Consider the following 57671-nt stretch of genomic DNA (forward strand, 5'->3'; position numbering starts at 1 on the left):
ATGCGCCAGAAAAGGTCCCCGATTTATATGGCGCATAGTTGAGCCGTGCATATGTTCTGATTTTTTCAGCTCTTCGATTGATTTTTTCAGCAGGTAGAAAACGAACCTCTTGTCCAATTCTGTGTGAGGGACAACTTTGAAAATATGCTGGTTCAGGAGTGCTTCTCCTCGAGTCCAGACGAACGCATCCAAGGTTGCCGACCAGCTTACTAGAAGGTCTCCGTTCGTGATTCTGTACCTTTCCTCGACTTCCCTCTTCGAACGATTAAACTCTTTGTCCTCGTCCGTGAGGTTCTGGATGCGAATGATTGGGAGGCCGCTCTCTTCCCAGTCGGACGGTTTAAAGGCGAAACCGTTAATGTATTCCGCAACATCGCCAAGAGTGACGCGGGCCCATCCGGACGGAATATTTGACAATTGCTCCGTGGCTTCGCTGCTGTTCGTCATGCCACCAACGCCCCGTTGAGATCCGCAAGCATCGCGTCGAGCTCATCCCCGAACACCTGCCGCGCCCGGATCAAACCGCCACGGTCGGTGAAGGCCGGGACATGCTTGAAATCCTCGGCATCCGCCGCCGCATTCGCCGCGATGTGGTCGCGGATCAGGCGCAGCCATTGCAACTGCTCGACGCTGAACTCGCGGCCCGCATTCTTCTGACGCCCGATCCACAGCTCGAACAGCTGGTTGGCCCGGTTGCGGAACGGTTCGAGCTGCTCGGCCTGTCCGGTCGCAAAGCGGATCAGCGAGATGATGTCGGTCAGCATCCGATCGGATGGTGCACCTGCCACTTTTGACGCATCAAGTCGCCGGTAGGCCTGCCAGACTTCGGCCGTGGTGAGGTGCCACGGGGCCTCGGTCAGTTTCTCGCTCAGGTCCGTGATCGCCGCGTAGGTCAGCTGCTGCATCCTGTAGGGCTGGCTGTAGAGGATCTGCAGCGCGAGCAGCTCATCCTTGTTCGCCTCGATGAAGTCTCGGAACTTCGTGGTCGTCTCCTCGGCGCGCTTGAGGTCGTAATCGGCCAAGATCACCTCGTCGGTCGTGATCTCGTCGATGACAATCTCGGTCTTCTTCTTGATCTCCTTGAGCAGGTTGCGAAAATTCGCATCATCGAAGGGCGCACACGCGATATCCTTCAGCTCCTGCTCCACTTCTGCATATTGCGCATCCGTGGGCGTTGCACCAAACCGCGCGCCAGCTTCCTTTTCAATCGTGTCCGGATCTATCGCATCAAGAAGGCTGCCGGCCAGATCTGCCGGTGACTTGCCGTCCGCCGCGGCCCTGATCTTCGCCCGATCCTCGTCGTCGATCGCCTGATCCAGCGCGGCGAGCCGTCCCGCCAGGCTCGATAAGGCATCATCGTCGCGTAGTCCCTGCGCCACCTGGTCGAGCAGCTTGTCGAATCTTACGCCTTTCTTGCGCTCGAGCGGTTGGGACGCTGTCTTGTTCGTCTCCGTGACCCCGACCGCGTCGATCAGCACGAAACGCGTCTTGGATCCGGCGTCTGGCGTGACCGACAGGAGGTCCGCGTCGGGCATGGTGCGGCAGCCGCGCCCCTTCATCTGCTCGAAGTAGAGCTCGGATTTCACGTCGCGCAGGAACATCACCACCTCGACCGGCTTGATGTCGGTGCCGGTCGCGATCATGTCGACGGTGACGGCGATGCGCGGGAAGGGATCGTTGCGAAAGGCCTGGATCAGGTCGCGGGGCTTGTCGCCCGTCGTCCGGTAGGTGATCTTCTTGCAGAAATCGTTACCCTCGCCGAACACCTCGCGGGCGATGTGCACGATCTCCTCGGCGTGATTGTCGTCCTTGGCGAAGATGAGGGTCTTGGGCACCCAGTTCCGACCAGGAAACAGCTTGGTTGGAAGGCTGTCGCTATAGGCCTGCAGCACGGCGCGGATCTGGTTGGGCACGGTGACCGAACGGTCGAGCTGCTCTGCGGTGTAGGGCAAGTCATCGTCGATCTGTTGGTAGCGGACTTTCCGCGTGCGCTTGTCGCGGACGGGCACCGCGTAGTCGGCATCGACCGTACCGCCCGCCTCGCCGACCTTCGTGCGGATCCGGTAGATCTCGTAACCGACATTGACGCCATCGACCACCGAGCGCTCGTAGGGATACTCCGACACGAGGTTCTGGGCGAAGAAGCCCAGCGTGTGCTTCGAGGGGGTTGCCGTGAGGCCGATCACGAAAGCATCGAAATATTCGAGCACCTGCCGCCACTGGCCATAGATCGAGCGGTGGCACTCGTCGGTGATGATGATGTCGAACATCTCGATCGGGATGTCGGGGTTGTAATCGACCGGCGCGACCTCCCCGCTGTCTCCGGCCTCGAAGGCGGAACCTTCCTCGTCCTCCTCGTCGAGCTCCTCGCCGCGCAGCATGGCGTAGAGACGCTGGATGGTCGTGATGACAACACTCGCGTCCTTGTCGAGGTGCGGGCTTTTCAGTTGCTGGGTGACGTAGAGATCGGAGAAGTGGCGGCCGTCGTCGGGCGGCTGATAGCCCTGATACTCGCGGAGCGTCTGTTCGCCGAGGTTGTTGCGGTCGACGAGAAACAGGATGCGTTTGGCCTTGGCGAACTTGAGCAGGCGGTAGGAGAAGGTGCAGGCCGTGAAGGTCTTGCCCGATCCGGTCGCCATCTGGATGAGTGCGCGAGGATCGGCCTTGGCGAGCGATTCCTCCAGACCGTCTATGGCCTCGATCTGGCAGTCGCGCAGCCCGCGCTTGTCGAGAGAAGGCATGGCTGCGAGGCGGGACCGCAGGGTTCCGTCATCCAACAGTGATGCGCGGAGCGTCTCGGGCCTGTGGAAGGCGAAGACCCGGCGCGAGCGCGGGGTTGGGTCGCGCATGTCACGGAAGAAGGTCTCGTCGCCTGTGCTTTCGTAGTCGAGCAGCAGTGTGTCCGACCAGCTGGCGAGATGGTCGGGCAGCTTCGACATATACTTGTCGGACTGTTCCGAAACACCTGAGAGCGTGTGCCCTGTGGGCTTCGCCTCGACGACACCCGCCGCCTTGCCGTCGATGAACAGCAGGTAGTCGCAGGGGCCACTCGGAAGAGAGAATTCACGTACCGCGACCCCGACGCCCGCGTTGCGATTGAATTCGTCCATGTTCTGCAACACCCAGCCCGCTGCTTTGAGCAGCCGGTCGATCTCTTCCCGTGCTTTCGCTTCGGGTGTTGTCACGGTTGGGCCTCTTGGCGAGTGATTGTTGGTGCCGATTCGCAAAGGTTGAACGAGAGTTACCCTATCAAACCGGAAGGCGATGCCCAATCCGTCCTTATTCCTGTTCACACAGGAACAAATGAACGTACAGCCAATGGACGCTTGTAGAGACCCAGCTGTAAGCGCAAGAGCGATTGAAGGCGTTGCCGACCGATTTTGGGTTGGCCGCCGCAGCCGTCTGCTTCTTCGGCGTCTAGAGCTTGTAGCGCTCGGCGAGCTCGCGCAACGAGAGACCGCTCATCTCGACAACACCGTAGACGGCAACGAACAGAAGGATGGCGATACCCGTCGTGATCAGCAGCTTGCGCACCAGCATGGGCCGCGCCGGCGCACCGTGATCATGGCCCTCTTCCGGGTTCTCCGTCCGCCGCACGCCCCAGGGCAGCACGATGAACAGGCTCAGCCACCAGATAATGATGAAAACGACAATTGCTGTGACGGGGTTCATATCGGGTCAGACCTGTTCGAGTTCCACGAGGGTGCCGCAAAAATCCTTGGGATGCAGGAACAGCACCGGCTTGTCGTGGGCACCCGGTTTGGGCTCGCCGTCGCCCAGCACGCGCGCGCCTTCGGCCACCAGACGATCGCGGGCGGCGTGGATATCATCGACCTCGTAGCAGACATGATGCATGCCGCCGGACGGATTTTTCTCCAGGAAAGGTGCCACGGGTGACTCTTCGCCCAGGGGATGCAGCAGTTCGATCTTGGTATTCGGCAGTTCGACGAAAACGGTCGTCACGCCATGCAGGGGCAATTCCACCGGTTCGGACACGGTGGCGCCCAGCGTATCGCGGTAAATCGCGGTCGCGGCCGCCAAATCCGGCACGACAATCGCCACATGGTTCAAACGCCCGATCACCGACCTCTCCTTCCCGTTGTTCAATCCGCCCGATCAATCGTCCAGGCGGACCAAGTGTACCTCGGTCGAGGGGTTCTTGCCCCGCCGCGCACGGAAACTTTTTCGCACGGCCCGGCGAAGATGCTCGCTCAACGCCTCGTCGTCGCGGCGCGCATTCCCCTTGGCCGCCGACAGCGCATCCAGGACATCATCGATGACATCGTCCATCAGGTCGAAATCTTCATCCGTGTCGCCCAGCAGACCCTGTGCGGACAATTGCGGATCCGTCACCACGCGCCCCTTATGGTCGATGACGATCGTCAGGGTCGCCGATCCGTTCCAGAGCATATGGTTACGCTCGCGCAGGTTGGAATCATCGAGGCGGATCAGGTCCCGGCCATCGACCGCGAGGCGGCCGGCCTGGACCTGACCGGCGATCTCGGGCCCGTCGGGATGCAGGCGCAGGACATCGCCATTCTCGATAACCGGCACATGGGGCACCTGACATTCCCGCGCCAATTCGGCATGGGCACGCAGGTGATGCGCCTCGCCATGCACCGGCACGGCGATCGTCGGGCGGATCCACTGATACATCTGCCGCAGTTCGTCGCGCGCGGGATGCCCGGAGACATGCACGAAATGATCCTTTTCGGTGATGACCTGAACCCCCATCGCCGTCAGCTGGTTCTGCAGGCGCCCAATGGGCACCTCGTTGCCGGGAATGATCCGCGACGAGAAGATGATCGTGTCCCCGTCGTCGAGCGTGATATTCGGGTGATCGTCACGCGCGATCCGCGAAAGCGCCGCGCGGGGCTCTCCCTGGCTGCCGGTGCAGATCAGCGCCACCTTGTCGCGGGGCAGCAGCATCGCCTCGTCTTCGCGCACGAAAGGCGGCAGGTCGCGCAGATAACCCGTGGCGCGTGCCGCGTCGGTCATCCGCCAAAGCGAACGCCCGACCAGCCCCACGGCGCGGCCATGGGCATGGGCCACTTCCGCGACGGTCTGCACCCGCGCAACATTGCTCGCAAAACAGGCGAATGCGACACGCTGCCTGAAGCCACCCACAAGCTCTTGCAGGCTGTCGCGCACCTCGGCCTCGGAGCCGGCCTTGCCCTCGACCGTGGCATTCGTCGAATCCCCGATCATGGCCAGCACGCCGGCATCGCCCACGGCGCGCAAGGCCGCCTCGTCCGTCGTGTCGCCGACCAGCGGATCGGGGTCGAGTTTCCAGTCTCCGGTGTGGAAGATCGTCCCGGCCCCGGTTTTGATGATGACCCCGTTCGGCTCGGGAATGGAATGGGTCAGCGTGACCAGGGTCAGGTCGAAGGGGCCGATCGACACGTCGCCCCCCAGGGGAATTTCGTGGAGCGGCACTTTTTCGGCGATGCCCGCTTCCTCGAGCTTGCGGCGCAGGACCGCCATCGTGAACGGCGTCGCATAGACCGGGCATTTCAGCCGCGGCCAGAGATGTGCGACCGCACCGACATGGTCTTCATGGGCATGGGTGACGAGCATCCCCGCCAGCTTGTCGCGGCGGTCCTCGATGAAGGTGGGATCGGCCGTCATCACGTCGACGCCGGGGTATGAAGGATCGCCGAAGGTCACGCCGCAATCGACGATCATCCAGGCGCCATCATGGCCGTAGAGGTTGAAGTTCATGCCGATCTCGCCCGTGCCGCCAAGGGGCACGAAGAGGACTTCGTCGGAAGCGGGTATCATAAATATCCTTCGGGGAAGCGCCGTCAGGCGATTCCGTTGCGGCGGGCGATTTCGCGCAGCCCGGTCAGGGTCAAGTCAGGCTCGGTTGCGTCGATCACATCGGTCACGTCGGCAAACAGGGGTGCCAGTCCGCCCGTGGCCAACACGGTCACCGGCTTTCCATATTCTTTCGCAATGCGGGGGATCATGCCTTCGATCATCGACACGTAACCCCAGAAGATCCCGGATTGCATGGCGGGCACCGTCGCGCCGCCGATGACATTCTCCGGCTTCTCGATATTGATGCGCGGCAACAGCGCGCCGGCCATATACAGGGCCTCCACGGACAGGTTGATACCCGGGGCGATTACGCCACCGCGGAAATTCCCCGCATCATCGACCAGATCGAATGTCGTGCCGGTGCCGAAATCGATCACGATCAGATCACCCGGATGCTTTAAATGCGCGCCCACGGCCGCGACGAGACGGTCGGCGCCCACCTGCTCCGGGCGGTCGATCAGGGCCTCGATGCCCAGCTCGACATTCGGGTCGCGCACCACAAGCGGCGTCACCCCGAAATGGGACTCCAGCAAATCATCGAGGTTGCGGCGCGTTCCCGGTACCACCGTGGTCACGATCGCATTATCGATGTCATCGACTTTCAAACCTCTCAGCGACATGAGCTGGGTCAGCCAGACGGCATACTCATCAGACGTGCGCTGCGCGTTCGTGGCAATCCGCCATTGTCCGCGCTGCACATCGCCCTCAAAGACCGCAAAGACGGTGTTGGTATTGCCGCAATCGACCGCAAGCAGCATCAGTTGGCTCCTGCCCCATCATCTCGGGAGACCGTGCTTACCGGGAAAACATCCCCCACCGCAATATGTTCGGTGCCATCGACCGTCTCGAGCATCAGGTTACCTTGCGTATCAATTCCCGCAAATTCGCCCGCCCTGACCCCGTCCGGCAGTTTGACCGTGAGTTCCGTGCCCCTCGCCAGCGCCAGCGCCGACCAGATCGCGCGCACCGGCTCAAATCCGTCGCGCGCCCATATGGCGAGCAAATCGACAAGATGCGTCAGAAATCCTTCAAGCAAGGCCTCGACTGCGACGCCGTGACCGGCCGCACGCAAACAGGTCGCGCCCGGGATATCGGGCCGGCTGTCCACATTGACGCCAATCCCGGCCACCACCCAGTCAAGGCCGCCGTCAGGACGCGCGGCGCTCTCCAGCAGGATACCGGAGATTTTCTCACCATCGAGCAACAGATCATTGGGCCATTTCAACGCGACATCGGCGCCGGCGGTTTCCCGGATCGCGCGGGCCATGGCGGCACCGACGGCAAAGCCGATCTGCGGCGCGTCCGCGATGGCGCAGTCAGGGCGCAGCACTATCGACAGGTAGAGGTTGCCACGCGGCGAGTTCCAGCTTCTGCCGTGACGGCCGCGGCCCGCGGTTTGTTCCCGGGCCCAGACGATTGTCAGGCCCGGTGCTCCCTCGGCGGCCAGTTGCTTGGCGTCCTCGCTGGTGCTGCCGACGCTGTCTCGCACAATCAGTTGGCAACCCGGCGGCACATCCGGGTGAGCCGTCATGCGCCGAACAGGACTGCCGCTGCCGCCCCGGCCCCGCTCAGGACCGGCGCCATGCCGATGAAGAAGAACACGGTGACAATGCCGGTCACGGTGACGATCACCGTAATCTCGCGGCCAATTGCGCGATCGAATGCCTCGGCCGGCTCGTCGAAATACATCAGCTTGACGATCCGCAGATAATAATAGGCACCCACGACGCTCGTCAGCAGGCCGACGACGGTCAGCACATAAAGCCCTGCCTCGATCGCGGCCAGGAAGACATAGAACTTGGCAAAGAAACCCGCGAGCGGCGGAATTCCCGCCATCGAAAACATGAACACACCCAGGGCTGCAGCCAGATAGGGATTGGTCTTGCTCAGCCCGGCGAGCTGGTCGATATCCTCGACCATCCGCCCCTGGCGGCGCATCGCGAGGATGCAGGCAAAGGTGCCCATATTCATGAACAGGTAGATGGTCAGGTAAAGCAGGATGCCCTGAACCCCCTGCTCGTTGCCGGCCGCAAGGCCGACCAGCACGAAACCCATATGCCCGATCGAGCTGTAGGCCATCAGCCGTTTGATGTTTGTCTGCACGATTGCGGCGAAGGAACCGAGGATCATCGAAGCGAGCGAGATGAACCAGATCACCTGTTGCCAGTCCGCGACCAGGTCACCGAACGGCTCGAGCATGACCCGCACGAACAGGGCCATCGCCGCGATCTTGGGGGCGACGGCGAAGAACGCCGTGATCGGTGTCGGCGCGCCTTCGTAGACATCCGGTGTCCACATATGGAACGGCACGGCGGAGACCTTGAAGGCGAGCCCGGCGGCGATGAAGACCAGGCCGACGATCACGCCGACCGGCGCGTCACTGTCGGCGGCAAAGATCGCGGCCAGCCCGTCGAAGCCCGTGGTGCCGGCAAATCCGTAGATCAGGGACATGCCGTAGAGCAGGATTCCCGAGCTCAGTGCACCCAGCACGAAATATTTGAGACCGGCTTCCGACGAGCGCAGATTGTCGCGCCGGATGGCGGCCAGCACATAAAGCGCAAGGCTCTGCAATTCGAGGCCGACATAGAGCGACAGCAGGTCGTTGGCCGACACCATCATCATCATGCCGAGTACGGCAAAGACCATGAGGATCGGGTACTCGAACTGCTTGATGTCCTCGCGGATATTGTAGGGCTGCGCCAGAATCAGCGCGAGCGCGGCACCGGCGATCAACAAAACTTTGGTGAAGACGGCGAACGCGTCGACCATGAACTGGCCGTTGAAGGCGGTGGTTTTTCCGGCCGGCCCGGCCAGAACGAGAAGCGCGGCGACGACCAGCACGAGAACACCGGCCCAGGTCACGAACCGGGTCGAACCCTCGCCGCGGAAGGCGCCATACATCAGCATCACCATGGCGGCGATGGCGACGAACAACTCGGGCCAAACGGCGGATATCTCGACGGCAATGTTCATATTCTGCGCCCTTCCGCCTACCGGCCTGCAAGGTTGAGCGGATCAACCGTGGACAGGGCCGACTGATAATTCGCAAGCAGGTTGGAGACACTCGCGTCGAGCACGCTCAGGAAGGGATCGGGCCAGATGCCCATCCACAGCACCAGCGCGACCAGCGGCGCGAAAATGGCGATCTCGCGCGGCTCCAGGTCCATGATTTTCTTGAGATATTCCTTCTCGAGTTTTCCGAAAATCACCCGGCGGTAGAGATACAGCATGTAGGCCGCCCCGAGGATCACGCCGGTCGCGGCGAAGAACGCCACCCAGGTGTTGTCCTGGAATACGCCCAGAAGGATCAGGAACTCGCCGACGAAACCGCTGGTGCCGGGCAAGCCGATGGAACCCAGCATAAACACCATGAACACGAAGGCGAAGATCGGCATTCGTTCGATCAGCCCGCCGTAATGGGCGATCTCGCGGCTGTGTTCGCGGTCATAGACCACGCCGACACACAGGAACAACGCGGCCGAAATGACGCCATGGCTCAGCATCTGGAAGATTGCACCGTCGATCCCCTGCTGGGTCCCGGTGAAGATGCCGATGGTCACGAAACCCATATGCGCCACCGACGAGTAGGCGATCAGCTTCTTCATGTCTTCCTGCGCCAGCGCCACCAGCGAGGTGTAGATGATCGCGATCACCGACAGGGTGTAGATGAGCGGGACAAACTGCTCCGAGGCCAGCGGCAGGATCGGCAGCGAAAAGCGCAGGAAACCATAGCCGCCCATTTTCAGCAGCACGCCGGCGAGGATGACCGAACCCGCCGTTGGGGCCTCCACATGGGCGTCGGGCAACCAGGTGTGCACCGGCCACATGGGCATCTTGACCGCAAACGATGCAAAAAAGGCGAGCCACAACCATGTCTGCAGACCGGCCGGGACGTCAAAGGCCATCAGGGTCGGGATGTCGGTGGTCCCGGCTTCGAAGTACAGCGCCAGAAGCGCGGCCAGCAGCAGCACCGAACCGGCCAGTGTGTAGAGGAAGAACTTGAAGGCCGAATACACCCGGCGCGGCCCGCCCCAGACACCGATGATGATGAACATCGGGATCAGGACCGCCTCGAAGAAAATGTAGAAAATCAGGAAATCGAGCGCGACGAAGGTGCCGATCATGAACGTCTCGAGCACGAGGAACGCGATCATGTATTCCTTCACCCGCACGGTCACGGCGCGCCAGGAGGCAAGCACGCAAATCGGCGTCAGGAAGGTCGACAGGATCACGAAGAACAGCGATATCCCGTCGATCCCCATGTGATAGGAAATATCGAAGGTCGGCAGCCATTCGATCTTCTCGACGAACTGGAAATCCGCGGTGGTCTGATCGAAATTGAGCCACAGCAGCAGGCTTATCACGAACGTCGCGAGGGATGTCCACAACGCACCCCAGCGTGCATTACGCGCGACCTGCTCCTCGGTGCCGCGCGCGGCCAGGATGAACAGCACCCCGACGAGCGGCAGGAATGTGACAAGCGACAAGATTGGGAAGGAATCCATAAGCCGCCCTCCTACCCGAAGAACCCGAAGAGGAACCAGGTGGCGAGAAGCACCAGGCCAATCAACATCGCGAACGCGTAGTGATACACGAAGCCTGACTGCATCCGACTGGCACGTCCGGCAATATCGCGTGCCGCCGCGGCGATGCCATCGGGGCCAACACCATCGATCACGGAACCGTCGCCTGACTTCCACAGACCGCGTCCCAGCACGAAGGACGGACGGACAAACACGCGATCATAGAGCTCATCGAAATACCACTTGTTGAACACGAAGCGGTAAACCGGCCCCATCGCCCCGGCGACGCGCGCCGGCCAGCCCGGCTTGGCCATGTACATGACCCAGGCCCCGAAGATACCCACGACACCGACGGCGATCGGCAGGATCTTCACCCATTTGGGAACATGGTGGGCTTCCTCGATGATGTTGTGGGTCATCAGGATCGAAGACCGCCAGAAATCATCCATCCCGTGGCCGACGAAATATTCGACGGCGAGAGCGCCGGAGAACAACGCGCCGGCCGCAAGCACAAACAGCGGCGCAATCATCACGAGCGGAGATTCATGCGCATGATCAAAGGTGTGATCGTCCGCGCGCGTCCGGCCATGGAAGGTCAGAAACAACAGGCGCCAAGAATAAAACGCGGTCATCAGGGCCGCCGCGATGCCCGCCCAGAACGCATAAAGCCCCATCCCGGTGTGCGCCGCGAAGGCGGATTCGAGGATGATGTCCTTCGAGTAGAAGCCGGCAAAGCCGATGCCGAGCAATGGAATCCCCACCCCGGCCAGCGCCAGGCTGCCGATCCACATCAGGACCGCGGTCTTTCGCATCTTCGGGTATAGCCCGCCCATCTTGCGCATGTCCTGTTCGTCATCCATGCCATGGATCACGCTGCCGGCGCCCAGGAAGAGCAGCGCCTTGAAGAAGGCGTGGGTCATCAGATGGAAGATCGCGGCCGGATAGGCGCCCACCCCGATGGCGAAGAACATGTAACCCAGCTGGGAACAGGTCGAATAGGCGATGACCCGCTTGATGTCCCACTGGGTCAGGCCAATGGTCGCGGCGAAGAAGGCCGTCGTGCCGCCGATGAAGGCGACGAAGGTCAGCGCGATCGGCGCAAATTCGAACATCGGCGACAGGCGCGCGACCATGAAGACACCTGCCGTCACCATCGTCGCGGCATGGATCAGGGCCGACACCGGCGTCGGGCCTTCCATCGCGTCGGGCAGCCAGGTGTGCAGGCCGATCTGCGCGGACTTGCCCATCGCGCCGATGAACAGCAGGAGGCAAAGCGTCGTGACAATATCCACTTCCATCGACAGGAAGTTGAAGGTTCGGCCCGCGACATCCGGAACGGCGGCAAACACCGTGTCGAAATCGAGGGTACCGAATACGAAGAACACGCCGAAGATGCCGAGCATGAAGCCGAAATCACCGACCCGGTTGACCACGAAGGCCTTGATCGCCGCCGCATTCGCCGACGGCCGCCCGAACCAGAAGCCGATCAGCAGATAGGACATCAGTCCGACACCCTCCCAGCCGAAGAACATCTGGACGAAATTATCCGCCGTCACCAGCGCCAGCATGAAGAAGGTGAACAGGCTCAGATAGGCCATGAACCGTGGCTTGTGCGGGTCGTGGGCCATGTAGCCGACGGAATAGACATGCACCATCGACGACACGACATTGACCACGAACATCATCACCGCCGTCAGCGTGTCGACCCGCAGGGCCCAGCTGACTTCGAGCGTCCCGGAATCGATCCAGGTGAACAACTCTACGGTGCGTTCGTTGCCCTGAATGCCGACATACCAGAGCAGGTAGCTCGACAGGACGGCCGCAATCAGCATCGGAATGACGGTGACGAGCTGTGCGGCACGGTCGCCCATGCGGACACCGAAAATACCGGCGATAAGTCCGCCCGCGAGCGGCAAGAAGACGGCGAGTTCGATCATCTCCCGATCAACCCTTCATCATGTTGATGTCTTCGACCGCAATCGATCCGCGGTTGCGGAAATAGACGACAAGAATGGCCAGCCCGATCGCGGCTTCCGCCGCGGCGACCGTGAGAATGAACATCGCGAACACCTGGCCCACCAGGTCTCCGAGATGGGCGGAAAAGGCGACGAAGTTGATGTTGACCGCGAGCAGCATCAGCTCGATCGACATCATGATGATGATCACGTTCTTCCGGTTCAGGAAGATGCCGAAAATCCCCAGGGTAAACAGGATCGCTCCGACCGTCAGATAGTGGGAAAGTCCGATTTCGAGCATCAGGCGCCACTCCCCGTGGTGATGTCTCGCACCTCGACCACGTCCTCGCGCCGGCGCGAGACCTGATCGGCGATCTTCTGTCGCCGCACACCGGGGCGGTGGCGAAGTGTCAGGACGATCGCGCCGATCATCGCGATCAGCAGAATCAGGCCCGACGCCTGGAACAGGTAGATATAGTCCGTATAGATGATCTGACCGAGCGCGTGGGTGTTGGTCACCTGGTCCGGCGGCATGATCGGCACCGTCAGGGTCTGCCCGGCATCGGGCGCGACGATCCAGGTCCCGAAGATCAGGATCAATTCGGCGGCGAGGATCAACCCGATCAGCGCGCCGATCGGCAAATACTGCAGAAACCCTTCGCGCAACTCCGCGAAGTTGATGTCGAGCATCATGACGACAAACAGGAAGAGCACGGCGACCGCGCCGACATAGACAACGACCAGGATCATCGCCAGGAACTCGGCCCCGATCAGGACGAACAGCCCCGCCGAGTTGAAGAAGGCGAGGATCAGGAACAGAACCGAATGCACGGGGTTGCGCGCGGATATGACCATCACGCCGGATGCCACGGCGAGCGCGGCGAAGAGATAAAATGCGAGTGCCTGAATGACCAAAGTTTCGACCCCCGCCTACCGGTACGGCGCGTCGGCGGCAAGCGCCGTCGCGAGTTCGGATTCCCACCGGTCACCGTTCACCAGGAGCTTTTCCTTGTCGTACATCAGCTCCTCGCGGGTCTCGGTAGCGAACTCGAAGTTCGGGCCTTCGACGATGGCATCCACCGGGCAGGCTTCCTGACAGAAGCCGCAATAGATGCATTTCGTCATGTCGATGTCGTAGCGGGTGGTACGCCGCGACCCATCGGTCCGCGGCTCCGCTTCGATCGTGATCGCCTGGGCCGGACAGATCGCCTCGCACAGTTTGCACGCGATGCATCGTTCCTCGCCGTTCGGGTAGCGGCGCAGCGCGTGTTCACCACGGAAACGCGGGCTGATCGGCCCCTTCTCGTAGGGATAGTTGATGGTGACCTTGGGTTTGAAGAAATACTTCAGGGTCAGCCACATGCCGGAGACGATCTCCAACAGGAGCAGCGAACGGGCGGTACGGTCGAGCATTGCCATATCGTTCCTCCTCCTAACTCACGACGCCGGGATACCAGTCGAACACGACGATCGCGCCCGCGGTCACCACAACCCAGAGCAGCGAGGCCGGCAGGAAAACTTTCCAGCCCAGACGCATGAGTTGGTCATATCGATAGCGCGGCAAGGTCGCGCGCACCCACAGGAACACGAACAGCATGGCCGAGACCTTGAGCGCGAACCAGACGATGCCGGGTATCCAGTTCAGAATCGCGATGTCGAGCGGCGGCAGCCAGCCCCCGAGGAACAGGATGACGGTCATCCCGCTCATCATCACCATGTTCGCGTATTCGCCGAGGAAGAACAGCGCGAACGCCATCGCCGAATATTCGACGTTGTAGCCGGTCACGAGTTCGGCTTCCGCTTCCGGCAGATCGAACGGCGCGCGGTTGGTCTCTGCCAGCGCCGAGACGACGAAGACGATGAACATCGGAAACAGCGGAATGAAGAACCAGACATCCTGCTGAGCAAGAACGATGTCGCTCAGGTTCAGCGAACCGACAGCCAGCAGCACGGTGATGATCACGAAGCCGATCGAGACTTCATAGGACACCATCTGCGCGGCGGACCGGAGCGCCCCCAGGAACGGGTATTTCGAGTTCGACGCCCAGCCGGCCATGATGATGCCGTAGACCCCCAGCGAGCTGATCGCGAACAGATACAGGATGCCGACATTGATGTCGGACAGGACCCAGCCGTCGGCGACCGGAATGACGGCCCAGCCGACCATCGCCAGGATGAAGGTCAGCATCGGCGCGAGCAGGAAAACCACCCGGTTTGCACCCGTCGGGATGATCAATTCCTTGGTCATCAGCTTGAGCGCGTCGGCAAAGGGCTGCAGCAGACCGAACGGCCCCACCACATTCGGTCCCATGCGCAATTGCATAAGTCCGATCACCTTGCGCTCGGCATAGGTCAGATAGGCGACCACGATGAGCAGCGGCACGACGATGAACAGGATCTGGATGACGATCCAGAGCGTCGGCCAGGCGTATGACCACCAGAACTCAACCATCCGTGCCGGTCCTCTCGCCGTCACCGGCGACAAATTCACGCGTGCATTCGGCCATCGTCTCCGACGCCCGGCTGATCGGGTCGGTCATGTAGTAATTGGAGACCGGGCTCTCGAACGGCGCCGCATCCATCTCACCGGCAACGCCGAAGGCATCCCAGGGTGCCGCCGCGATCTGATCGACCTGATCGAAGATCGGGTTGGCCGCCGAAAGTGCGGCGCGGACATCACCGAGCGTCACATAATCCAGATTGGCGCCGATCACGCCGGACAGCGCACGAATAATGCTCCAGTCCTCGCGGGCATCACCCGGCGGCTGGACCGCCTGACGGCCCAGCTGGACCCGGCCTTCTGTATTCACGTAGGTGCCGTTCTTCTCGGTATAGGCCACACCCGGCAGGATCACGTCGGCGCGGTGCGCACCGGCATCGCCGTGATGTCCCTGATAGACCACGAACGCGTCACCCAGGCCGGACGTATCGATTTCGTCGGCGCCCAGCAGGTAGACCAGTTCGATGTCGCCGGCCGCGGCTCCGGCCAAGATACCCGCCACGTCGCGGCCGCCCTCGCCGGGCACGAAGCCGAGATCGAGACCGCCGACGCGCGCGGCTGCCGTGTGCAGCACGTTGAAGCCGTTCCAGTCGTCACGAACGATATTGCAGGCCTCCGCGAGTGCGCGCGCACTCGCCAGGACCGCATCGCCGTCGTCACGCGCCAGCGCGCCCATGCCGACGATCACAACCGGACGTTCGGCGCTTTTGAGGGTCTCGGCAAACGGATGGGACCCGTCTGCGATGGCTTTCAGCGTTTCCGGACCGGCACCGAGGTTCTCGCACGGATAGGTAAGGTCGATCTGCGGGCCGACCGCCGCGATGGCGGCAGCGCCCTGGAGCCAGGCCTTGCGCAGGCGCGTGTTGACCAGCGGCGCTTCCCAACGCGGGTTGGCCCCGATCAGGAGCACAGCGTCCGCCGTCTCGAGCCCGGCGATGGTCGAATTCATCAGATAGCCCGCGCGCACGTCCGTCGGGAGCTTCGCCCCATCCTGACGGCAATCCATGTTCGGCGATCCGAGCGAATCCATTAACCCCTTGAGAGAAAACATGGATTCGGCATCACACAGGTCGCCGGCGATGGCCGCGATGCGGGAGCCGTCGAGGCCCTTTATCTTCCCGGCGATAGCCTCAAACGCTTCGTCCCAGCTCGCCTCGGTGAGCTTTCCGTTTCGTCGCACATAGGGCCGGTCGAGGCGCTGACGCGCCAGCGCGTCACAGGCGTAGCGCGACTTGTCGCCGAGCCATTCCTCGTTCACGTCCTCGTTGAGCCGCGGCAGGACGCGCAGCACTTCGGTCTGGCGCGCGTCCACGCGGATCGCCGCACCGACCGCGTCGAGCACGTCGATGGATTCGGTCTTCGACAATTCCCACGGCCGCGAGACAAACGCATATGGCTTGGATGTCAGCGCGCCGACCGGGCACAGGTCGATGACGTTCGCGCTCAATTCGGAATCGAGAGACTTCTCGAGATATGTCGTGATCTCTGCATGCTCGCCGCGGCCCAGCAGGCCGAGCTCCGGCACGCCCGCGATCTCGGTCGCGAACCGCACGCAGCGGGTACAGTGGATGCAGCGGGTCATGATCGTCTTGACCAGCGGCCCCATATGCTTGTCCTTGACCGCGCGCTTGTGCTCCTCGAAGCGCGAGCCATCACGGCCATAGGCCATGGCCTGATCCTGCAGATCGCATTCGCCGCCCTGATCGCAGATCGGGCAATCCAGCGGATGGTTGATGAGCAGGAACTCCATCACCCCGTTGCGGGCTTTCTTGACCATCTCGCTGTCGGTCTTGATCTCCATGCCGTCCGCGACAGGCAGCGCACAGGAGGCGGCCGGCTTGGGCGGTCCGGGCGTGACCTCGACCAGGCACATCCGGCAGTTACCGGCGACAGAGAGGCGCTCGTGGTAACAGAAACGCGGGATCTCCTTGCCGGCCATCTCGCAGGCCTGCAGCGCGGTAACACCCGCGGGAACTTCGATTTCGACGCCGTCGACGGTGACTTTGGGCATCTATCCGCTCCCTATTCCGCGGCCTGAGCGGGCGCGCTGCCCGTCTTGCGTTCGAGAATTCGGCGCTCCAGCTCCGGTCGGAAGTGCCGGATCAAGCCCTGGACGGGCCACACGCCGCCGTCGGCGAGCGCACAAATCGTGTGCCCTTCGATCTGCTTGGTGACTTCCCAGAGCATGTCGATTTCCTCGATCTCGGCGTCGCCGGTCACCAGCCGTTGCATGACCCGATACACCCAGCCCATGCCCTCGCGGCACGGCGTACACTGGCCACAGCTTTCGTGGCGGTAGAAATGGCTCAGTCGCGCGATGGCCTCGACCATGTCGGCTGATTTGTCGATGACAATCACCGCGGCGGTCCCCAGCCCGGTGCTGTGCTCGCGCAGGGAATCGAAATCCATCAGCACGTTGTCGCAGATGTTCTTCGACAGACACGGCGTCGACGATCCGCCCGGGATCACGGCCTGCAGATTGTCCCAGCCGCCGCGCACGCCGCCGGCATGCTTCTCGATGAGCTCCTTCAGGGGAATGCTCATCTCTTCTTCGACATTGCACGGATTGTTCACATGGCCCGAGATCGAGAAGATCTTGGTGCCGGTGTTGTTCTCGCGACCGAAGCCGGCGAACCAGGACGGCCCGCGGCGCAGAATGGTCGGCGCCACCGCGATGGTCTCGACATTGTTGACCGTGGTCGGGCAACCATACAGGCCACAGGCGGCGGGGAATGGCGGCTTGAGCCGCGGCTGCCCCTTCTTGCCTTCGAGGCTTTCGAGCAGCGCGGTCTCTTCGCCGCAGATATACGCACCTGCACCCCGGTGCAGATAGACATCGAAGTCCCAGCCCGAGCCGCACGCGTTGGGACCGATCAAACCGGCATCATAGGCCTCGTCGATGGCCTGCTGCAGATGGGAGGCTTCGGAATAGAACTCGCCGCGCACATAGATGTAGGCCGCGTTCGCCCCCATCGCGAAGCCGGCGACCAGGCAACCCTCGACCAGCGTGTGCGGATCGTAACGCAGGATCTCACGGTCCTTGCAGGTACCGGGCTCGGATTCGTCGGCGTTGACCACCAGATAATGCGGGCGTCCGTCGCGGCGCTCTTCGGGCGGCATGAACGACCATTTCACGCCCGTCGGGAAGCCGGCGCCGCCGCGACCGCGCAGGCCGGATTCCTTCATTTCGTTGACCAGGGTCTCCCGGCCGCGCTCGATCAGCGCCTTGGTGTTGTCCCAGATGCCCCGGCGCTTCGCGCCCTCGAGGCGCCAGTCATCCTGGCCATACAGGTTCTGGAAGATACGATCCTTGTCCTGCAGCATCACGCACCCTCCACGGCAGAGGGCGCCACGAGAGACGTCAGGCCACCCGTCGGTTCCGAACCGGCACGGCCGGACTGAGACCCGGCTTCCGGCGTTTCGCCGCGTTTCAGCGCCTCGAGAACCGCCTTGAAGCTCTCGGCGGTCAGGTCTTCGTAATATTCGTCGTTGATCTGGACCATGGGGGCGTTGCAACACGCGCCGAGGCACTCGACCTCGACCACGGTGAACGCGCCGTCGTCGCTGGTCTCGCCGAGGCCACATCCCGTGACATCCTTGGCCACCGCGCGCAGGTCGTCGGAGCCGCGCAACCAGCACGGTGTCGTGCGGCACAGCTGGACAAAATTCCTGCCGACCGGCTCAAGGTTGAACATCGAGTAGAAGCTCGCGACCTCGAGCACGCGGATTTTCGGCATATCGAGATAGGACGCGACATATTCGAGCGCCTCGGTCGGAAGCCACCCGCCGGCCTGCCGCTGGGCAAGATCAAGCAACGGAATCACCGCGCTTTGCTGGCGGCCATCGGGATAGCGCGCGACGATCGTCTCCGCACGGGCACGATAGGTCTCGTCGAAAGTAAAAGCGTCGCTCATCGGTCGACCTCTCCGAACACGATATCGAGGCTGCCGATCACCGCCGGCACATCGGCCAGCATATGCCCCTTGGTCAGGGCCTCGACGGCCTGCATGAAGGCAAATCCCGGCGCGCGAATTTTGCAGCGGTAGGGCTTGTTGCTGCCGTCGGCCACGAGATAGACGCCGAACTCGCCCTTGGGTGCCTCGACGGCCGTGTAGGTCTCGCCGGCCGGCACGTGGTAGCCCTCGGTGTAGAGCTTGAAGTGATGGATCAGCGCTTCCATCGAATGCTTCATCTCGCCGCGCCGCGGCGGGGTGAGCTTGTGGTTCTGGGTCATCACCGGGCCATCGGGCATCTCGTCGAGACACTGCTTGATGATCCGCAGGCTCTGGCGCATTTCCTCGACGCGCACGAGATAACGCGCGTAACAGTCGCCGGTCTTGCCGACGGGCACGTCGAATTCCATCCGGTCATACACGTCATAGGGCTGGGACTTGCGCAGATCCCAGGCCACGCCGCTGGCGCGCAGGGTCGGGCCGGTCATGCCCCAGTCCATCGCTTCTTCGGGTGAGAACACGCCGATGTCGACGGTGCGCTGCTTGAAGATGCGGTTCTCGGTGAGCAGGCTTTCCATGTCGTCAATGAACTTCGGATAGCTCTCGCAAAACGCATAGATATCCTCGACGAGCCCCGCCGGCAGGTCCTGATGCACCCCGCCCGGGCGGAAATACGCCGCATGCAGACGCGCACCCGACACCCGTTCGTAGAATTCCATCATCCGCTCGCGTTCCTCGAAACCCCACAGAAGCGGCGTCATAGCCCCGACATCGAGCGCGTAGGTCGTCAGGTTCATGATGTGGTTGAGGATGCGGGTGATCTCGGAAAACAGCACCCGGATATACTGGCCGCGCGCGGGCACGTCGATGCCAAGCAACTTCTCGACCGCCAGCGCGTAGGTATGTTCCTGACACATCGGCGACACGTAATCGAGACGATCGAAATACGGGACGGCCTGCAGGTAGGTCTTGTACTCGATCAGCTTCTCGGTGCCCCGGTGGAGCAGGCCGATATGCGGGTCGGCGCGCTCGACGACCTCGCCGTCCATTTCGAGGACAAGCCGCAGCACACCATGGGCCGCGGGATGCTGCGGCCCGAAATTGAGGGTCATATTCTTGATCGCGACTTCGGACATTAGGTGCTCTCGGCCCCCTCTTCCTCGTCTTCGCTTGCCTTCTCGTCGCCGGGGAGAATCTCGTTCATGCCCTCCCAGGGGCTGAGGAAATCGAAACTGCGGAAATCCTGGGTCAGCTTGACCGGGTCGTAGACAACACGCTTCTGCGTTTCGTCGTACCGCACCTCGACCCGCCCGGTCAGCGGGAAGTCCTTGCGCATCGGATGGCCTTCGAAACCGTAGTCGGTGAGGATCCGGCGCAGGTCGGGATGATCGGCGAAATAGATGCCGTACATGTCCCAGGTCTCGCGCTCGCACCAACCGGCAGCGCTGTAGACCGTCGTCGCGGTCGGGACCGGTTCGTCCTCGCCAACACTCAGCTTCACCCGCACGCGCTGGTTCTGGCTCATCGACAACAAAGTATAGACGACGTCGAAACGTGCCTCGCGCTCGGGATAGTCGGCACCGCAAAGATCGATCAGCACCTTGAACAGGCAGGTGCTGTCGTCGCGCAGGAAGGTCAGCACCCGGGTGATCGATGCCGGGCGGACCGTGACCATAAGCTCGCCGACGGCGACCTCGGTGCCGATCACATCCTGCGGCAACGCGGCGGCGATATAATCGCCGAGATCTATGAGTGCTTCGTCCATACCGGTGTCCGTAATGCCTTGCTCGGGGCCCGATCTAGCGCGCGATGGTGCCGGTGCGTCGGATCTTCCGCTGCAACTGCATGATGCCGTAAAGCAGCGCTTCTGCCGTGGGCGGACAGCCGGGCACGTAGATATCGACGGGAACGATCCGGTCGCATCCGCGCACGACCGAATAGGAATAGTGGTAATAGCCCCCGCCGTTGGCGCAGGAGCCCATGGAGATCACCCAGCGTGGCTCGGGCATCTGGTCGTAAACCTTGCGCAGGGCCGGGGCCATCTTGTTGGTCAGCGTACCCGCGACGATCATCACATCCGACTGACGGGGGCTCGGCCGAAACAAGAAGCCAAAGCGGTCCATGTCGTAGCGCGATGCGGCGGTATGCATCATCTCGACCGCACAACAGGCCAGCCCGAAGGTCATCGGCCAGAGCGAGCCCGTGCGGGCCCAGTTCACCAGCTTGTCGGCATTGGCCAGCACGAAGCCCTTGTCGGCCAGTTCCGCGGAAACGGCCTGGATCGCCGCATCCTGATCGGGACCTGGCTGGAAAACGGTCTCGGCGGGGTCGCGAACGGTTATTCCCATTCGAGCGCTCCTTTGCGCCATTCGTAAACAAATCCGACCGTCAGGATTCCCAGGAACACGATCATCGACCAGAAGCCGAACTCACCGATGTCCGAGAGCGTGATGGCCCAGGGGAAGAGAAAAGCGACCTCAAGATCGAAAATGATGAACAGGATCGCCACCAGATAGAAACGCACATCGAATTTCATGCGCGCGTCATCGAAGGCATCGAAGCCACATTCGTAGGCGGAGTTTTTTTCCGGGTCCGGCTTGCGGGCCCCGACAATGACGGACGCCATCACCATCAGACCCGACAGGCCGACGGCCAAGCCGAGAAAGATCAAAATCGGCAGGTACTCGAGGAGGAGTTCTTCCATCGACAACGCCTAGGTTTTGGCCTTCGTGACAGCGCGTTGCCCGATCCTGATCGGACCCGGATCGCATGTCCGAAAACCCCGGATCAAGCGGGTTCAGCCATACACCAGCGCGAACGCCCGTGCAAGACTGCGGGCGCCCGCGTGAGGCGTTGTGGCGCATGTCTTTTCACTTGTTTGCCCGGGCGTGTGCTGGCACCCGATTCGAATGCAAAACGGGACCCTCGCAGGTCCCGGCGCAAATCATCGGCATGGGGCTTAGTGGCGGGAGTGACGGGACTCGAACCCGCGGCCTCCGGCGTGACAGGCCGGCGCTCTAACCAACTGAGCTACACCCCCAAGCCGAGGGCGGATGTACTGCCGCACCCCCCTGATGTCAAGCGGAGGGGGCACGATTCCGTGCCTTCAGGCGGAAAGAACCTTGCGCACCGCCTCGGCCGCATGAATTTGCGCGGCGCGGCCGTCATCAACGAATGGCGCGAACGAGTAAAAACCATGCATCATGCCGGGGTAGTCCCGATGCTCGACCGCCACGCCGGCGGCCGCAAGAGCCTCGGCGAAGGCGACACCTTCATCATGCAACACATCACATTCCGCGGTGACGACCAGCGCCGGCGGCAGGCCTGAGAAATCCTCGGCGCGCAACGGTGCGGCGCGCCAGTCCAGATGATCTTCCGGCCCGTTCAGATAATGGTCGCGAAACCAGTGCATGCCGGCCGCCGTCAGTATCCCGGCCCCTTCGGCATAGGTCTCGTAGGACGGTGTGTCGAACGCGTAGTCCGCAACAGGGTAAACCAGCAGCTGGTATGCGATGTCGGGACCGCCTTTCTCGCGCGCCATCATCGCCACGACCGCGGCGAGGTTGGCGCCCGCGCTGTCGCCGGCCACGGCGATCCGCTCCGGATCCACGCCGAGCTGACGGGTATTTTCCGCGACCCATTTGGTCGCGGCGTAGCAATCCTCCGGCGCGGCGGGAAATTTATGCTCCGGTCCCATGCGGTAATCGACGGAGACGACGAGATAGCCTGTGTCGGCACAAAGGTTGCGCGCCACCTGATCGTGAGAATTCAGGCTCCCGATCACGTGCCCGCCACCATGGAAAAACATGATCGCCGGCGCCAGTTCGGTCTGCACGACGTCCGGCCAATAGACCCGCATGGTCATGTCGTCTCCTCCGGCCCCATTGATCACGGTGTCGGCGACCATGCGCACCTTGGTTCGCTCCTTGTCCCGCTCACGCGACATCTCGTCCATCTGGACGCGCGCCTCTTCCGGCGTGAGCTCATGGGTCGGACGGACGCCCGCGGCTTCGGCGCGTTCGATCAACGCAACAATTTGGGGATGGAGTGCCATGCTTGTCTCTCTGGTGAACGGTTGCGCCGATGGGCAACCGGGCGGATGATACAGAAAACACCGGTCGCCAAACAATCGGGACGACGGCAGATCGGGTCACGGAGGTACACCATGTCCAGCACTGCCGAGAATACCGCCGAACCATTCGTCGAGGATCTCAAGCACGAACTCGTGGACGGCTATCACATGCTCGGGCATGCCGGACTGGGACTGGGCCTCCTGGCGCACCTGACGGCACGCGCGCCCGGCGGCGACACATTCTGGACATACCAGCTCGGCAAGAGCGTCGAAGAGGTTACCTATGACGATCTTCGCGAAGTGGATTTCGAGCTGAACCTCCAGAGCGCCGACGGCGTGGTTAATCCGACGCTGCGCATCCACGGCATGGTCTATGCCGCGCGGCCCGACATCATGTGCATCGCCCATCACCATGGCGACAACTGTGTGGCCATGGGCGCGATCGGCGCGAACCTGCAAACATTCGACAGGAACGCTGCGCGTTTCCACAACGACATCGACATCATCGAGGATTACGACAACGCCCACGAGATCGCCGAACAGGGTGACGCCATTGTCGCCAAACTGGACGGCAAACGGGCCCTGATCCTGCAGTATCACGGGGTTCTGATCGGGGGGCGGTCGATACGCGACACGGTCATCTCGACCATCGAGCTTGAACGGTCGATGGGTGTACAGCTCAAGGCGATGGCGGCCGGGACCGTGCAGACCATGCGCGAGGGCGAGATCGACAACGCCAGGGACTTCCTGACCTCCGATCTGTTCATCGACGGCACCTGGGACTATCGCAAGCGGGTGATGGCCCGGGACAACGCCGGCTGACTATCCAGCGGCCGGGGTCAATGGCAGAGTAGATACACGATCAAAACTTCCGAGGGGGACATGTCATGGGAACGCCGAAAGTCATTGTGCAGCTCTATCCGGTAATCCCGGCCGACGACGAACATGACCGCCGTGCCAAGCGTCCCATCGGTCGCGACGCGGGGCTTTACAACAAGATCGTCCACGAATGGACGGACATCCTCAAGGCCGCCGACGAGATGGGCGTGTGGGGCATGTCCACGATCGAACATCACCTCCATTCCGAAGGGTATGAGGTCGGCCCGAACCCGGGCGTGATGAACGCCCATTGGGCGGCACACGCCAGGAATATCCATGTCGGCGCATTCGGCTATGTGATGGCCACACACGACCCGATCCGCGTGGCCGAAGAAACGGCGATCATCGATCACCTGACCAACGGCAAATATTTCGTCGGGTTTGCCCGCGGCTACCAGTCGCGCTGGGCAAACATCCTGGGCCAGGCCAACGACGCCGTCGCCACGGTGTCGGATGGCAGCTCAAACGACACCAAGAATCGCGAAATCTTCGAGGAACGTGTCCAGATGGTGCTGGATTGCTGGACCCAGGATTCGGTCGAGCTGAATGGCAAATTCTACCAGGCCCCCTACCCCCACGATACGGGCATCGCAGACTATGAGGGCTACGAGATCGCGCGTGAGGCCGGTGCGGAAGGTGAGATCGACGAAGATGGCGTGCTGCGCCGTATCTCCGTCGTGCCGAAACCGCTGCAACAACCCCACCCCCCGGTATTCTGCGCCGTGGCCCGCTCGCGGGCGACGATCGAGTTCGCGGCCAAACATGGTTTCCGGCCGAGTTACTTCAACCCGACCGACGGTGTGGTCGAACTCGCGAACGTGTATGTCGAGGAAGCCGCCAAACATGGACGCCAGGTCCAGTTCGGCCAGATGCAGAACATCGTGCGTCACACCCGGATCGGCAAATCCGCGGAGGATTTCGACCGCAAGCTGCGGGCCTATGATCTGGATATCTTCAAGAATTTCTACTCGGTCTTCGGCAACCACAATGTGGAGCCGGTCAACAACGATGCCGAGGCCGCCTTCCGCGCCATGAAGGACCACAAGTTCTTCCTCGGCGGCACCATCGACGACGCCATCGCCGACTGGAAGGATATCTATTCGCGCGTCCCGTGCGAATACATCACGCTGATCTGGCACTGGGCGCAGCAGCCCAAGGACGAGGTGCTCGAAGAGTTGCAACTCTTCATGGAGAAGGTTGTGCCGGAACTCGAGACACCCGACTTCGCCGTCGCTGCAGAGTAGTAAAGGTTCCGCACCACATCCTTCGACAAGCGCAGGATCTGGCAGCCCGAACAAGGCTCCCGTCGAAGCGCGGGCGCCGCCCCTACGCCGCGCGTGAGGTCTTGCTGGCGCGCACCTTCGGCTTCAGATCGTCGCGGCAGAAGGCGTGCAGGAAGCAGGTCCGTTCGCCGACCTCCAGAATCTTCTGGGCCGTTTCGTTGTCCGCGTCCGTCTCCAGATAGACATGGGTCTCGACCGGCTGGGCAACACCGGCCTGCCCTGTGCCGCCCGATGCGCCACCCAGAGAAAAATGGGTGTCCTGGATGATCGAGTAACCAGTCAGCGGCAGTTTCGCCATATGTGCATAGCGCCCCATCTGGGTCATGAAACACAGGCCGATTCCGGCAGAGATCAACGACGCCGCATCGGGCGCGCGGCCGTCCTCCGACGACAGGAACTCCCAGCTCGGTGCCCCCGGTCCATACTGTTCCTTGAAGATCAGCTTCACCCCGTCCGGCCGCATAACGCAGCTTGAGTGCATATGCAGATCCGTCACGTCCCCGCTGGTCGCCGTCGTTTCGGGCCGCGTCTTGGTGAAGGCCTCATAGGCCGGGCCTTCCTCGACCATGACCCGCACCAGGTCCGACACCGCCGGCGTATCCGCCTGCCGCTCGAGACCGGGGAAATTGTCACCCGGGTTCGGGAACGGCGCCATGTCGAGCGGCGTCACGGCCGCGGGGGTGAGAACGTCGCCATTGTGCACGAGGGTAAAGAGGCTCGGATGCGCGCCCCGCGCCAGCCCGTTCAGGGGCGCCGCGGCGACGGCCTCGTAAAGCAAAGTCTGCAGGGTCGCGTCATCGCAATCGGCCTCGCAATTGACCGTCAGTTCCGGGGGCTTGGCGCCACTGTTCATCGTCCCCTTACGGAAATCGCCTTCGCGGTAGTACTTGTTCTCGAGCACGAGTTCGAGTTCGCGCAGCTCGATCTGGCGTTGTTCCGCCAGCGCCAGGATCTCGTTCATATAGGACGAAATCATCCCCGCGCTGAGATAGGTCAGCGGATTCGGTGCCTTGTTGTGGCCGCCCAGATGCAGACCCTCGTCACAGGCGAACCGCCAGGCCGTGCCGGTCGCGGCGTTGACGACGAGCGCCTCTTTCTGCATGCCCCCCAGCGAACGGACCCATGTGCGAAGCGATTGGCCATGGGGGTTCGGCGGCGCGGGAAACCCCGCTTCCGCTGCATTTCCGGCTATGTAGTAGAGGGGTTCGCCCATTTCCTCGAGGGGTGTGATGGTCATCGTTGTGCCTCTTTCTTTTTTTCGCGCCGAACGGCAGCCGGCGCAACCTGCGCCCCGCCTGATCCCTAGCGCGTCAATATGGCGGCTTCCGGCAAACGGATGCAAGTCGCGGCATGCGCCGGCTGAAACCAGTCAGGCGCGGGCCGGAACGTTTCCGCCTGCACTTTCCATATCTCGGCGAGATCGAGGGCGATTGCGAAAAAAAACGCGCAACGCGTTAAAGCATCACCGTGCCGCCATCGACCATGATCGTCTGTCCGGTCACGAAGCGGCTCGCATCCGACGCGAGATAGACAATCGTCCCCGTCATGTCGCCGGGCTCGAGATTGCCATGCAGGCTCTGGCCCTGGGCAATGGCGTCCAGCATGGCATCGCGCTTGTCGCCCATGAACTCGTCGGTGCCCTCCGTGAGTACCGCGCTCGGGGCGACGGCATTGACCCGTATCCAGTCACGGCCGAGTTCACGGGCGAGCGAACGCGTCAGTCCGATGACCGCGGCCTTGGACGTCGCGTAATCCACCGCGTAGGGCATGCCGTAGGTTGCGGCGAGTGAGGAGATGTTGACGATGGAGCCGCCACCGGCTTCGCGCATCGCCGGCACGCAGGCCTTGCAGCACTGCCAGATTCCTTTGACGTTAACGGACATCACCCGGTCCCACTGGTCTTCCGGCAACTTGTCGAACCGCCCGCCTGAAATGTCGCCGTAAAGCGCTGCGTTGTTGACGAGCACGTCGATCCGGCCAAATTCGGCCAACGCCGCGTCCGCCATCGCCGTGCAGGCGTCCATGTCGGCCACATCGAGGGGCACACCAACGATCCGGCCGCCGGCGGCTTCGACCGAGGCTATCGTGTCACCCGTTTCTCGGATGTCCGCCGCAACCACCACCGCGCCCTCGGCGGCGAGCGCCTCGCAATAGGCCCGGCCCAGCCCCCGATCGCCGCCGGTAACGATCGCAACCTTGCCGTCGAGTTGTCCCATGCTTCAGTCCCTATTCACAGAGGTCTTTGTTGACCGTAATCCCGATCTTGCCGACCTGTTCGCCGCGATCAAGCTTGTGCAACGCCTCGGGGATGTCCTCCAGTGCATAGACACTGTCGAAATGAGGGGTGAAAAGCTTGCGTTCCGCGGCGTCAATCAAGGTCCGGAACTCCTCGAAGTTGCCGATTGTCACGCCGATGATCTGCAATTGGCGAATGAACACGCGCTGTAGATCGGCCTTGGGATTGGCACCCGACGTGGCGCCGCAAACAACGATGCGGCCGCCGCCCACTGCCGCGCGCATCGATGTATCCCAGGTTGCCGCGCCGACATTCTCGATGACCACATCCACGCCGCGTTTGCCCGTTGCCGCCCTTACCGCGTCGAGGACATCACGGTCGCGGTAGTTGACCATCACGTCGGCGCCATACTCGCGCGCCACGGCCAGTTTCTCGTCGGAGGACGACGTGACAATGACCCGCGCGTTGCGCATCTTGGAGAACTGCAGTGCCGCCAGTGACGCGCCGCCGCCCACGCCGTGGATCAATACCGTGTCTTTCTGCGTGACCTGCCCGGCCGTGGTCACCATGCGCCACGCGGTCAGATAGGCGGTCGGCAACACCGCGGCGTCGCGAAAGCTCAGATCATCGGAAATGGGAAAGGCACAGGATGCCGGGACAACCATGTAATCGGCGAATGTTCCGTCAAAATTCTCACCCGGCACAGCGCGTTGATACGACAACATCTGGTCGCCGCGACGGCTGAATTCATCATCGCCGAATTTAGCCGGGTAAATCACGACCCGTTCGCCGGGACGACGGTCTGTCACATAGTCCCCGACCGTCTCGATCACACCCGCGCCGTCAACACCCATGATCAGCGGCAATTCGTGGCGAAACCCGCTGCCGTCGAATGCCATGTAGAGATCGACACGGTTGATAGCCGCGGCCGCTATCCGAACCAGCACCTCTCCCGGTCCGGGCACCGGCCTTGGGCGCTCGCCGACGACAATCGACGTGAAGCCGTCATGCCCATCCAGATAGATGGCCCGCATATTGTCCGCCTTGGACATCGAAACTCTCCGGTCGGGGAAGGACGTGGTGGGCGGTGACGGGATCGAACCGCCGACCCTCTCGGTGTAAACGAGATGCTCTGCCAGCTGAGCTAACCGCCCGATGTCGGTGTTCTATCCCAAATGCCGTGCGGCGGGCCAGCCTCGGCTTTCGATCGGCCAGGAAAATCGGTCAAAAACGCATCGGGCCGACCGCAGAAACTACGATCGGCCCGCGCAAAACGCTAAAATTCTTCAGTCTAGTTCACAGCGTCCTTGAGAGCCTTGCCCGCCTTGAACTTGGGCTGCTTCGAGGCCGGAATCTGAATGGATGCGCCGGTCTGCGGATTGCGACCGGTCGTGGCCTTGCGCTGGGCAACGGAGAAAGTACCGAATCCCACGAGGCGGATTTCATTTCCGCCCTGAAGGGCATTTGTAATGTTGTCGAGCACACTGTCGACTGCCTTGCCGGCGTCGGCCTTGGAAAGACCTGATGATTCTGCAACGGATGCGACGAGATCGTTCTTGTTCACAGTTGACCCCCTTATGGGTTGGTTCAGTGGATCGATGTCTGGATCGGGAAGTCCCAATCCAATCAGTCCGGGGAGTCTAGGAGCCGGGATTCCGAGCCGTCAATCGAAACGGCCCGGAATTCCGGGGTTTTTTACGATTATCGTGTTGCGACTCGGCGTTACAGCCACGTCAACCCTAATGACGCACCACACCAGAGGTGCTGGAATCGTCATCTTTGCCCGTAACCGAGGCCGACTCGTGCGCCGATTCGTCCCACTCAATGGGCACCAAGGGCTGGCTCAACGCGTGTTCCAGGACTTCGTCGACGGTGGAAACCGGGAAGATATCCAGCCCTTTCTTGACGTTGTCCGGGATGTCCGCAAGATCCTTTTCGTTGTCCTGCGGAATGATCACGGTCTTTACACCGCCGCGCAACGCCGCGAGCAGCTTCTCCTTGAGACCGCCGATCGGCAGCACCCGGCCGCGCAGCGTGATCTCGCCGGTCATGGCGACATCCTTGCGGATCGGGTTCTGGGTCAGCACGGAGACCATTGACGTGATCATCGCCACGCCCGCGGACGGACCATCCTTGGGAACCGCGCCTTCGGGCACATGAATATGAATATCGCGGCGTTCGAACAGCGGCGGTTCAATACCGAACTCAGCCGCGCGCGCCCGAACATAGGCGTTGGCCGCCTGAACGGATTCCTGCATCACATCACCGAGTTTACCGGTGATGGTGATCTTGCCCTTGCCCGGCACCAGAAGCGCTTCCACCGTCAGCAATTCGCCGCCGACCTCGGTCCAGGCCAGGCCCGTGACCACGCCGACCAGATCATCGGCCTCGGTCTCGCCAAAGCGGAACTTGCGGACGCCGGCATACTTGTCGAGGTTCTTCACCGTTACCTTGACGGCATCGACATCTTTCTCGACGGCGATTTCCTTGACCGCCTTACGCGCCAGATTGGCGAGCTCGCGCTCGAGGCTGCGCACCCCGGCTTCCCGGGTGTAATAGCGGATGAGATCGCGCAACCCGCTGTCCGTGATCGACCATTCCTCGTCCTTGAGGCCGTTCTCGGATGTCTGCTTGGCGATCAGATGGCGCTTGGCAATCTCGACCTTCTCGTCCTCGGTGTAACCCGGGATCCGGATGACTTCCATCCGGTCCATCAGAGGGCCCGGCATGCGCATGGTGTTGGCCGTGCACACGAACATCACATCCGACAGGTCGTAATCCACTTCCAGATAATGGTCCTGGAAGGTGTGATTCTGTTCCGGGTCCAGCACTTCGAGCAGCGCCGAAGACGGGTCGCCACGCCAATCGGCACCCAGCTTGTCGATTTCATCGAGCAGGAAGAGCGGGTTCGAGGTCCCGGCCTTCTTCATGCCCTGGATGACCTTGCCGGGCATCGAGCCGATATAGGTGCGCCGGTGGCCGCGGACTTCCGCCTCGTCGCGAACGCCGCCCAGTGACATGCGTACGAACTTGCGCCCGGTCGCCCGCGCAACCGATTTGCCCAGCGAGGTCTTGCCCACGCCCGGCGGCCCCACCAGGCACAGGATCGGCCCCTTGATCTTCGACATGCGCTGCTGCACGGCGAGATATTCGAGGATGCGCTCCTTGACCTTGTCGAGGCCGTAATGGTCCTGGTCGAGGACGGCATGAGCCGCCGTGATGTCCTTTTTCACCCGTGAACGCTTCTTCCACGGAATCGCCAGAATCCAATCGAGATAGTTGCGCACAACGGTCGCCTCGGCCGACATCGGGCTCATGTTGCGGAGTTTCTTGAGCTCCTGACCGACCTTCTCTGCGGCTTCCTTGGTCAGGCGGGTTTTCTTGATCTTGTCCTCAAGCTCCTGGAGTTCGTCGCGGCCGTCTTCGGCCTCGCCAAGCTCCTTCTGGATCGCCTTGAGCTGCTCGTTCAGATAATACTCGCGCTGCGTCTTCTCCATCTGGCGCTTGACGCGGCTGCGAATGCGCTTCTCGACCTGCAGGACACCGATCTCGCCTTCCATGAAGCTGTAGATCTTCTCCAGCCGCTTCTGGATCGTGTCGGCTTCCAGCAGTTCCTGCTTTTCCGGAATCTTGAGGGACAGGTGCGACGCGATCGTATCGGCCAGCTTGCTCGGTTCCTCGATCTGGTTGATCGAGACGAGCACCTCCGGCGGCACCTTGCGGTTCAGCTTGATGTACTGTTCGAACTGGGTGACGACCGAGCGCCCCAGCGCCTCGGTCTCGCTGTCGTCTTCCGGAGCGTCGGCGTTCACTTCCGCGATCGCCTGGAAGAAATCCTCATTGTCGGTGAACTCGACGACCGAGGCGCGCGCGCTGCCTTCGACCAGCACCTTGACCGTGCCATCGGGAAGCTTGAGGAGCTGCAGGATCGTCCCCACGGTGCCGACCGTATAGAGGTCCTCCGGCGCCGGATCGTCCTCACCCGCATCCTTCTGGGTGACGAGAAGAATCTGCTTGTCGTCCTTCATCACATCTTCGAGCGCCCGCACCGATTTCTCGCGCCCGACAAACAGGGGAACGATCATGTGCGGAAACACCACGATGTCGCGCAACGGCAGGACGGGAAACAAGGCACCTTTGGAAATATCTGTCATGTCACATTCCGAATTCGCAATATCGGTTTTCAGATTAACCAAAAAACCTTGCGTATGGGTTTACGGATAAAGCTAGGGAACGCCGATTTGGCGAGTCGCGCCATGACCATCTACTTGGTTTAACGCGCCCCGACAATCAAGTGGCTGGAACAAGATGTGAACATCGTCGGAAATGTTCACGACGATGACGACCGGTGCATGGGGAACCGACGATCGGTGATGCAGAAAAACGGACCGGAGGCCATTCAGACCGGATCAGGCACTGGTGCCCAGATCCTCGCGCTTGTCCGCATAGATATGCAGCGGCGTCGCATTGCCCTCGACGACCTCGCCGTTGATCACGACTTCCTCGACACCGTCCATTCCCGGAAGTTCGAACATCGTGTCGAGCAGGATGTTCTCCATGATGGAGCGCAGGCCGCGCGCGCCGGTCTTGCGCGCGATCGCCTTCTTCGAAATCGCCCGCAGCGAATCCTCCGCGAAGGACAACTCGACCCCCTCCATCTCGAACAGACGCTGATACTGCTTGATCAGCGCGTTCTTCGGCTGGGTAAGAATCTGGATGAGCGCATCCTCATCGAGGTCGCCGAGCGTGGCCAGCACCGGCAGGCGCCCGACAAATTCCGGGATGAGCCCAAACTTCAGGAGATCTTCGGGCTCGACTTCGCTGAGAATTTCGCCCGTTTGACGGTCATCAAGGCTCTGCACGTCAGCACCGAAGCCGATCGCAGTATCCTTGCCACGGCTGGCAATAATCCGTTCCAGACCGGCGAACGCGCCGCCGACGATGAACAGGATGTTGGTTGTGTCGACCTGCAGGAATTCCTGCTGCGGATGCTTGCGCCCACCCTGCGGCGGTACCGAGGCAACCGTGCCCTCCATGATCTTCAGAAGAGCCTGCTGCACGCCCTCACCCGACACATCGCGCGTGATCGAGGGGTTGTCCGACTTGCGGCTGATCTTGTCGACCTCATCGATATAGACGATGCCACGCTGCGCGCGCTCGACGTTGTAGTCGGCCGACTGGAGCAGCTTCAGGATGATATTCTCGACATCCTCACCAACATAACCGGCTTCGGTGAGGGTCGTCGCGTCCGCCATGGTGAACGGCACATCGAGGATGCGCGCCAGCGTTTGCGCCAGCAGCGTCTTGCCGCAACCCGTCGGGCCGATCAGCAGAATATTCGATTTGGCGATCTCGACTTCATTGCCCTTGGGGCCGCCGCTGAGACGCTTGTAGTGGTTATGAACGGCCACCGAAAGCACGCGTTTGGCTCGGTCCTGGCCAATCACATAGTCATCGAGAACTTCGCAGATTTCTTTCGGGGTCGGCACGCCGTCGCGCGACTTCACGAGCGTCGATTTATGCTCTTCGCGGATGATGTCCATGCACAGTTCGACGCATTCATCGCAGATGAAGACCGTCGGACCCGCAATCAGCTTGCGGACTTCGTGCTGACTCTTTCCGCAGAAAGAGCAGTACAGAGTGTTCTTGGAATCGCCGTTACCGGACTTGCTCATACCAATCTTGTCCCGTGCTGGGGCGTGGTCTCCGACAGACATACCTGCCGAAGCGAATCACTGACAGACGCGATTGAACAATAGCTACCCGTCAGCGATCAATAATTAGTTAAACGAGCGGATCGACCACGTAACCGTTTTGGCGGTCGATCTAGTCGCTTTCTTCGTCTCCATCCGTGTCTGCACGGCTCGAAACCACTTCGTCAATCAGCCCGAATTCCTGAGCCTCATCCGCAGTGTAGAACCGATCACGTTCGAGCGCCTCGCCAATCTTTTCAACCGACTGGCCGGTATGCCCGGCATAAATTTCATTCAGCCGCTGACGAATTTTCAGGATCTCCTGGGCGTGGATCTCGATGTCCGTCGCCTGGCCCTGAAAGCCGCCGGAGGGCTGGTGCACCATGATTCGCGCGTTCGGCAGGGCGAACCGTTTGCCCTTCGCGCCGCCCGCGAGCAGCAGCGAACCCATCGACGCTGCCTGGCCGACACACAAGGTCGCCACATCCGGGCGGATGTACTGCATGGTGTCATAGATCGACAGGCCCGACGTCACGACGCCGCCCGGCGAGTTGATGTAGAAGCTGATATCCTTGTTGGGATTTTCCGCCTCCAGGAAGAGCAACTGCGCACAGATAACACTCGCGACCTCGTCGCCGACGGGTCCCGTCAGGAAAATGATACGTTCCTTGAGAAGCCGGGAATAGATGTCGTAGGCGCGTTCGCCGCGGTTCGTCTGCTCGACGACCATTGGCACAAGCGCGTTCATCCGCGGTGCTTCGAAATTCGCCATGATGTTGAGTTACTCCGTACTCGGGCCAGACTGGCGGTTACTACAAAATAGGTTTCGAACGAGTCTCCGCAAGAGGCGGCGGCGACAGAACTACTTTTCCGCCGTTGCCCCGTCGTCCTTCTTCTTGCTTTTCGGCGCGGCCTTTTTCCGGGCCGGCTTCTTGTCGTCGTCGCCCGCGGCCGCCTTCGCGGCAGGCTTCTTCTTGGCCGCCGGCTTCTTCTTCGCTGCCGGTTTTTTCTTGGCCGGTTTCTTTTCCTCGGCGGCGGCGGCTTCGGCTTCGGCCTCCGCGTTGAGTTGCTCAGGGGTCAGCTCGCGCTCGGTCACGTTCGCCATTTCGATGACGAAATCGACGACCTTGTCCTCAAAGATCGGCGCCTGCAGCGACGCGCTGGCCTGCGGGTTGTCCCGGTAGAACTCGATCACCTGCTGTTCCTGGCCCGGCATCTGACGCGCCTGCTCCATGATCGCGCGATTGACCTCTTCCTGGCTCACCGTGAGGCCGTTCTTCTCGCCGATGTGCGACAGCAACAGGCCCAGGCGCACGCGACGATCGGCGATCTCCTGATACTGGGTACGCAGTTCGTCGTCGGATTTGCCCTTGTCCTCTTCGTCGAGCTTGTCTTCTTCCTTCGCCTGCTCGATCTGAGTCCATATCTGGTTGAACTCATCTTCGGCCATTCGCGGCGGCACGGCGAAATCATGGGCGTCGGAGAGCTTGTCGAGGAGGTCGCGCTTGGTACGCTCGCGGGTCAGACGGCTGTATTCCTGACCCAGCTGGTCGCTGATCGCGTCCTTGAGGGCGGCCAGATTCTCGAGCCCCAGATTCTCGGCAAACGCGTCGTCAACCGTCACTTCGACGGCCGCATGGATCTCCTGCACGGTGCAATCGAAGACCGCGTCCTTGCCGGCCAGTTCATCGACATTATAGTCGGCCGGGAACGCGACCTTTACCTGAAGCGGCTTGCCGGGCTCAACGCCCACCAGCTGCTCTTCGAAACCGGGAATGAACTGGTTCGAACCGAGTTCCAGACGGATGCCCGTGCCCTTGCCGCCTTCGAACGGCTCATCGTCGATCTTGCCCTCGAAATCGATGATCACGACATCACCCTGCGCCGTCGGACGTGACTCTTCGATGGGCTTGGTCTCGCGGTTCTGCTGGGCAATCCGGTCGATCGCGTCGTTGATCTCGTCATCCGTCGGCGTGACCTTCACCCGGTCCAGTTCGAGTGACGCGAGGTCAACAGTCTCGATGTCCGGCAGTATCTCGACCGAGAGGTCATATTCCAGATCCTTGCCCTCATCGAAGGAGACGACCTCGATCTTGGGCTGGCCCGCCGGTCGCAGGCCGCGCTCGCTGAGGACTTCCTGGGACGATTCCTGCACGGCCGCCTCGAGCACTTCGCCCATCACCGACCCGCCATAGCGTTGCTTGAGGATCTTGAGCGGTGCCTTGCCCGGCCGGAACCCGGGGATACTGATATCGCGCCCCACCTCGGCCAGGCGTGCATCGACGCGCTGCTGAATATCATTCGCCACAATCGTGATCTTGAAATCACGCTGCAGACCTTCGGTATTTGTTTCGACGACTTCCATATCCAGGTCCGATTTCCTGCTTCTTGTGTTTCCGGTCCCGGCGACCTTCTAAAATCACCGGTTTGCGGCAAAGAACCGCTTCTCGATACGCATCAGCGCGCCTGTGCAGTTGGTGCGGGCGAAGGGACTTGAACCCCCACGACTTTTCAGTCACCAGGACCTAAACCTGGCGCGTCTACCAATTCCGCCACGCCCGCGCACGCGCTTGGTGAACTTCAGGCTCGCACGCCACGCGCTTTCGAGCCGTAAACCGCCCGAACGGCGGATGTCCTATACCATCGCACGAGCCGAGTAAACGCCAGAGCAGGGGTTAAGAAGAACGATCAGATTGTGGTGTCGGGCACCCCGTCCAACGGCCGTTCCAGCCCGAGGTCCGCGTAGAGGGTTTGCAGGACCTGCGGCAGGCAGGCAGCGATATCGTCTGCGATCAATCCGGGTCCAAACCTGGTTGCCGCCGCGCCGTGTAGCCAAACCCCAGCGCATGCTGCTGAAAATCCGGGCATTCCCTGGGCCAGGAGCCCCAAAATGAACCCGGCCAGCACGTCACCGCTCCCGGCGGTGGCAAGCGTGGGCGGCGCGTTGTTGTTGATGGCCGCCCTGCCATCGGGTGCGGCGATCACCGTATCGGCGCCCTTCAGAACCAGCACCGCCCCTGACAGCGCCGCCGCCGCACGTGCCCGGCCGAGCCTGCCGAACCCGCCTTCATCCAGATCTTCTCCGAAAATTCGGACAAACTCCCCTGAATGCGGGGTCATCACGGTTTCCTCTGCGCGGCCACGCACCCGGTCGAACAACCCATTGGGATCATCCGCAAAGGCCGAAATGCCATCTGCATCGATCACGCAACCGGCCGGGCCATGCAGCGCCGCCAGAACATGCGCACGGGTCTCCGGGGTCACACCATTGCCGGGGCCGACGAGGACGGCCCGCACACGCGGGTCCGACACGGCGGCCATGAAGGCCTCAGTGTCGGATGTCTCGCGCACCATGATGGAGGGGCGCCCGGCGCGATAAATCGCCACGGCTTCCCGCGGACTGGCGATGGACACCAGTCCCGCACCCGAACGCAATGCGCCGTAGGCCGCCAGCCGCGCCGCCCCCGTCAACGCCGCGCCGCCCGCGACGATCGCATGACCGCGACCGTATTTGTGCCCGTCGGGCACGGGCCGCGGAAATTCCGACGACCAGATCGCCGGCCCGTTGCACCACTGGTTCGGCGTAATATCGGCAAGCACGTCGTCCGGAATACCTATGTCGGCCACACGCACACGCCCGCACAGCCCGCGCCCGGGGTACAGCAGATGCCCGGGCTTGCGGCGGAAAAACGTCACTGTCAGATCGGCCTTCGGTGCGGCACCCAGGACCGCGCCACTATCGCCGTGTACCCCGCTGGGCACATCGATCGCCAGACAGGGCAATTCACGGTCGTTGATCGCATGGATAACGTCGCACACCACGCCTTCGACGGGCCGGGTCAACCCGGCGCCGAACAGCCCGTCGACCACCACATCGGCCGCATCGAGCAACCCCGGCGACAAGGCCTTCACCGCGCCGGACCAAGCCTCCGCGTTGGCCGCGGCGTCACCGGTCAGCGCCCCGACATCCCCGAGCAAAGCCAGCGTCACGTCGCGGCCGCGCGATGCCAGAAGCCGTGCGGCGACAAATCCGTCGCCACCGTTGTTGCCCGGCCCGCAGAGCACCAGCACGCGGCCCTGTGGCCAGTTCGCATCCAGCGCTTCTGTGATCGCCGCGCCGGCGCGCTCCATCAATTCGAGACTGGAAACGCCATGCGCCTCCGCCGCAGCATCCGCGCTGTACATCTGCGTGACGCTCAGCAACTCGGTCGCGCCATAGGTCCAGGAAGTCGTCATTGGTCGGGATACCCCTTGCGAACAGATGCAAATCTAGCAGCACCGGACGCAATCCGGTTGCGCCATGTCAGTCGCAGGAATCCGGCGGAGAATATGTTTGGGGAAAATGGGGTGGCTGATGGGATTTGAACCCACGGCCTCCTGGACCACAACCAGGCGCTCTAACCAACTGAGCTACAGCCACCACAAGCGGGCGTTTGTGTAATCGCCGGACCGGAGCGCGTCAAGCAGTCGCGTAAATACCTATGCCGCCTTCTTTTGCCGGCCGCGTGATTTTTTGCCCGTGGGAGCGGGTGTGGAGATCAATTCGGCCAGCGCATCGACGTTCGGGCTCCCGCTTCCGCGGCGCCAGAACAGCAGCGTGTCGGCGCTGTCCTGCCCTTTCGGCAGCGGGTGAATGCGCAAACGCTTTTTCTCGGGAAACGTATCGAGCACGCTCTTCGGCATGAGGGAAATGCCCATGCCGATCACCACACAGCCGAGGATCGCATGATAGGAGCCCATCTCCACCAGCCGCGCGGTCACCTCGCCGCGTCCCTCGACCCAGTCGAGCAAACGCTTGCGGTGGGGACAGCCCGGCTCAAACGCGACCAGTGACCAGCTGCCGTCGCGGTCCTCGGTGAACGGGTCCTGCTCCGCGCTCGAAACAATCACGAGCTCTTCGGTAAATGCATGCACCGCCTCGAAGGGCTCATCGGCAATCGGCTCCGCGGCAAACGCCACATCGATCTCCCCCGCCAGGATCGCCTTGGAGAGCATCTCCGGGTTGCCCGTCGAGAGCTCCAGGGTCACGTCGGGATACATATTGCAGAAACGCGAGAGCGGCTCGGGCAGCCGCACCGATGCCGTGCTTTCCATGGAGCCCACACGCAAAAGCCCGCGCGGGCGTGAATCCTGCACAGCATTGCGGGCCTCATCGGCGAGTTCAAGCAACCGGTCGGCATAGCCCACGAGTGTTCTCCCGACGGGTGCGAGATACAGCCCCCGCCCCTCCCGCACGAACAGTTCGACACCCAAATCGTCTTCGAGCTGGCGAATTCTCGTGGTCACGTTCGATTGCACACGGTGCAGCCGTTCGGCCGCCCGGGTGATGCCGCCTTCCTCGACGACAGCCTTGAATATGCGCAAGTCGGATAATTCCATATATCTTATTTTCTGATATTTTGAATCATAATTATTCATTATATCTGATGTTATTGCGCGCGGTAAAGCTCTATCGAAACCAACACAGGAGCCGAACATGCGCATCGAGGAATTTCACCAACAGCATCCCGATCCCCGCAATTTATCCAGCCGGGAATGGGACCGGCTCATCAAACACGGCGTGGCGCGCGGACGCGCCCTGCACGGCACTGCTATCCGTCAGGCGTTTCGCGGGCTTATTTCGGCGCCACGGGTCGTAGCGCGTTATCTGCTGGCAGCTATCTCGAATAGGCCGCGAATTCGACCAGCCCGACATTCCCGCCATTGCTCGCAATCACGTCGAGACGCAGGCGTTTCGCCTGAAGATCCACATCGAAGCGATAGGGCTTGCTGGCGTCGGGCAGCTTGAATGGTCCGGCTTTCTGACCGTTATCCGCGGTCACGATGAACTCGAAGATGCGGGCCGTGTTGTTGCTCATCGACCGGGTCCAGACCTCGATGGCCCCGACATCGCTGGGCTCCGCGAATTCGATTTCGATGAAACCCTTGTCGCCATCTCCGTCCGTCGACCATTCGGTCGCCCGGCTGCCGTCGATCGCGCTGTTGGCGCCCCAACTGGCATCGTTGGCCCCGCCGCCGAAATTACTCGAAACGGCGGTGACGCGCGCGCCCGCTTCGAGCAAGGCAAGGTTCGCCGCCGCGTTCGCATCGCGCTTGGGCGTGTGAAACGTCTGCACCGTGCTGACATACAGGGTGCCGTCGACCGCCGTCCCCTGGACCCGATAGAAATAAGTGGTGTCGGGTTTCAGCCCGGTGATCGCGGGATGGTGGTCCGTATGGGCGCCACCGTTCATATCCTGATCGACGGTGATCTGACCGAAGGCCGATGTCTCGCCATAGACCATCGAACAGGCTAGCGGCACGGAAGACACGAACCGCAGGATTCCATCGAGGCTGGTCAGATCCTCGATCCGCGGCGGGCCATCCGTGAACACTTCCTCGATCGGGCGCACCTTCAACCCGGCGGCGGAGACTGTGTCGGCTGCGGCGGGCGTAACGGAGAGAAACGAAACCGCGATGGCTAAGGCGGCGAGTTTGCGGAGCGGAGTCATGGTCACCTCGTGGCGTGGACGGCGACCTGCATATTAGATAGTCGGCATATGATTGCCACAAAGGTCGCGGTTCCTCACCGGATATTGAACGAAAGTCCGCCGGTCATAGCTGCTCCACGAGCCAGTCCACCATGCCCGTGCGCACCTCGAAGGCCCGGTTGTGGCAGCAATGCACACCGTCCTCGACCATCCACAGCTTGCCGTTTTCAGGCAGCGCGTCGGCGATACGTTCGGCCTGGGCCGCCTTGAAGATCGCGTCATGGCGGCCATGCACGACCATCACCGGCGACCGCACATCTCCGATACAATCATCCAGCGTCGCGTCATGCACCTGGGCCAACGCACCCGCCTCATCCTCCGCACCGGTCGCCCACACGAAGCCAGCGCGGATCAACGGCGGCATGGTCGGCCAGTCACTCAGATCCCAGGCACCACCAAACACGACCGTCGCCTTGATCCGCGGGTCCACCGCCGCCTTGACCACATAGATGCCGCCCAGACTGCGGCCGATCGTGCCGATGCGTGATGCATCGACCTCGGGGTGCGCCGCCAGCGTCTCGAACGCCGCCGCGATGCACGCCTCATAGTCGGGGCCCAGCAGCAAATCGGGGTGGGCCTCCCCCTGCCCCGGCCCGTCGAAGGCGAGCACGGCCAACCCGCGCGCGACGGCGATGTCCATCACGGTTGCGAAATCTTCCTTGGTGGAATCGAGCCCCGGTACCAGCAGCACGCCCGGCACCGGGCCGTCGCGATCCGCAGGCATGCGCAGATAGGCGGGCAGCGTTGTGTCGCCGAACGGGACCGAGATGCGTTCCGCCGGCGGCGACATCAGCGGCGCGGCCTTCGCGAACGCCTCCGTCTTGCGCGCCTGCAGCTTGAACTTCAGATCCGGCAGATGGAAGGCGACAACCTGCGCGAAATGAAAACAGATCGCGGCGCGCACATATGCGGCCGCGGCGCTCAACCCGTGGCCGCGGGCTTCGCGATCGGCCCCGACCTCCAGATATCCGTCGCCGATCTCGGCCCAGGCAACCGGCCACTCGTCCCAGGTTGCGGCCCGATTGCGCACTGCCAGCGCGTCGTTGGGATCGCCCCCATCAGCAACCAGCCGCGGAATCCAGTATTTCAGGACTTCCTCATCGTCGAGCGGACGTGTTTGATCGTCGGACATGCCGTTTCTCCCCCTTGGCCTGTTTTTCAGCCGATTTCGAATTCCGATGTTTGCAGGTTCCGGGACGGCGTGAAAGCTTTTGCCCTGCAAAACCCCAACCGCCTATAGTGCGCGCCGTTTCGTGGAGCCATCAGAGCCATTCATCTATGACCAATGCACGACTGCAAACCGCCGAAAATCTGACCCGGCTCGGCACCGAGTCCGCCTTCGAGGTTCTGGCCCGCGCCGAGGGCCTCAAGGCCCAGGGGCATGACGTGATCAATCTGGGGATTGGTCAGCCTGATTTCAGCACGCCGGATCACATCGTCGAGGCCGCGGTGAAGGCATTGCGCGACGGCCATCATGGTTACACCCCCGCACCCGGCATCCTGCCGCTGCGCGAAGCCGTCGCGGCGGACATTCTTCGCCTGCGCGGCGTGGAGGTAAACCCCGACAACATCGTCTGCGTGCCCGGCGGCAAGGTCACCATGTTCTTCGCCATCATGATGTTCGGCGAGGCCGGTGCCGAGATCATGTATCCGAACCCCGGTTTCCCGATCTATGAATCCGCGATCAACTATTCCGGTGCCAAGGCCGTCCCGATCCCCCTGCTCGAGGAGAACGACTTCTCGTTCGATGCCGACGAAGTCCTTTCCCTCATCACACCCAGAACGCGGTTGATCATCATCAACACGCCGGCCAACCCCACGGGCGGCGCCGTTCCGAAGGCCGAGATGGACAAGCTCGCCGCGGGCCTCGAGAAGCATCCCCATGTCGCCATTCTGTCCGACGAGATCTACGGCCAGATGACCTATGACGGGCACGAGCATGTCAGCCTGCTGTCCTACGCGCATCTGCGCGACCGGCTGATCCTCCTCGACGGCTGGTCGAAGACCTATGCCATGACCGGCTGGCGGCTGGGCTACGCGGTGTGGCCGGAAAGCCTGGTCGATGCCGCGACACGACTGGCCATCAATTGTCATTCCTGCGTCAACGCCGGGACCCAGTTTGCCGGCATCGCCGCCCTCGAAGGCCCCCAGGATTCCGTGCACGAGATGGTGCGCGCCTTCGACGCGCGCCGACATGTGATCGTCGAGGAGCTGAATGGGATCAACGGGTTTTCATGCCGCACCCCGATGGGGGCTTTTTACGCATTTCCAAACATCTCGGGTACCGGCCAGTCGGCACGCGAGGTTCAGGACAAGTTGCTGAGCGAGGCCTATGTCGCCACGGTCGCGGGCACCAGTTTCGGCCATCTGGGCGAAGGATATGTCCGATTTTCCTATGCGAACTCGGTCGAGAACATTCAGGCGGCGCTCGAGCGTGTACGCGGGATTTACAACTAAATGACTAAATATTAGGCGTTGTGCCTATTAACGGAGCAATATCAACGCGACCGGTTGTGGCGTGGGATTATTTTTTCCTTTATTTTCAATCAATTGCACGTAGGTGCCAAGTGGCACAAACCATGCTATGCCCAATATGTCGGCGGTGCGCATTCCGCGTCCGCCGATTGAGCAAAACGGTGGAGGCACACAGGCGATAAATGAAGAAGATTGAAGCCATTATCAAACCGTTCAAGCTCGACGAAGTTAAGGAAGCGCTGCACGAAGTGGGGCTCAAAGGCATTACGGTGGTTGAGGCCAAGGGTTTCGGCCGCCAGAAAGGCCACACGGAGCTCTACCGCGGCGCGGAATATGTCGTCGACTTTCTGCCCAAAGTGAAGATCGAGATCGTCCTTGAGGATTCTCAGGTCGAACGGGCTATCGAAGCCATCCAGGAGGCAGCCCGCACGGGCCGCATCGGGGATGGCAAAATATTCGTCTCAACGATCGACGAGGCGATCCGGATTCGTACTGGTGAACGCGGTGAAGACGCCGTCTAACGGTTTTGAAGTCGAGTTAATGTTCGATCACACAGCAAAGTTTTTTCCGAAAGACAGGAGAACCTAAACAATGTCCGACATCAAAACCGTACTGGACATGATTAAAGAGAACGACGTCGAGTTCGTGGATTTTCGGTTTACCGATCCGCGCGGAAAGTGGCAGCACACCGCGCAGCACGTCTCGACGATCGATGAGGATCTGCTGACCGATGGCATCATGTTCGACGGTTCGTCGATCGCCGGCTGGAAGGCAATCAATGAATCCGACATGATTCTCATGCCGGACCTCGACTCCGCCGTCATGGACCCGTTCACCGCCCAGCCGCAGTTGATCTTGTTCTGCGACGTCCTGGAGCCCGCGACCGGCGAGCCCTACACGCGCGATCCGCGCGGCACGGCGAAACTCGCGCTGGCCTACCTGGCGTCCAGCGGCGCGGGTGACGCAGCCTATTTCGGGCCCGAAGCCGAATTCTTCGTGTTCGATGACGTGCGCTACGAAGCCTCGATGAACCGCAGCTTCTACGAAGTCGACAGCGAAGAAGGCCCGTACAATTCGGGCACGGAATTCCCCGAGGGCAATATGGGCCATCGCCCGGGCGTCAAGGGCGGTTACTTCCCCGTGGCACCTGTCGATTCCATGACCGATATCCGGGCCGAGATGGTCACCACGGCACTCGCCATGGGAATCGCGATGGAGAAGCATCATCACGAAGTTGCCCCCAGTCAGCATGAGCTCGGACAGAAGTTCGACACGCTTCTGCGCGCCGCGGACCAGATGCAGATCTACAAGTATGTGGTCCACAACGTCGCCGCCCAGTACGGCAAGACGGCCACGTTCATGCCGAAGCCGATTGCCGGCGACAACGGGTCGGGCATGCATGTCCATCAGTCGGTCTGGAAGGACGGTAAGTCGGCCTTCGCCGGTTCGGGTTATGCCGACCTGTCGGATACCTGCCTCTACTACATCGGCGGCATCATCAAACACGCCCGCGCGCTGAACGCATTCACCAATGCGAGCACGAACAGCTACAAGCGTCTGGTCCCCGGCTTTGAAGCCCCAGTCCTCCTCGCCTATTCCGCGCGCAACCGTTCGGCCTCCTGTCGTATCCCTTATGCGACGAGCCCCAACGCCAAACGCGTCGAGGTGCGTTTCCCCGATCCCACGGCGAACCCGTATCTGGCCTTCTCGGCCATGCTCATGGCCGGACTGGACGGGATCGAGAACAAGATCCATCCGGGCGACCCGATGGACAAGGATCTCTACGACCTGCCGCCCGAGGAACTCGAGGGTGTGCCGACGGTCTGCAGCTCGCTGGGCCAGGCGCTCGAGGCGCTGAACGCGGACCGCGACTTCCTCAAGAAGGGCGACGTGTTCACCGACGATCAGATCGACGGTTACATCGCATTGAAACAGGAAGAGCTGACCAACTTCATGCAGTCGCCGCATCCGGTCGAATATGAGATGTATTACTCGGTCTAGTTCAAGCCGACATCAAACGACGAAGGCCCCGCCGACAGGCGGGGCCTTTATCTTTTCGGGACGGCGCGCCGGTCAGTCCGGAACGCAGCATGTGCCCGCGCTGGCCTGATGCGTCATGTCCGGCATGCCCGCAGCGCCGGCGGGCGTGTCCAGGCCGTGATAGGTGTCGGACTCACCAAACGTGAAGAAGGTTTCCCACGGCACGTTGTCGGGATCCGTGAACCACGCCTTGTCGGAATTCGCATAGCAACAGGTGGTCCCGTCTTCGTCGGTCCGGCCCAGCGGCGCACGGGCGTCCTCGCTCCGAAACGCTTCGAACTCTTCCTTGGTATCGAAGTGGAATCCGAGATGCTCGATGCCGGACGCGTGGCCGGGTTCGTTCGAGATCGCGAAATTCACCTGGGGATCGTCGAGCAGCCACTTGGCATAGTCGTCCTTGCGCACGTCGGGCGCCTGGCCGAAGAACTTGCTGTAGTAGGCCACGCTCGCCTCGACATCCGCGACGCGGGAATGCACATGAAGCCGTTTCATTGAATCTCTCCTTTGCCCGCAACCGTGTCGCGAGACGTCTGTGTGATCGTGATATCGGTTCCCAGGCAGCAATTTTCGCCCAGGAAGCCTACCAGCGCGTTCATGGCGTTATAGTTGGCGATGTAGATGATCGAGCGCCCTTCGCGCCGTGACGTAATCAGCCCCGCCTCACGCAAATGGCGCAGATGGAACGACAAGGTCGGCAGGGGCAGGTCGATGGTCCGGCCGATCTCTCCGGCCGGCAGCCCGCCAGGCCCCGCCGTCACGAGAAGGCGAAAAACCTCCAGGCGCGTTTCCTGGGCCAGACCGGCCAATTGTTCGACGGCGTTTTTTATTTTCATATTTCCATAATTATGAAAATAATTACGAGAGTCAACCCGGCGCCGATCAAATCAGAGGGCTAGGACCATTTGGTTTTGGGCTTCTCCCGCTCAACACCGTCCACAAAGACCGCATCCACCCTCTCGTTGTAGAAGCAGAGATAGTCCTTGATGCGGGCGCTCTCATGCACCGGGTCCCGGTAGAACCAGACGATGTCCTCGAAGGTTTTCGCCCCCACCTGGACATGGTGATAACTGGCCGTGCCCTTGTAGGGGCAATTCGTCGCCGTGTCGGACGGGCGCAGCTCGGCGATCACGTCGTCGCGCGGAATGTAATAGCGTGTCGGCAGCCCGGTCTCGAACAGGAAACGCGCGCGGGTCGTCTCGGCGACGGTGATACCGCCCAATTCAATGCGCACGGGGCGCGAGCTGTCGAGGATATCGATGCGCACCTTCGGGCTGCGGGCATGCACGAAGACCTCTTCATCTTCCTCATGCCACGCGTCCATCTTGTTCCAGTAGAAGGCGATGTAATCCTTCAGCCCCGCCGCTTCGTCGAACGGCAGCTCATAGCTCCACACCGCATTCTCCGCCGTCTTCCCGCCCGCGTTCACGGTGAAATAACTGGCGTCGCCCTTGAACGGGCAATGGGTCGAATGATCCGTGCGTGTCATCAGTTCCATCGCCGCGTCCTTACGGGGCAGGTAGTAGACCGGCACATGGCCGCGTTCATAAACAATCATGCCGTTCGTGGTGTCGACGATCGTCTCCCCGCCGAAGCTGACGCGGATGCGTTTCGGGCTCGGTTCGTATGTGACGAAATGCTCGGGCTTGTCCTTGTAGCCGGGCGCCGGGCCGGCTGTCGCGGTTGAGGTCATGACGCACCGCCACCGGATTTGCGCGATTTCCCCGTTACCAGATCGACGATCAGTTCCACCCCGCCAAGACCGTGCACCTTGTCGTTCGCCCGCAAGCGGACTTCCTTTGTCCCGGCCGGTATTCGCACGCCGGACAGGCTGCGGGTGAAGGGCTGTTCGTTGACATGGGGGTGGGCGAGTTCACGGGTCGCGATGACCGCACCGTCCATGCGTACCACTTCCCACCGATTGGCATAGTGATCCCAACCCTCATCCGCATGGCGTACCGTGACATTGAAGCTGTAGGTGCTGCCGCTGCGCACCGCGACCGCGGTCACATCTGCCTCTCCCGCCATAGCCGCATCACTGAAGGCCGCGAGCCCAAGGATCGCGCCCACCAGAATTGCAGCGATTCCAGATTTACGTGTCATGCGCTCAAGGTCTCCTGTTCAATCTCGCGGGGTCGTCCGTCCGGTCCTATTGCCACATAGGTGAACACGCCTTCGGTCACTTTTTCGCGCACGAAACTATCGCGGCGTAGCGTCCAGACCTCGATCAGGAAGGTCATCGACGTCCGGCCGACCCGCTCGATCTCCGCATAGCAGGACACAACGTCTCCCACCTGGACAGGTTTCTTGAAGGTCATGGACTCGATGGCAATGGTCACCGTCCGGCCGCCCGAGTGGCTGCGTGCCGCGATTCCCCCCGCGATATCCATCTGAGAGAGCAGCCAGCCACCGAAAATATCGCCGTTCGGGTTGGTGTCGGCGGGCATGGCGGCGGTCTGGATGAACAATTCACCCCTTGGTTCTTCGCCGGTCTTTTCGTTGTCTGCGTTGTTCATTGTCACCTCACCTGCGAATCATCACATATTGCCCACGGTCGTCACCATCCCGAATTTCGCCGATTTTACTTGAGAATCCGGTGGCAGGGGGCGCACGACGTACATTCAGGACTTTCTTTAACCGAGGCCACCGTGGCACGCGCGAAACGCAAAACCGAAGATCCGGGATTATTTGACGAGGGCCCATCCGGCGGCGGCGATTATACCGCACAGGATATCGAGGTCCTCGAGGGTCTCGAACCCGTGCGCCGGCGCCCCGGCATGTATATCGGCGGCACCGACGAGCGCGCGCTGCATCACCTGGCTGCGGAAATCCTCGACAACGCCATGGATGAGGCCGTCGCCGGCCATGCCGACCGCATCGAGATGCACCTCAACGCAGACGGTTCGCTGGCGATCACCGACAATGGCCGCGGCATCCCCATCGATCCGCATCCCAAATACAAGAGCAAATCGGCGCTGGAGGTCATTCTCACGACGCTGCACTCGGGCGGCAAGTTCGACGGCAAGGCATATCAGACTTCCGGCGGCCTGCACGGCGTCGGCCTGAGCGTTGTCAACGCGCTCGCGTCCACCCTGCGTGTCGAGGTAGCACGCGACAAGGAGCTCTGGGCCCAGGAGTATTCGCAAGGCAAACCGACCGGCAAACTTAAGAAACTGAAGGCCGTCCAGAATCGCCGCGGCACCACCGTGACCTTCCTGCCCGATCCGGAAATCTTCGGCAAAACAGCGCGCTTCAGCGCTGAACGCCTGCATGAAATGGCCAAGTCCAAGGCCTATCTGTTCCGCGGCGTCGAAATCCGCTGGTCATGCGACGCCGAAGTCGCGACCGCCGGCGGTGTCCCCGAGGCCGAAAGCTTCCAGTTTCCCGATGGCATTCTCGACTATCTGCGCTCGACCGTGGGCGAACGTCCGCTGGTGGGAGCCGATATCTTTGCCGGGCGCGCCGACCTGAACGGCTCCACGGGACGGATCGAATGGGCCGTCTGCTGGCCGGCCGACGGCGAAGGCTTTGTCAGCGCCTACTGCAACACGGTTCCCACGCCCGAGGGCGGCAGCCATGTCGCGGGCATCCGGGGCGCCCTGACTCGCGGCCTCAAGGGGTACGGCGAGCTCACCAACAATCGCAAGGCAAGTCAGCTGACGTCCGACGACATCGCCGATGGCGCCGCCATAGTCCTGTCGCTGTTCATCTCCGAGCCGCAATTCCAGGGCCAGACCAAGGAAAAGCTTTCGATGCCCGAGGCGGCGCGGATCGTCGAGGCGCAGATCAAGGACCATTTCGACCACCATCTTTCGAATGACCGGCAGAATGCGGACGCCCTGCTGGAATGGGCGATCGAGCGGGCCGAGGAACGCAAACGCCGGCGCGAAGACCGGGCGATGAAACGCAAGACCGCCGGGCGCAAGTCCCGCCTGCCCGGCAAGCTCGCAGATTGCACACGCAGCAGCGCGGACGGCACGGAAATATTCCTCGTCGAGGGCGACAGCGCCGGCGGGTCGGCCAAACAGGCGCGCAGCCGCGCCACCCAGGCCATTCTCCCGCTGCGCGGCAAAATCCTGAACGTGGCCAGCGCGTCGGCCGACAAGCTGCGGGGCAACCAGGAACTGAGCGATCTGACCCAGGCGCTCGGCTGCGGGTCGGGCAAAACCTTCGATCTGTCGAAGCTGCGCTACGAGCGCGTGGTGATCATGACCGATGCCGACGTTGACGGCGCCCATATCGCCTCGCTGCTGATGACCTTTTTCTATCGCGAGATGCCGGAACTGGTGACCAGCGGACATCTCTACCTCGCGGTCCCGCCGCTATACCGTCTCGCCAAGGGCGGTGACGTGGTCTACGCGCTGGACGATGCCGACCGGGAGCGCCTGATGGCGGAGCATTTCTCGGGCGGCGGCAAGGTCGAGATCAGCCGCTTCAAGGGCCTGGGCGAGATGCCCCCCGCGCAGCTGCGCGAGACGACCATGGACCCGGAGAAACGCCAGTTGATCCAGGTTGCGCTGTCGAGCGCCACGGACGCCGACAATTCGCGCGCGCGCGACGCCAAGGATACCGCACAGCTGGTTGAACAGTTGATGGGCCGCAAGGCGGAGCTGCGTTTCCGGTTCATTCAGGACAACGCCAAATTCGTGTCGGAACTCGACGTCTAGGCGAGCGCGACGAGCCTCACGCGGCGCCCATCACGCAGATGTTCCCGGCCGCAATTTGGCCAAAATTCCATCCGACACTACATATGCAAACGGCCTAGGCCGTATTTGCCGCTTGCCCGGCAGCAACGAAGCCGTCTTGGATGAACATCTCAGACCCGGAGTTTCGATAATGCCCAGCAAGCCCCGTTTCCCGATAAATATCCCGCTCACCGCCGCCGCGCTGGCGGTGCTGACCGCGTGCACCGGTGTGACCGTGTCGCGCGTCGACCATGCCAACCAGTACAGCCCCTTCGAGGCCACGGCGGCCGGCGGCGGCGACCGGCAAATACAACTCGTGGTGTTCGGCAATCCTTTTGATATCCCGCAGGCACAGCTGGAAAAGGCCGTGAGCGACGCCATGCAGGCCAATGCGTTCGGTGTCCCGATCAACTTCGCCATCAACCCGGAGAATCCCGATCCCAGCCGACCCTTCCGTGTCGTACTCGCATTCAACCCGGACGCCGTCCGCGACCCCGGCGATTTGTGCGCCGCGGACGACGGCCCCGAATCCGCCGCGCCCCGCGACGGCAGGTTGACCATCATGGGCGCGTTCTGCTCGACGGATTCCTATCTCAGCCACGCCATCGCGCGTGCCGACGACGTTACCGGAACCGACAGCGAGGCCTTCGGCGACATGATTTTCCAGCTGAAAACTTCGCTCTTTCCGAGCCGGAACCCCAACGATCAGTCGGCCGGAGATCCCCCGCTCCCGGCGTTCTAGGCACGCCTAGTCATATGTCAGCCACTGGCGCATCAGCGCCGTGGCCGCCTGGGGCCTTTCCATCGTCGAAAGATGGCCGCAATCCTCGATCACGGCGAGGCGTGAACCGGGTATCCCGGCGGCCATTTCCGCCGCATGCTCGAGCGGCGTGAGTGCGTCCTGACGCCCGCACATTACCAGCGTCGGAACTCCGTATTCGATGAGGAAAGGCCGGCTGTCACGGCGCCCCATAATGGCATGTTGTTGCCGGGTAAATCCTTCCGAACCAACATGTTCTGCCATTTTTTTAATTTCATCTGTCAGTGCGGTTTCAGACAAACGGGCTTCGTGGACGAGGATCGGCAAGAGCCGGTCGGTCACACCGCGAAACTTGCCGTATTTGCTCATGTCGATCAGCTGTCCGCGGCGCACCCGTTGTTCGGGTGTGTCCGACCGTGCAGAGGTATCGATCAGCGCCAGCCTGGTCACCCGCCCGGGCGCACGGCGCATGATCGCGTGGGCCACGTATCCGCCCATGGAAAGCCCTGCCAGTGCGAATTTGTCGGGCGCAGCGGCCAGCACATTGTCTGCCAGTTCATCCATCGATTCCGCGCCCGTGATATCGGCCACCATACATTCGGCGATATCGGCGAGATGCTCGGTCTGATGCGCCCATAGCCGTGCATCGCACAGCAACCCCGGAATCATCACAAGGTTCATGGTCATCCTGTATTCTCCATCGGCACGAGGCGTCCGGGCATGAGGGCGCCCGCCACATGGGCGCGCCAAAGCGATTTGTAGACCCGTTCGAGTTTCCGCGCGAATGCGTCGCCGGCGTCTACCGTCTCGACAGCAGAGCGCAACACGGACCCGTAATCTATCAACGGATCAGCGCCGGTTGCCAGATTCACGGCCTTCTCGACATACGCCGCAGGGCTCTCGGTGACCAGGTCGCCAATCCCGTAGGCCTTGCAAAGACTCGCGCCGACCCGCGCCGGCATGGCCGCGCCGGCACATGTCAGCACCGGTACTCCCTGAGCAATCGCGTCCGCGGCCGTCGAATGGGCGCCATAGACGAACGTGTCGAGAAACAGATTTGCATGCCGGTGCCGGGCCAGATGATCGGGCATGGCCGGCGCAGTCGGCGCGAACACAAGGCGCGACGGGTCAACGCCCGCGGCCCGGGCTGCGCCCCTGAGGTTCTGCGAGCTCGAAGCGGCGTGTTCGCGCAACCAAAGGACCGCCCCATCGACCCGCGCGAGGATTTCCATCCACGCCGCGAAGGTTCCCGCATCGACCTTGGGGGAAGCGTTGAACGCACAGAAGACGAAGCCTTCTTCCGGCAGGCCGTGGGCCGCGCGGTTATCGCTTTTGACCGCGGCAACATCGAACCGGTTGAGCGGCATGAAGCTTCCGGGCAGATATGCGACGGCCTCGGCAAAACCCCCGACAGCGCCGGGCGGCAACACGACATCGTCGGCCAGCAAAACATCGTTGAGGCCGCCGGATGAACCGCAATAACCGAGCCAACCGATCTGTAACGGTGCGGCGCGGGCAGCCAGTATCTCGGGCCGGGCGCCAAGCGTGAAACCGCCCAGTTCGACCAGTATGTCAGTTCCCGCCTCGCGAATGCGCGCCGCGGCATCGCCGGGCGCAACCCGCGAGAGATCCTCGACGCGTGCCACGCCGTCCAAGATCACCTGCTGCACGTCGCTGCCATCGGGCGGTGCCAGCGCGAACGCGGTAACTTCGAACCCGGCCGCGTCGTGGCGCGGCAGCAGATCCGCCAATAGCCGCCCCACCGGGTGGTGACCGAGATCGGCAGACAGATATCCCAGACGCAATGGCGCGCCGTCAGGTCTCGCCGCAGCGGGAATGCGCTCGCGAAGCACAACCGACTTCCGGGTGACCGTGGCCCGGGCGTCGCTCACACTGTTCAGTGCGGCTTGGTCAAAGGGCAAATAAAGCGCGATCAGCGGCGACAATTCGGAAAGGACGTCCGGGTCCGCACCAAGCAGGCGTTCGAAATTCACAATCAGCTTGGGGTGGTCCTGCCAGTCACAGGCATGGAGCGACGCATAGAATAACTGCGCGGCAGCCCGTACAAAGCCCGGATCGAGCCTCAAAGCCGCCCGAAATCGTGCGCCGGCGGCCGCATAGTCATGCAATGCGGTCAGCGTCACACCGAGGCTGTGCTGTATTTCGGGGTCATCGGGCGAGACCTCGACCGCCGCTTCCAGTGTTTCTCGCGACGCCTCCAGGCGGTCGGCCTGGCGATACAGGTTTCCCAGATTGGCCAGCGCATGTGCATGCCCCGGCGCAAGCTGGCGCGCCGTCTCCAGATGTTCGATCGCATCGTCCCGACGGCCGGCCAACGCCAACGCACCCGCGAGATTGAATTCGAGCTCCGCATCGCCGGGATTATTCTGTCGGGCGGTTTCATACGCCGAAACGGCGCCGCCGATGTCGCCGATGTCGAGGCGCAGTTTGGCCAGATTGGCACGTATCCGACCGTCCGCCGGTGCCAGCGCGACAGCCCGTTCAAGCAACGCCAACCCCTCCTCCGGCGCGCCGCACTGGGCGCGCAGGATCCCCTTGAGTTGCAGAACTTCGGCGTTTTCAGGATCGATCGCGAGGACGGAATCATAAAGCTGAGCGGCAGCATCAAGTGCACCGTCGCGATGCTTCAGCCGGGCATCGGCGACAAGCTCATCCAGTTCACTGCGAGGATCGTCCATTACGCCCTTCTTTCAGAATCGATCCCCGCTTGCAACAACCAATGGAAATGCTGGACTTTCAAGCGCTTCGCGCCCATTTTCCGCACAACACGCGCCAACGCGCGATTTCAACACAGACGAGCAATATGAAATTTGACGAAATGGGTCTCAGCGACCCGCTATTAAACGCTATTGGGTCAGCGGGTTACGAGAACCCCACACCGATCCAGGCGGAAGCCATTCCCCATCTCTTGATGGGACGCGACATCATCGGTATCGCCCAGACGGGCACCGGCAAGACGGCGAGTTTCACCTTGCCGATGATCGAAATTCTCTCCACGGGCCGCGCCCGTGCGCGGATGCCCCGGAGCCTGATTCTGGAGCCGACCCGCGAACTCGCGGCACAGGTCGCCGAAAACTTTGAAGTTTACGGCAAGAACCACAAACTCAGCATGGCGCTGTTGATCGGCGGCGTGTCGTTCTCCGACCAGGAAGACAAACTCGACCGCGGGGTCGATGTGCTGATCGCAACACCGGGACGCCTGCTCGACCATTTCGAGCGGGGCAAGGTGCTGCTGGCAGATATCCGGGTCCTGGTCGTCGACGAGGCCGACCGGATGCTCGACATGGGCTTCATTCCCGACGTCGAGCGCATCATCAAGCTGCTGCCGCAAATCCGGCAAACGGCGATGTTCTCCGCCACGATGCCTTCGGAAATCAAACGGCTGACCGACGCCTACATGATGAGCCCGCGTACGGTGCAGGTCGATGCCCAGGCCTCGGCGGCCGATACGGTGACCCAGGGCCTCCTGCGCGTCAGCGGCGGCTTCAAGGAAAAGCGCGCGGCATTGCGCAAGCTGATCCGCGACAGCGGCGTGAAGAACGCGATTGTCTTCTGCAACCGCAAACGCGACGTGGCCACGCTCGAAAAATCGCTCCGCACCCACGGTTTCAACGCCGCCGGCCTGCACGGCGATATGCACCAGAGCGCGCGCATGGAGACGTTGGCGAAGTTCCGCGACGGCGAAATCGAGTTGCTCGTGGCGAGCGACGTGGCCGCCCGGGGTCTCGACATTCCCAATATGAGCCATGTCTTCAATTTCGACGTCCCGATGCATGCCGAGGACTATATTCATCGCATCGGCCGCACCGGCCGCGCCGGCAAGGAAGGCCATGCCTATACGCTGGCGACCCGCGACGACGCCAAGTTCCTGAGCGGTGTCGAACGAATGCTCGGCAAACCGATCCCGCCCATCGCCGACGCGGACGGCCGATCCGCCGGTGGTCAATCGGCCGACAAGCCACAGGGCGACAAGGATCAAGCGGAGACCCGGGACGCGAAGGCTTCGGAAAGCCCGGAAGAGAAGACCGAAGCGCCGCGGCGCCGGCGTCGCAGCCGACGCAAGGCGGAACCGGAAAGCCAGACCGAGGCCGAGAGCGAGCCGCAGGACGCCAAGGAAGCCGACGCACCGCGCAAACCCCGTGAGCCGCGCAACGCACGCGAGCCCCGCAATGCCCGTGAACCGCGCAAGGCGCGCGAGCCCAGAGAACCCCGTGAGCCGGTGCGCAGTGACACGTCACGCGACGAGCCGGCCAGAGCGCCGCGCAAACGCGACGACGATCATGTCGAAGACGGCGGTCCGGCTTTCGGGAATGATGAAACACCGGCGTTTCTTTTGCGCTAGACTTCCGGCCCGCTTCCGCAACGAACGACAGTGTGATGCAAACGATCTTTGTTCAGGTGAAATGCGAACTCGGCCGGGCGTATGACGTTGCCGATGAGGCGTCGCTGAGTATCGACCAGGTCTCCGAGGTGTATTCGACCTCGGGCCAGTTCGACCTTCTGATGAAATGCTATCTCGCCGATGAGACCGACATTGGCCATTTCGTGACCAGTAATATCCAGACGCTGCCCGGCGTCGCCGACACCTTCACGACCATCACGTTCAAGGCATTCACCTGATCCCGTAGCAGCCGTCCGGCATCCCGCGCCGGAAGCTCTGTTGACCGGCAGCGCCCGTTCGAGCCCGGCATCGGCATTCAGCATCACGGCGCTGCACCGGTCGGCCTTTCTCCACCACGACGGATCATTCTCATGAGCGAAATCGAACTCCCGGAACTTCGAGGCGAGCATCTCTTCACCGCAAAATTCGATGTGGCGACACCGACCGTTCTCGAAAATACCCCCTACGGCACACGCATCATTGCAGGCATCAATGGCGGCTCGTTCGAAGGTCCCAAGATGAACGGGAGCGTTGCACCGATCCCGGCCGGCGACTGGATCCTGATCCGCAATGACGGCGCCTGGCAGATGGATGTCCGCCTGACCCTCGTGACCGACGACGACCATCATATTTTCATGACCTATCGCGGTGTGCGCCATGGGCCGAAGGAAGTTCTCGATCGTCTGTCCAAGGGTGAGCCCGTGGATCCGTCGGAGTATTACTTCCGCAACACGCCCTGGTTTGAAACCGGGTCGGAGAAATATGGCTGGCTGAACCGTATTGTCGCTGTCGCCACGGGGCATCGGTTCCCAGAGGGACCGACCTACAAGGTCTACGAAATTCTGTAGCGTCGGCAACTATCCGGCAGACCGTTCAGACGAGCCGACAAGTCGCCGGTGCGGTGCGCCGATGCCCGGCACCCGGGTGCGGGGTCATGCCCCGACAGCAACATCCAGTTGCTCGGGCTCGGTGCCGGCAGCAGGCTCGGATTCGCGAATGACGTTATCCATTTTCGCGTTATCGAGATTGGTGTCGGTCATATCCGCGCCGGCGATCAGCGCACCGTCGAGATCCGCGTTGCTGAGGTCCGCGCCGGTCAGATCGGCCCCTCGCAAATCGGCATTGTTCAGGCGGGCGTTACCGAGATCCGCCTCCGCCAGGTTCGCACCCGCCAGATTGGCGCCCGTCAGGTTCGCCGGCCACAACCGACCGGTTTTCTCGCCGCTGGCATCCTTGAGTTGAACCGCGAGAAGGCGCGCGCCATGCAAATTGGCGTTTCGAAGATCCGCGCTCTCAAGATTCGCACCTTCCAACAACGCATCCGAAAGATCGGCCCCCGCCAGTTTGGCGCCCGACATCTCGCTCATCACGAACCGGCATGACTGGAGATTGGCACCATTCATCAACGTGTCCTTCAGGACCGCGCCGCTCATATCCTCGTCCGGCAGGTCAATGCGTTCGATATCACTATCTGTCAGGTCCGCGCGGGCACCCGTTTGACCGCCACTTTCAATCCATTCGAAATGGCGTTTCAGAATAAGCTGGATGTCCGCCGGGAATTCCGATTTCGGCCGCGATATGTTCGCACCGGTCACATTCGCGCCCGCAAGATCGACCCCATCGAGGTTGGCTTCATTCAGGTCGGCATTCGTCAGGTCGGTGCCGTTGAGGACGACGCCTGACAGATCAGCGCCGACGAGGCTCGCCCCGTTGAGGTTGGTATTGCTGAGATTCGCTCCCTTCAGAACCGCGCCGTCCAGGCTTGAGCCGCGCATGTTGCCGTTCGAAAGATTCGTGCCGTTCATCTGAGCGCCACGCATGCTGGAGTGGTTCATCGACGACCCGGTCAGGTCAGCACCCGAAATGTTCGCGTTGTCGAGATTGGCATGATCGAGAACCGCGTTGGTCAGCGCCGCTTCGGCGGCATCGCCGCCCAGCATCAACGCGCCACCGCGCAGATCAGCACTCACAAGGCTCGCACCCTCGAGAACGACACCGCGCAGATTAGCCCCGCGAAGGTCGGAATGATCGAGCTTGCACTGGGACATGTCGGCGCCGTTGAGCATCACCGAAAACATATCGCAGTAGCTCAAATCCGCCTGGCGAATCGAGCAATTCGACATGTTCGCACCGGCGAGTTTGGCCTTCTTCAGGTTCACCCTGTCGAGCTTGTAATTGCGGAGATCACGCAACGAGAGATCGGCCGGCTGGCCGCCCTTCAGGCCTTTGACCCAAAGAATATGGCGCTTGATGATTTCTGGGATTTCCAGCGTCCGCATAAGCCGTTTCCGCAACAAGGGTTTCTAGCCCTACGAGACTAGGCGGAAATGGTTAACGGACCGTTCAGGTAAGTTTATCCCGGCGATCAATTCCGCACGAAGCCGGGTGCTTGCGCTAGGGTGCAGCTCCACCAACCAGAATCGAAAAGACGTGACGATGAAATCTCTGATATCCGTGCTGACGATCGTCGTCTTTCTGACCCTTCCGGTCGGAATCGCCGTTGCCCAGATGGATTTCCTGAAGCGCGGCAAAGACCTTCTGCGTGAACTCCCGGGCGGACAAGACACACAGCAGCTGAGTAATTCGGAAATCGGTGCCGGTCTGCGGGAAGCCCTGAAAGTGGGTGCGGAGCGGGTCGTTGGCCAGGTTGGTGCAACCGACGGTTTCAATGCCGACCCGGCCATTCATATCCCGCTCCCGGAGAGCCTGCAGAAAGTCCAGAGCACGCTGTCTCGGGTCGGCCTTTCATCCATGACCGACGACCTGGAACTGCGCTTGAACCGGGCGGCAGAAGCCGCCTCTCCCGAAGCCCAGACGGTGTTCTGGCAGGCCATCGATGAAATGACATGGGAGGATGTTCGCGAAATTTACGGTGGTCCGGATGATGCGGCGACCCGGTATCTTGAACGGACCATGTCATCGCGACTGGTCACGCGCATGAGACCCATCGTCGACAGCAGTCTGGCGGAGGTCGGTGCCATACGCGCCTATAATCAGGCCATGGGACGTTACAAGGCGGTGCCGTTTGTTCCCGATGTCAAAGCCGACCTGACCCAGCATGTTCTGGAGCGCGCCCTGAAAGGTCTGTTCCTGTATCTGGCGCAGGAAGAAGCCGCCATCCGGCAGAACCCGGCCAAGCAGACGACGGAACTGTTGAAGAAAGTGTTCGGGACCTAGGAAGAGGCCGGTGAGCTAGTCCGCCGCAGCCTCTTCTTCCTTGAGCACCTTCGCGGCGGCGCGGAATGCCTCCATGCCGGCAGGGGCACCGCAATACAACGCGATCTGATACAGGGCCTCGCGAAGCTCTTCCCGGGTCAACCCGTTGCGCAGCGCACCCCGGAAGTGACCTTCGAATTCGTTCATCCGGCCGAGTGCCGCGAGCATCCCGAGATTGAGGAGACTGCGTTGCTGGCGGGACAGACCATCCCTGCCCCACACCGCGCCCCAGCCGATCTCGGTGATGAACTCCTCCATGAAATCACGGTTGAAGTCGTCGAGGTTGCCCATCGTGGCGTCGACGCGCGCATCGCCCATGACCTCACGGCGAATCTTCAGCCCTTTTTCGAACAGATCCCTGTCGATCATGGCGTTGCTCCCTAGCCGGCGGCCGGGAAGCGGCCTCGGTCGTGTGGCGCGCCATAAAAGCCTTCCTGATCTTCCGGTCCGATCGGAATGATACCGTTCGGGTTCACCCGCTCGATGCCGTAGTAGTTCATCTTCGCGTAGTCGAAGCTGAACGTCTCGGCGATACCCGGTATCTGGTAAAGCTCGCGTGTGTAGTTGGTCAGGTTCGGATAGTCGGCGATCCGCCGGATGTTGCACTTGAACGCGCCCACATAGCAGGCGTCGAACCGGATCAGGGTGACCC

The 57671-nt window shown here is 61.9% G+C and carries 55 protein-coding genes and 4 tRNA genes (2 of these 59 only partly in view); 11 read left to right on the plus strand and 48 right to left on the minus strand.

Annotated elements, in window-relative coordinates; all coding sequences use genetic code 11:
* The 23 genes from ABJ363_17235 to ABJ363_17345 all read right to left on the minus strand — a co-directional run.
* On the minus strand, window positions 1-447 hold the start of the coding sequence (locus ABJ363_17235) for a restriction endonuclease subunit S (GenBank protein ID MEP4380734.1). The gene continues 1059 nt to the left of window position 1, outside the view; 447 of the gene's 1506 nt are visible here — the first part of the coding sequence; its start codon is at window positions 445-447; its stop codon lies beyond the left edge, outside the window.
* Window positions 444-3185 carry a type I restriction-modification enzyme R subunit C-terminal domain-containing protein gene (locus tag ABJ363_17240; GenBank protein ID MEP4380735.1) on the minus strand — a complete coding sequence of 914 codons (2742 nt, stop codon included), beginning with the start codon at window positions 3183-3185 and terminating at the stop codon, window positions 444-446. The genes ABJ363_17235 and ABJ363_17240 overlap by 4 nt, the downstream gene beginning before the upstream one ends.
* A 232-nt stretch (window positions 3186-3417) precedes the next feature.
* Window positions 3418-3672, minus strand: a complete 255-nt coding sequence (locus ABJ363_17245; GenBank protein ID MEP4380736.1) for a DUF1467 family protein — start codon at window positions 3670-3672, stop codon at window positions 3418-3420.
* A 6-nt stretch (window positions 3673-3678) separates the two neighbouring features.
* Window positions 3679-4083, minus strand: a complete 405-nt coding sequence (gene mce, locus ABJ363_17250; GenBank protein ID MEP4380737.1) for a methylmalonyl-CoA epimerase — start codon at window positions 4081-4083, stop codon at window positions 3679-3681.
* Window positions 4084-4116: 33 nt separating this feature from the next.
* Complete coding sequence (locus tag ABJ363_17255; GenBank protein MEP4380738.1) at window positions 4117-5781, minus strand: ribonuclease J; 1665 nt, start codon at window positions 5779-5781, stop codon at window positions 4117-4119.
* 23 nt (window positions 5782-5804) lie between these two features.
* A complete protein-coding gene (locus tag ABJ363_17260) occupies window positions 5805-6578 on the minus strand; it encodes a type III pantothenate kinase (protein ID MEP4380739.1) in 774 nt (257 codons plus the stop codon).
* A complete protein-coding gene (locus tag ABJ363_17265; GenBank protein MEP4380740.1) occupies window positions 6578-7351 on the minus strand; it encodes a biotin--[acetyl-CoA-carboxylase] ligase in 774 nt (257 codons plus the stop codon). Before ABJ363_17265 ends, ABJ363_17260 begins: the two co-directional genes overlap by 1 nt.
* The gene (gene nuoN / locus ABJ363_17270) at window positions 7348-8793 is read right to left on the minus strand and encodes an NADH-quinone oxidoreductase subunit NuoN (protein MEP4380741.1); all 1446 of its coding nucleotides are present in this window, start codon (window positions 8791-8793) and stop codon (window positions 7348-7350) included. The genes ABJ363_17265 and nuoN overlap by 4 nt, the downstream gene beginning before the upstream one ends.
* A gap of 17 nt (window positions 8794-8810) precedes the next feature.
* Window positions 8811-10325 carry an NADH-quinone oxidoreductase subunit M gene (locus tag ABJ363_17275; GenBank protein MEP4380742.1) on the minus strand — a complete coding sequence of 505 codons (1515 nt, stop codon included), beginning with the start codon at window positions 10323-10325 and terminating at the stop codon, window positions 8811-8813.
* Window positions 10326-10336: 11 nt separating this feature from the next.
* Window positions 10337-12280: an NADH-quinone oxidoreductase subunit L gene (nuoL, locus tag ABJ363_17280; protein ID MEP4380743.1), complete on the minus strand. Its 1944-nt coding sequence runs from the start codon at window positions 12278-12280 to the stop codon at window positions 10337-10339.
* A gap of 7 nt (window positions 12281-12287) precedes the next feature.
* The gene (gene nuoK / locus ABJ363_17285; GenBank protein MEP4380744.1) at window positions 12288-12599 is read right to left on the minus strand and encodes an NADH-quinone oxidoreductase subunit NuoK; all 312 of its coding nucleotides are present in this window, start codon (window positions 12597-12599) and stop codon (window positions 12288-12290) included.
* A complete protein-coding gene (locus ABJ363_17290) occupies window positions 12599-13213 on the minus strand; it encodes an NADH-quinone oxidoreductase subunit J (protein MEP4380745.1) in 615 nt (204 codons plus the stop codon). The genes nuoK and ABJ363_17290 overlap by 1 nt, the downstream gene beginning before the upstream one ends.
* Before the next feature lie 15 nt (window positions 13214-13228).
* Window positions 13229-13717: an NADH-quinone oxidoreductase subunit NuoI gene (gene nuoI / locus ABJ363_17295; protein ID MEP4380746.1), complete on the minus strand. Its 489-nt coding sequence runs from the start codon at window positions 13715-13717 to the stop codon at window positions 13229-13231.
* 13 nt (window positions 13718-13730) lie between these two features.
* The gene (gene nuoH / locus ABJ363_17300; GenBank protein MEP4380747.1) at window positions 13731-14750 is read right to left on the minus strand and encodes an NADH-quinone oxidoreductase subunit NuoH; all 1020 of its coding nucleotides are present in this window, start codon (window positions 14748-14750) and stop codon (window positions 13731-13733) included.
* Window positions 14743-16809 carry an NADH-quinone oxidoreductase subunit NuoG gene (gene nuoG, locus ABJ363_17305; protein ID MEP4380748.1) on the minus strand — a complete coding sequence of 689 codons (2067 nt, stop codon included), beginning with the start codon at window positions 16807-16809 and terminating at the stop codon, window positions 14743-14745. Before nuoG ends, nuoH begins: the two co-directional genes overlap by 8 nt.
* Before the next feature lie 11 nt (window positions 16810-16820).
* Window positions 16821-18122: an NADH-quinone oxidoreductase subunit NuoF gene (gene nuoF, locus ABJ363_17310; protein ID MEP4380749.1), complete on the minus strand. Its 1302-nt coding sequence runs from the start codon at window positions 18120-18122 to the stop codon at window positions 16821-16823.
* Window positions 18122-18712, minus strand: a complete 591-nt coding sequence (nuoE, locus tag ABJ363_17315) for an NADH-quinone oxidoreductase subunit NuoE (GenBank protein ID MEP4380750.1) — start codon at window positions 18710-18712, stop codon at window positions 18122-18124. Before nuoE ends, nuoF begins: the two co-directional genes overlap by 1 nt.
* On the minus strand, window positions 18709-19887 hold the full coding sequence (locus ABJ363_17320) for an NADH-quinone oxidoreductase subunit D (protein MEP4380751.1): 1179 nt from the start codon (window positions 19885-19887) through the stop codon (window positions 18709-18711). The genes nuoE and ABJ363_17320 overlap by 4 nt, the downstream gene beginning before the upstream one ends.
* On the minus strand, window positions 19887-20516 hold the full coding sequence (locus ABJ363_17325) for an NADH-quinone oxidoreductase subunit C (GenBank protein ID MEP4380752.1): 630 nt from the start codon (window positions 20514-20516) through the stop codon (window positions 19887-19889). The genes ABJ363_17320 and ABJ363_17325 overlap by 1 nt, the downstream gene beginning before the upstream one ends.
* Window positions 20517-20550: 34 nt before the next feature.
* Window positions 20551-21099 carry an NADH-quinone oxidoreductase subunit B family protein gene (locus ABJ363_17330; GenBank protein MEP4380753.1) on the minus strand — a complete coding sequence of 183 codons (549 nt, stop codon included), beginning with the start codon at window positions 21097-21099 and terminating at the stop codon, window positions 20551-20553.
* On the minus strand, window positions 21090-21455 hold the full coding sequence (locus ABJ363_17335) for an NADH-quinone oxidoreductase subunit A (GenBank protein MEP4380754.1): 366 nt from the start codon (window positions 21453-21455) through the stop codon (window positions 21090-21092). Before ABJ363_17335 ends, ABJ363_17330 begins: the two co-directional genes overlap by 10 nt.
* 259 nt (window positions 21456-21714) lie before the next feature.
* Window positions 21715-21791, minus strand: a tRNA-Asp gene (locus tag ABJ363_17340).
* A gap of 66 nt (window positions 21792-21857) precedes the next feature.
* On the minus strand, window positions 21858-22805 hold the full coding sequence (locus tag ABJ363_17345) for an alpha/beta hydrolase (protein MEP4380755.1): 948 nt from the start codon (window positions 22803-22805) through the stop codon (window positions 21858-21860).
* A gap of 111 nt (window positions 22806-22916) precedes the next feature.
* Between ABJ363_17345 and ABJ363_17350 the strand changes: the two genes are divergently transcribed.
* Complete coding sequence (locus ABJ363_17350; GenBank protein ID MEP4380756.1) at window positions 22917-23645, plus strand: class II aldolase/adducin family protein; 729 nt, start codon at window positions 22917-22919, stop codon at window positions 23643-23645.
* Window positions 23646-23710: 65 nt separating this feature from the next.
* Window positions 23711-24946, plus strand: a complete 1236-nt coding sequence (locus ABJ363_17355; protein ID MEP4380757.1) for an LLM class flavin-dependent oxidoreductase — start codon at window positions 23711-23713, stop codon at window positions 24944-24946.
* 82 nt (window positions 24947-25028) lie between these two features.
* On the opposite strand, the gene ABJ363_17360 is transcribed toward ABJ363_17355, so the two are convergent.
* The 15 genes from ABJ363_17360 to ABJ363_17430 form a co-directional block, all read right to left on the minus strand.
* Window positions 25029-26222, minus strand: coding sequence for an OsmC family protein (locus tag ABJ363_17360; GenBank protein ID MEP4380758.1), 1194 nt, complete (start codon window positions 26220-26222; stop codon window positions 25029-25031).
* 217 nt (window positions 26223-26439) lie between these two features.
* A complete protein-coding gene (locus ABJ363_17365) occupies window positions 26440-27201 on the minus strand; it encodes a glucose 1-dehydrogenase (GenBank protein ID MEP4380759.1) in 762 nt (253 codons plus the stop codon).
* Window positions 27202-27211: 10 nt separating this feature from the next.
* Window positions 27212-28273, minus strand: coding sequence for a zinc-binding dehydrogenase (locus ABJ363_17370; protein MEP4380760.1), 1062 nt, complete (start codon window positions 28271-28273; stop codon window positions 27212-27214).
* Between the two features lie 26 nt (window positions 28274-28299).
* Window positions 28300-28375: transfer RNA gene (locus ABJ363_17375), tRNA-Val, on the minus strand.
* A 137-nt stretch (window positions 28376-28512) separates the two neighbouring features.
* Window positions 28513-28800, minus strand: coding sequence for an HU family DNA-binding protein (locus ABJ363_17380; protein MEP4380761.1), 288 nt, complete (start codon window positions 28798-28800; stop codon window positions 28513-28515).
* Between the two features lie 160 nt (window positions 28801-28960).
* A complete protein-coding gene (lon, locus tag ABJ363_17385) occupies window positions 28961-31375 on the minus strand; it encodes an endopeptidase La (protein MEP4380762.1) in 2415 nt (804 codons plus the stop codon).
* A 255-nt stretch (window positions 31376-31630) separates the two neighbouring features.
* Window positions 31631-32896, minus strand: a complete 1266-nt coding sequence (clpX, locus tag ABJ363_17390; GenBank protein MEP4380763.1) for an ATP-dependent Clp protease ATP-binding subunit ClpX — start codon at window positions 32894-32896, stop codon at window positions 31631-31633.
* A 151-nt stretch (window positions 32897-33047) separates the two neighbouring features.
* The gene (gene clpP / locus ABJ363_17395) at window positions 33048-33686 is read right to left on the minus strand and encodes an ATP-dependent Clp endopeptidase proteolytic subunit ClpP (protein ID MEP4380764.1); all 639 of its coding nucleotides are present in this window, start codon (window positions 33684-33686) and stop codon (window positions 33048-33050) included.
* A gap of 90 nt (window positions 33687-33776) precedes the next feature.
* A complete protein-coding gene (tig, locus tag ABJ363_17400; GenBank protein ID MEP4380765.1) occupies window positions 33777-35279 on the minus strand; it encodes a trigger factor in 1503 nt (500 codons plus the stop codon).
* A 110-nt stretch (window positions 35280-35389) separates the two neighbouring features.
* A tRNA-Leu gene (locus ABJ363_17405) sits at window positions 35390-35476 on the minus strand.
* Window positions 35477-35602: 126 nt separating this feature from the next.
* Entirely contained in the window at window positions 35603-37150 is a 1548-nt protein-coding gene (locus ABJ363_17410) for an NAD(P)H-hydrate dehydratase (GenBank protein ID MEP4380766.1), read from the minus strand.
* A 107-nt stretch (window positions 37151-37257) separates the two neighbouring features.
* Window positions 37258-37334 (minus strand) — tRNA-His (locus ABJ363_17415).
* Window positions 37335-37393: 59 nt separating this feature from the next.
* The gene (locus ABJ363_17420) at window positions 37394-38293 is read right to left on the minus strand and encodes a LysR substrate-binding domain-containing protein (GenBank protein MEP4380767.1); all 900 of its coding nucleotides are present in this window, start codon (window positions 38291-38293) and stop codon (window positions 37394-37396) included.
* Between the two features lie 278 nt (window positions 38294-38571).
* The gene (locus ABJ363_17425; GenBank protein ID MEP4380768.1) at window positions 38572-39405 is read right to left on the minus strand and encodes a discoidin domain-containing protein; all 834 of its coding nucleotides are present in this window, start codon (window positions 39403-39405) and stop codon (window positions 38572-38574) included.
* Between the two features lie 103 nt (window positions 39406-39508).
* Window positions 39509-40576, minus strand: coding sequence for an alpha/beta hydrolase (locus ABJ363_17430; protein MEP4380769.1), 1068 nt, complete (start codon window positions 40574-40576; stop codon window positions 39509-39511).
* Between the two features lie 146 nt (window positions 40577-40722).
* On the opposite strand from ABJ363_17430, the gene ABJ363_17435 reads away from it, so the two are divergent.
* The 3 genes from ABJ363_17435 to glnA all read left to right on the plus strand — a co-directional run bounded on the left by ABJ363_17435 (window position 40723) and on the right by glnA (window position 43920).
* Complete coding sequence (locus tag ABJ363_17435) at window positions 40723-41901, plus strand: pyridoxal phosphate-dependent aminotransferase (GenBank protein ID MEP4380770.1); 1179 nt, start codon at window positions 40723-40725, stop codon at window positions 41899-41901.
* A gap of 200 nt (window positions 41902-42101) precedes the next feature.
* On the plus strand, window positions 42102-42440 hold the full coding sequence (locus ABJ363_17440) for a P-II family nitrogen regulator (protein ID MEP4380771.1): 339 nt from the start codon (window positions 42102-42104) through the stop codon (window positions 42438-42440).
* A gap of 70 nt (window positions 42441-42510) precedes the next feature.
* Window positions 42511-43920, plus strand: a complete 1410-nt coding sequence (gene glnA / locus ABJ363_17445; protein ID MEP4380772.1) for a type I glutamate--ammonia ligase — start codon at window positions 42511-42513, stop codon at window positions 43918-43920.
* Window positions 43921-43992: 72 nt separating this feature from the next.
* On the opposite strand, the gene ABJ363_17450 is transcribed toward glnA, so the two are convergent.
* The 5 genes from ABJ363_17450 to ABJ363_17470 are packed head-to-tail and all read right to left on the minus strand — an operon-like array spanning window position 43993 to window position 46472.
* Window positions 43993-44451, minus strand: coding sequence for an ArsI/CadI family heavy metal resistance metalloenzyme (locus ABJ363_17450; protein MEP4380773.1), 459 nt, complete (start codon window positions 44449-44451; stop codon window positions 43993-43995).
* Complete coding sequence (locus ABJ363_17455; GenBank protein MEP4380774.1) at window positions 44448-44792, minus strand: metalloregulator ArsR/SmtB family transcription factor; 345 nt, start codon at window positions 44790-44792, stop codon at window positions 44448-44450. The genes ABJ363_17450 and ABJ363_17455 overlap by 4 nt, the downstream gene beginning before the upstream one ends.
* A gap of 59 nt (window positions 44793-44851) precedes the next feature.
* Window positions 44852-45649, minus strand: a complete 798-nt coding sequence (locus ABJ363_17460; protein ID MEP4380775.1) for a DUF427 domain-containing protein — start codon at window positions 45647-45649, stop codon at window positions 44852-44854.
* Window positions 45646-46059, minus strand: coding sequence for a hypothetical protein (locus ABJ363_17465; GenBank protein MEP4380776.1), 414 nt, complete (start codon window positions 46057-46059; stop codon window positions 45646-45648). Before ABJ363_17465 ends, ABJ363_17460 begins: the two co-directional genes overlap by 4 nt.
* Window positions 46056-46472, minus strand: coding sequence for an acyl-CoA thioesterase (locus tag ABJ363_17470; protein ID MEP4380777.1), 417 nt, complete (start codon window positions 46470-46472; stop codon window positions 46056-46058). The genes ABJ363_17465 and ABJ363_17470 overlap by 4 nt, the downstream gene beginning before the upstream one ends.
* A gap of 132 nt (window positions 46473-46604) precedes the next feature.
* Between ABJ363_17470 and parE the strand changes: the two genes are divergently transcribed.
* Complete coding sequence (gene parE / locus ABJ363_17475; GenBank protein MEP4380778.1) at window positions 46605-48623, plus strand: DNA topoisomerase IV subunit B; 2019 nt, start codon at window positions 46605-46607, stop codon at window positions 48621-48623.
* A gap of 169 nt (window positions 48624-48792) precedes the next feature.
* Window positions 48793-49383, plus strand: coding sequence for a hypothetical protein (locus ABJ363_17480; protein MEP4380779.1), 591 nt, complete (start codon window positions 48793-48795; stop codon window positions 49381-49383).
* A gap of 6 nt (window positions 49384-49389) precedes the next feature.
* Here the strand turns inward: ABJ363_17480 and ABJ363_17485 are convergent, their stop codons facing one another.
* Window positions 49390-50088, minus strand: a complete 699-nt coding sequence (locus ABJ363_17485) for an alpha/beta fold hydrolase (protein ID MEP4380780.1) — start codon at window positions 50086-50088, stop codon at window positions 49390-49392.
* The gene (locus ABJ363_17490; GenBank protein MEP4380781.1) at window positions 50085-52100 is read right to left on the minus strand and encodes a tetratricopeptide repeat protein; all 2016 of its coding nucleotides are present in this window, start codon (window positions 52098-52100) and stop codon (window positions 50085-50087) included. The genes ABJ363_17485 and ABJ363_17490 overlap by 4 nt, the downstream gene beginning before the upstream one ends.
* Before the next feature lie 125 nt (window positions 52101-52225).
* On the opposite strand from ABJ363_17490, the gene ABJ363_17495 reads away from it, so the two are divergent.
* The 3 genes from ABJ363_17495 to ABJ363_17505 all read left to right on the plus strand — a co-directional run bounded on the left by ABJ363_17495 (window position 52226) and on the right by ABJ363_17505 (window position 54651).
* Window positions 52226-53764, plus strand: a complete 1539-nt coding sequence (locus tag ABJ363_17495; GenBank protein ID MEP4380782.1) for a DEAD/DEAH box helicase — start codon at window positions 52226-52228, stop codon at window positions 53762-53764.
* A gap of 35 nt (window positions 53765-53799) precedes the next feature.
* Window positions 53800-54042 carry an Lrp/AsnC ligand binding domain-containing protein gene (locus ABJ363_17500; protein MEP4380783.1) on the plus strand — a complete coding sequence of 81 codons (243 nt, stop codon included), beginning with the start codon at window positions 53800-53802 and terminating at the stop codon, window positions 54040-54042.
* 132 nt (window positions 54043-54174) lie between these two features.
* Window positions 54175-54651, plus strand: coding sequence for a DUF3237 domain-containing protein (locus ABJ363_17505; GenBank protein ID MEP4380784.1), 477 nt, complete (start codon window positions 54175-54177; stop codon window positions 54649-54651).
* An 84-nt stretch (window positions 54652-54735) separates the two neighbouring features.
* On the opposite strand, the gene ABJ363_17510 is transcribed toward ABJ363_17505, so the two are convergent.
* Entirely contained in the window at window positions 54736-56082 is a 1347-nt protein-coding gene (locus ABJ363_17510; GenBank protein MEP4380785.1) for a pentapeptide repeat-containing protein, read from the minus strand.
* 157 nt (window positions 56083-56239) lie between these two features.
* Between ABJ363_17510 and ABJ363_17515 the strand changes: the two genes are divergently transcribed.
* A complete protein-coding gene (locus ABJ363_17515) occupies window positions 56240-56980 on the plus strand; it encodes a DUF4197 domain-containing protein (protein MEP4380786.1) in 741 nt (246 codons plus the stop codon).
* 15 nt (window positions 56981-56995) lie between these two features.
* On the opposite strand, the gene ABJ363_17520 is transcribed toward ABJ363_17515, so the two are convergent.
* Complete coding sequence (locus ABJ363_17520; GenBank protein ID MEP4380787.1) at window positions 56996-57388, minus strand: carboxymuconolactone decarboxylase family protein; 393 nt, start codon at window positions 57386-57388, stop codon at window positions 56996-56998.
* An 11-nt stretch (window positions 57389-57399) separates the two neighbouring features.
* Window positions 57400-57671, minus strand: partial view of a glutathione S-transferase family protein gene (locus tag ABJ363_17525; GenBank protein ID MEP4380788.1) — the end only. The gene runs 739 nt beyond the window's last position; the window shows 272 of its 1011 coding nt (coding positions 740-1011); the start codon falls outside the window, past its right edge; its stop codon occupies window positions 57400-57402.

The organism is Alphaproteobacteria bacterium, from assembly GCA_039980135.1.
Taxonomy (GTDB): domain Bacteria; phylum Pseudomonadota; class Alphaproteobacteria; order UBA6615; family UBA6615; genus UBA8079.

Bases quoted from the DNA above. Each gene is read 5' to 3' on its own strand.
- ABJ363_17245 (MEP4380736.1), bottom strand. From the start codon at position 3,672: ATGAACCCCGTCACAGCAATTGTCGTTTTCATCATTATCTGGTGGCTG.
- ABJ363_17255 (MEP4380738.1), bottom strand. From the start codon at position 5,781: ATGATACCCGCTTCCGACGAAGTCCTCTTCGTGCCCCTTGGCGGCACG.
- ABJ363_17260 (MEP4380739.1), bottom strand. From the start codon at position 6,578: ATGCTGCTTGCGGTCGATTGCGGCAATACCAACACCGTCTTTGCGGTC.
- ABJ363_17265 (MEP4380740.1), bottom strand. From the start codon at position 7,351: ATGACGGCTCACCCGGATGTGCCGCCGGGTTGCCAACTGATTGTGCGA.
- nuoN (MEP4380741.1), bottom strand. From the start codon at position 8,793: ATGAACATTGCCGTCGAGATATCCGCCGTTTGGCCCGAGTTGTTCGTC.
- ABJ363_17275 (MEP4380742.1), bottom strand. From the start codon at position 10,325: ATGGATTCCTTCCCAATCTTGTCGCTTGTCACATTCCTGCCGCTCGTC.
- nuoL (MEP4380743.1), bottom strand. From the start codon at position 12,280: ATGATCGAACTCGCCGTCTTCTTGCCGCTCGCGGGCGGACTTATCGCC.
- nuoK (MEP4380744.1), bottom strand. From the start codon at position 12,599: ATGCTCGAAATCGGACTTTCCCACTATCTGACGGTCGGAGCGATCCTG.
- nuoI (MEP4380746.1), bottom strand. From the start codon at position 13,717: ATGGCAATGCTCGACCGTACCGCCCGTTCGCTGCTCCTGTTGGAGATC.
- nuoH (MEP4380747.1), bottom strand. From the start codon at position 14,750: ATGGTTGAGTTCTGGTGGTCATACGCCTGGCCGACGCTCTGGATCGTC.
- nuoG (MEP4380748.1), bottom strand. From the start codon at position 16,809: ATGCCCAAAGTCACCGTCGACGGCGTCGAAATCGAAGTTCCCGCGGGT.
- nuoF (MEP4380749.1), bottom strand. From the start codon at position 18,122: ATGCTGCAGGACAAGGATCGTATCTTCCAGAACCTGTATGGCCAGGAT.
- nuoE (MEP4380750.1), bottom strand. From the start codon at position 18,712: ATGAGCGACGCTTTTACTTTCGACGAGACCTATCGTGCCCGTGCGGAG.
- ABJ363_17320 (MEP4380751.1), bottom strand. From the start codon at position 19,887: ATGTCCGAAGTCGCGATCAAGAATATGACCCTCAATTTCGGGCCGCAG.
- ABJ363_17325 (MEP4380752.1), bottom strand. From the start codon at position 20,516: ATGGACGAAGCACTCATAGATCTCGGCGATTATATCGCCGCCGCGTTG.
- ABJ363_17330 (MEP4380753.1), bottom strand. From the start codon at position 21,099: ATGGGAATAACCGTTCGCGACCCCGCCGAGACCGTTTTCCAGCCAGGT.
- ABJ363_17335 (MEP4380754.1), bottom strand. From the start codon at position 21,455: ATGGAAGAACTCCTCCTCGAGTACCTGCCGATTTTGATCTTTCTCGGC.
- ABJ363_17345 (MEP4380755.1), bottom strand. From the start codon at position 22,805: ATGGCACTCCATCCCCAAATTGTTGCGTTGATCGAACGCGCCGAAGCC.
- ABJ363_17350 (MEP4380756.1), top strand. From the start codon at position 22,917: ATGTCCAGCACTGCCGAGAATACCGCCGAACCATTCGTCGAGGATCTC.
- ABJ363_17355 (MEP4380757.1), top strand. From the start codon at position 23,711: ATGGGAACGCCGAAAGTCATTGTGCAGCTCTATCCGGTAATCCCGGCC.
- ABJ363_17360 (MEP4380758.1), bottom strand. From the start codon at position 26,222: ATGACCATCACACCCCTCGAGGAAATGGGCGAACCCCTCTACTACATA.
- ABJ363_17365 (MEP4380759.1), bottom strand. From the start codon at position 27,201: ATGGGACAACTCGACGGCAAGGTTGCGATCGTTACCGGCGGCGATCGG.
- ABJ363_17370 (MEP4380760.1), bottom strand. From the start codon at position 28,273: ATGTCCAAGGCGGACAATATGCGGGCCATCTATCTGGATGGGCATGAC.
- lon (MEP4380762.1), bottom strand. From the start codon at position 31,375: ATGACAGATATTTCCAAAGGTGCCTTGTTTCCCGTCCTGCCGTTGCGC.
- clpX (MEP4380763.1), bottom strand. From the start codon at position 32,896: ATGAGCAAGTCCGGTAACGGCGATTCCAAGAACACTCTGTACTGCTCT.
- clpP (MEP4380764.1), bottom strand. From the start codon at position 33,686: ATGGCGAATTTCGAAGCACCGCGGATGAACGCGCTTGTGCCAATGGTC.
- tig (MEP4380765.1), bottom strand. From the start codon at position 35,279: ATGGAAGTCGTCGAAACAAATACCGAAGGTCTGCAGCGTGATTTCAAG.
- ABJ363_17410 (MEP4380766.1), bottom strand. From the start codon at position 37,150: ATGACGACTTCCTGGACCTATGGCGCGACCGAGTTGCTGAGCGTCACG.
- ABJ363_17420 (MEP4380767.1), bottom strand. From the start codon at position 38,293: ATGGAATTATCCGACTTGCGCATATTCAAGGCTGTCGTCGAGGAAGGC.
- ABJ363_17425 (MEP4380768.1), bottom strand. From the start codon at position 39,405: ATGACTCCGCTCCGCAAACTCGCCGCCTTAGCCATCGCGGTTTCGTTT.
- ABJ363_17430 (MEP4380769.1), bottom strand. From the start codon at position 40,576: ATGTCCGACGATCAAACACGTCCGCTCGACGATGAGGAAGTCCTGAAA.
- ABJ363_17435 (MEP4380770.1), top strand. From the start codon at position 40,723: ATGACCAATGCACGACTGCAAACCGCCGAAAATCTGACCCGGCTCGGC.
- ABJ363_17440 (MEP4380771.1), top strand. From the start codon at position 42,102: ATGAAGAAGATTGAAGCCATTATCAAACCGTTCAAGCTCGACGAAGTT.
- glnA (MEP4380772.1), top strand. From the start codon at position 42,511: ATGTCCGACATCAAAACCGTACTGGACATGATTAAAGAGAACGACGTC.
- ABJ363_17450 (MEP4380773.1), bottom strand. From the start codon at position 44,451: ATGAAACGGCTTCATGTGCATTCCCGCGTCGCGGATGTCGAGGCGAGC.
- ABJ363_17455 (MEP4380774.1), bottom strand. From the start codon at position 44,792: ATGAAAATAAAAAACGCCGTCGAACAATTGGCCGGTCTGGCCCAGGAA.
- ABJ363_17460 (MEP4380775.1), bottom strand. From the start codon at position 45,649: ATGACCTCAACCGCGACAGCCGGCCCGGCGCCCGGCTACAAGGACAAG.
- ABJ363_17465 (MEP4380776.1), bottom strand. From the start codon at position 46,059: ATGACACGTAAATCTGGAATCGCTGCAATTCTGGTGGGCGCGATCCTT.
- ABJ363_17470 (MEP4380777.1), bottom strand. From the start codon at position 46,472: ATGAACAACGCAGACAACGAAAAGACCGGCGAAGAACCAAGGGGTGAA.
- ABJ363_17480 (MEP4380779.1), top strand. From the start codon at position 48,793: ATGCCCAGCAAGCCCCGTTTCCCGATAAATATCCCGCTCACCGCCGCC.
- ABJ363_17485 (MEP4380780.1), bottom strand. From the start codon at position 50,088: ATGACCATGAACCTTGTGATGATTCCGGGGTTGCTGTGCGATGCACGG.
- ABJ363_17490 (MEP4380781.1), bottom strand. From the start codon at position 52,100: ATGGACGATCCTCGCAGTGAACTGGATGAGCTTGTCGCCGATGCCCGG.
- ABJ363_17495 (MEP4380782.1), top strand. From the start codon at position 52,226: ATGAAATTTGACGAAATGGGTCTCAGCGACCCGCTATTAAACGCTATT.
- ABJ363_17500 (MEP4380783.1), top strand. From the start codon at position 53,800: ATGCAAACGATCTTTGTTCAGGTGAAATGCGAACTCGGCCGGGCGTAT.
- ABJ363_17505 (MEP4380784.1), top strand. From the start codon at position 54,175: ATGAGCGAAATCGAACTCCCGGAACTTCGAGGCGAGCATCTCTTCACC.
- ABJ363_17510 (MEP4380785.1), bottom strand. From the start codon at position 56,082: ATGCGGACGCTGGAAATCCCAGAAATCATCAAGCGCCATATTCTTTGG.
- ABJ363_17515 (MEP4380786.1), top strand. From the start codon at position 56,240: ATGAAATCTCTGATATCCGTGCTGACGATCGTCGTCTTTCTGACCCTT.
- ABJ363_17520 (MEP4380787.1), bottom strand. From the start codon at position 57,388: ATGATCGACAGGGATCTGTTCGAAAAAGGGCTGAAGATTCGCCGTGAG.